The following is a 55,977-nucleotide window of genomic DNA, read 5'->3' on the forward strand; positions in this document are numbered from 1 at the left end:
GGTGCGCCTGAACCTGGCCCAGGAAGACAAAGACAGCTTTCGCGACGACGTGACCAGCAAGCGCACCCTGCTGGCCCCCTCCGTCAACTGGGAGATCACCGACACCCTGAACTGGCTGGTGCAGTACGAGCGCAACGAGCACGATCGCACCCCGGATCGCGGCATTCCCGGCGTCGATGGTCGCCCGGCGGATGTCCCCATCGAGAGCGTCTACAGCGACACACGCCGCGACTTCATCGACGATGTGGCCCAGTCCACCCGCTCCCGCTTCACCTGGGACATCAACGATCAGTGGCAACTGCGCCAGCAGCTCGGCTACACCACCCTCGACAGCCAGTTCGACAATACCTATGTCACCAGCGTCAAGGGTGACAAGGTGACCCGCGCCCGCTGGCAGCAGGATCTCAAGGCCAGCAGCCTCACCAGCAACACCGAGGCGGAAGGCCAGCTGCAAACCGGCCCCATCGCCCATCGTCTGCTGGTGGGCCTGGAGCAGGGCTGGCAGGATCGCACCCCCAAGCTCTACCAGAACGCCAACCCGATCCCGGCAGGCAACCTCTATGATCCGGGCTCCCTGCCCACCTACGACGGCGCCATGAAACTCTCCAGCGATGCCCATCACAGGGTACGCGGTGTCGGCCTCTATGTGCAGGATCAGCTCAGTCTGGGCGACTGGCACCTGCTGGCAGGCCTGCGCCGCGACGACTTCACCGTCACCAGCCGCCGCAACGACCTCGACAAGGAAGAGACCCTCTCGGTCACCAGCCTGAGTCCGCGCCTGGGCCTGGTGTGGAACCCCATCGAGGAGCATGCCTTCTACACCTCCTACAGCAAGACCTTCACCCCGGTGGGCGGTGAGCTTATCGGCATCACCCCGGGGGACAAGAACAACAACCTGGATCCCCAGCACACCCGGCTCTATGAAGGGGGCGTGAAGAGCGACTGGCTGAACGGCCGCCTCGCCACCACCCTCTCCCTCTACCGGCTGGAGATGTACAACAAGCGCAGCAAGGATCCGCTGGATCCCACCCGGGTGATCCTCACCGGTCTGCAGCGCACCGACGGCATCGAGCTGAGCGCCCGTGCCCAGCTGACCGACGAGATCTATCTGCGCGGCGGCGTCGCCATCCAGGATGCCGAGCAGGTCAAGGCAGACGCGGACCTGCAAGGCAAGCGACCGATGAACGTCTCCCGCCAGAACGGCCAGCTGTTCGCCGGCTACCAGAGCGGCAAGCAGGGCTGGTTCGGCGAGACCGGGATGACGGCGGTGGGGGATCGCTTCGCCGACAACGCCAACACCACCACCTTGCCCGGTTACGCCCGCTTCGACGCCCGTGCCGGCTATCGCTGGCCCCAGTGGGAAGCCCAGCTGAGCGTGGAGAACCTGACCGATCACGACTACTTCGTCAGCGCCACCAGCGCGGCCCAGATCATGCCGGGCACGCCCCGTCAGCTGCACCTGACCGCCGCCTACCGCTTCTGATCCTCCCTGTTTACCGACCCCTCTGGCCAGCGTTCGCTGGCCAGATTGTTATGAAGCACCGAACGATGACACGCAGAAAACTCCCCCTGCACAACAACAAGTGGGTGCGCCGCATCCACGCCTGGGCCGGCTTTGCCACCCTCACCCTGATGCTGCTCTACGGCCTCACCGGCCTCTGGCTGCAACACAGGGCCGTGCTGCCCCTGCCCGGTCCCCACACCGCCAAATCGAGCGAAGAGATAGTACTGAGCACGCCGCTAGCCAGCCCGGATGAATTGAAAGCCCTGCTGCAACAGCGTTATGCAGACATGTTCGAGGAGGGGCGACCCCAGATCACCCCGCCCCAGACCCTACCCACACCATCCGGCGCCCTCACCCTGCCGGCCCGCTGGGAGCTGCGCGGTGTCACCCTCAGCCAGAGCGTGGCCGCCAGCTATGTGGAAGGCACTCTGCTGGTGCGTACCGAGCTGCAGCAGGCCAACTTCGCTGCCAGCCTCAACCGGCTGCACCGTGGCATGGGCACCGGCCTGCCCTGGCAACTGGTGGGAGATCTGGCGGCCCTGGCCATGCTGCTGCTGGCCCTCACCAGCCTGCTGATGTGGAACAAGCTGCACGGCCCCGCCGATCGCGGCATCACCCTGCTGCTGCTGGGCGCCCTGATCACCGTGCTGGTGGCCCTGCTCTAGCCCTTTTACCGACACCAAAACGGGATCCCGCTCCCGGCGGCGGTAACCTTGCCCGCACCTCGGGTAACAAAGGGTAACCGGCCGCCGATGGGGGTCACAGTTGGCGACCAGGCGGCTGGATAGGGAGCACCTGCGGCTGATAGGGTGCGCCCAGCTCCCGAACGCCACGAGGAATCATGCGCATCTCCAGCATCGAATGCGGGCGAGTGGTGGCCATCCTGGCCGTGATGACCATCCATCTCTCCCCCTTCAGCAACCCCTTCGACCCCGCCCTGTGGGACGGCACGCCCTACCCTCTGGTCGGGACCGTCATCAACCAGCTCTGCCGCTTCGCGGTGCCGCTGTTCTTCCTGTGCGCCGGTTACTTCTTGCAACCCGCCCTCGCCGCGGGCCACCCGCTGACGGTCGCACTGCGCTACTGCCGACCCCTGCTGGGGCTCTGGCTGGCGTGGAGCCTGCTCTACGTGCTGATACCCTTCAACCCGCTCGCGGCGGTGAGCGAGGGCTACCTGCCCGCCATGGCAGGCCAGTGGCAGATGCAGCTCGGGGATCATCTCAACGTCTGGTGGGTGGGCGGCATGATCCACCTCTGGTTCCTGCCCGCCCTGATGGTGGCGGTGCTGATCCTGGGGCTCTGCCAGCAGGCCCGCCTGCCGAGGCTGGCCCTGCTGCTGGGAGCCCTGCTCTACGGCCTGGCCCTGATCGGCGGCTCCTATGGCCCGCTGCTGCCGGGGGGCGAGTGGGCCCTGCTGACCCGCAACGGCCCCTTCTTCTCCTTGCTGTTCGTGGCTCTCGGCGCCGAGCTGCGCCTGCGTGCCTGGCAGCCGGACGCCAGGCGCTGCGCCCTGATGATGATGGCGGGGATGGGGCTTTATGCCCTGGAGGCCGCAGGTCTGCTGCGCATTGCCGCCGTCCCCCTCGCTCGTCACGATTTCCTGCTGGGTTCGCTCCCCTGGGCGCTGGGGCTGTTCGGCCTGCTGCTGGCCAACCCCGCATGGGGCAAAGGCAGCTGGCTGGAGCGCCAGGCCCCCAAGGTGCTCGGCCTCTACTGTCTGCACATGATGCTGGTGGTGTGGCTGATGATCTTCGGCCCCCAGGGCAAACAGGTGTGGTGGGAACTCCTCAAGGTACCCGCGCTGCTGGCGCTCACTCTGCTCGGCTACCGACTGCTGGCGGCCACCGCCCTCAGCCGCTGGTTGCTGCGGGCTCGCTAGAAACAGGCCCCTGACCAGCCAGCAGATCAACGTGGTTCAGCGCAAAATCGTGCATCTGCTGGAGCAGGGGGATCAGGGCGACGCCAAGCGGGCTCAGACAGTACTCCACCCTGGGCGGTACGTCGGGGTAGAGGGTGCGGATGATGACACCGTCGCTCTCCAGCTCCTTGAGCTGGGCGGTGAGCACCTTCTGGCTCACCTCGGGCAGGCAGCGGCGCAAGTCGCCAAAGCGCAGGGTCTGTTCGCGCAGATGAAACAGAATGGCCGGCTTCCATTTGCCGGTCAGCAGGCGCAATACCTGATAGGCGGGACAGGGCAGTGAGGGCACGGTATGGCTCGCGAGTGGTTACTTTGCGGTAACTATGCCACGAAAATGTGCCTTCTTGCAGCCAAGATGCCGGCTTCCTATGATGCGGATTCCGTCAATCAACGCCCACGAGAGGTTTATCATGCCCAGCCTGCTGCAGATCCATTTCAACTTCCCCGCCGAGATGATGGGACCGGCCCTCACTGCTGCGGCCATGCCGTTGGCCGACTCCATCACCCGGGAGCCCGGCTTCATCTCCAAGATCTGGACCGAGAACCCGCGCACCGGCGAGGCGGGCGGCATCTATCTGTTCGAGGATGAGGGGAGTGCCCTCGCCTACGCCACCATGCATGAGCAGCGGGTGCTCGCCATGGGCGCCAGCGCGGTGCAGTACAAGGTGTTCGACGTCAACGAGCCCCTCAGCCGCGTCACGCGCGGTCTGGTGTGATCTCCTCGCCCAGCAGCAACCGGTAGCAGGTATCCTGCTGCCAGATGAAGCCCAGCCGCTCAAATAGCCGCTGGCTGGGCAGATTGTCCGGTTCGATATCCGCAAGCAGGGTGATGATGCCAAGCTGGCGGGCATAGGCGATCAGGGCGCTCAGCGCCTCCCCCATCAGACCTTGTCCCCAGTGGCTGCGGGCCAGCATGCAGCCCACCTCCGCCTGGCGCAGGCTGGCGCCGGCCGCAAAGCTGTGCAAGCCGCAGGTGCCCACCAGGCGGCCGCTGCCGCGTAACACCAGCCCCCACTCCAGCGACTCGCCGCCAGCCAGCAACCGCTCGACGCTAGCCAGCATCTGCGACACGGTGGCAAGGGAGGGAAACGGCGGCTCCCCGACGAAGCGCATCACCAGGGGATCCCCGTAGATGGCGAAGAGATCGGCAGCATCCCGCCCATCGAAGGGGCGCAGTCGCCCCCTTGGGGTCAGCAGTACGGGCAGTTCACGGGGCAGGGATGGCACGGAGTCGTATCGCCTTGTCTGGTCAAAGGAGTCCCATCATGAGGCTCAGAACCTCAGGGTCAAGCCGATATTGGCCTGCCACTGGGTGATCAGCTCCCCTCGCACCCGAAAGGCGCAGATCTCGGGGTTGCAGAGAAACTGGCTGTCGTCGTTGACCAGGGCACCATAACCGCGCACCTCGGCCCGCACAGCCAGATGTTCGGTCAGGCGCGGCTGCACCCCGAGGGCCAGGGACATGGAAGGGGCCGTCTCGCTGTCGTAGGCATCGAAGCGGGTGACCCCTATCCCGGCACCGATATAGGGGGCCATCAGGTGGTCAGAAAGGGTCAGGGCCCCGGCAAACTGCAGGGTGTCCACCGTCAGCCTGTCGGGCAGTTCGGGGGACACCCGGGTCGACTGGTGGCTGTAGAGCAGCTCCACCATGCCGGGGTCATCCACCTCCCTGCTGATGAAGAGCCCCCAGCTGCCGGAGCGCTCCCCTTGCAGGGTGTCGATGTCGCTCCCGTGCGGCGTGGGGGCCGGCTCGTCCATGGCCCGAAAGTCGATGGCCGAGCTGTATCCCGCAAAGGGAGTCAGCTGCCAGCCCGTCGCCGGGGGCTCGGCTGCCCAGCCCGCCAGGGGCAGCAGCAGCCCCGGCACCATCCCCATCGCTCCTCTCATGTGCTCATCCTTTGGTGAAAAGACCTGCGCAAAGCATATCAGAGCGCCCGTCTCCCACACTGGACGGGGGCTGTACCAGCCCCATTGCCCCGCTCCCGATGGAAAAATCTGTGCTCCCCGGGGTTATTCATCCGGGATTAACCTCGCCCCCGTAAGCTGGCGGCGCCACAGCAGTGGCATCAACAGACGAGGATCTCAGGAATGGTTGCCGCGCAACTCAACGACCCCCAAAGCACGCTCTCCGATACCCTGAGGGCCACCGCCCACGCCATCGAGGAGAGCCACATCAGCCTGCGCCAGATGCTGGCCCTGGTGGGCGAACAGGGCATGCTGCTGTTTTGCGTGCTGCTCACGGTTCCCTTCCTGCTGCCGGTCTCCATTCCCGGCGTCAGCACCCCCTTTGGCCTGCTGATCCTCTTCATCGGCATCGGCATCACCCTCAACCGGGTGCCCTGGCTGCCCGCCTTCCTGATGGAGCGCCGCTTCGCCGCCGAGCACCTCAAGCCGACCCTGCACAAGGGGGCGGATCTGCTGGCCCGCATCGACCGCTTCATCCGCCCGCGCCTGCTCATCCTGACCGGCAGCGTGACCATCAACCGCTGCAACGGCCTTCTCATCATGCTGGCCGCTCTGCTGCTGATGCTGCCGCTGGGCGCCATTCCCTTCACCAACGCCATGCCCGCCTGGGCCATCCTGCTGCTGGCCATCGGCATGTTGCAGCGGGACGGTCTCTTCGTCGCCCTCGGCTATGCCCTGGTCGCCGCCACCCTGGTCTGGTTCAGCGCCCTGGCCATCGGCCTGCTGATGGCGGGGCAGAACATCTCGACGCTGTTTGGCTGAGACGGCGCCAAGACGCAGATAAACGAAAGAGGGCGACACAGTGTCGCCCTCTTTCGTTGCAGGCCAGGCCGCTTTTCAGGGATCCCCCGCGTGGGCCACCCGGTTGCGCCCGCCCCGCTTGGCCCGATAGAGCCACTCGTCCGCCCGGGCCAGCACGGTGCCGAGATCCTCGCCCGGCCGGATCAGGGTGGTGCCCAGGCTCACGGTCACGGGGGCCGGATCCGGCGCCAGGGCCGCCACCGCGGCGCGGATCCGCTCCGCCACCTTCAGCAATATCCCCTCGTCTATCTGCGGCAGCAGGATCAGAAACTCCTCGCCGCCGCTGCGCACGAAGAGATCCTCCCCTCGCAACTGGGCGGAGACGCACTCGCAGACCCGGCACAAGACCTTGTCACCGGTCTGGTGGCCGAAGCGATCGTTGATCTGCTTGAAGTGATCGAGATCCAGCATGATGAGGCCGGTGAGATGCTGCCCCTGCACCCTGTGGTGATACTGGTCGAAGAAGAAGTGGCGGTTGTAGAGGCCGGTGAGCTGATCCGTCTCCCCGAGCCGCTTGAGCCGCTGTTGCAGCTCGTGCTGGCGGGTGATGCTGCGGGTCATCCAGGCCACCGCCCGCTTCCCCTCATATAAAGAGGGCAAGGGCGCTATCTTGCCCTCGAAACGCTGCATTCCCTGGGGCCCGGCGTCGGCGTCGATGCCGTCCACCTCGGCAGGGGAGAGGTCATACTCCACCACCTGCACCTGGCCGCTGGCGAGGGCCTGAGCCACCTGCGCCATCACCCACTGCGCCTTGTCCTCGGGCAGCACGTCCAGCAGTTGTCTGCCGATCAGCGGGTTGCCGTTCTGGTAGGACTGCTGCTCCATCCCGCCGATGTACTCGATGTAGTAGCCATCTTCGCTGAGGATGAAGACGGGATCCGGCAACTGGGCCATCACTTCGTAGAGTTGTGCCACTGAGAGCGCCATCCGAGCTCCTTGCTATCCGTGGGAGTGGGTCCCTGTACTCCTGTTATACAAGACTCATGGAGTATCGCACAGGGGCAGAAAGCTGCCTGCCGGGCGGGAAGGATGCGGTCGGTGACGTGTTCACCGGACAAGCCTCCGGCAAAGTGAATGGTAGCAATCGGGGATGCTGTCAGAACCAGAATTGTCAGACAGTCAGGAAGGTTTTTTTGCCCTCAGGCAGTGCGACATGCCAACCCCTGTGACGTCAGGGGCGCCACAGGGGCATTCCCGCCCCCGGACAAGGGGGGCAAGGCCGGATCCCGGTCAAGAGGGATCCGGCGAGCCGACATCAGCGGGCTGCGGATCGACTGGCATTCCAGAGCAGTTCGCCGCTCTTGAGATCCATCAGGCTCATGGCGAGCCGGTAGCGGCCCCCTTCAGAGAGGAGATCCCCGTAGAGCATGTAACCCGCCCCGGTCTGGCGACCCAGACGCACCAGGGAGGCGGGGTTCATGCCCCCCTGCTGGTATTCGAGCTGACCCGTGATGGCCGCCACCTGGCCCGGGTCTGCGAAACGAAAGCCGCTATTGGCCTGAATGCGCTGGATCATGGCCACCGCCAGGGGCTGGGTGCTGAAGGCTTCACCTGTACCGTTCTGGGGCGCCATCAGCAGCAGTACCGGGCTGCTGCCCGCCAGTGCCTGCACATCGGCGGCCTTCAGGAAGTCATCGGCCAGGGCGACCGCCAGCCCCGTCGGTGCCACGGGTTTGGGGGCAGGCACCGGCTCGGCCTTATCAGGCTCGGCCACGGGTTTCTCTGGTTTGGTCACCGGCTTGTCCGGCTCGCCGACCGGCGCAGGCGTCCCCCCATAGGGATTGACCGCACATCCGCCCAGCAGCAGGGCACCCACCATCAACAAGGAACGCAGCTTCATCTTTTCTCTCCGCCAGAAGTGTGCAAGGCGCACTTCGTCCATCATCCACTTTGACGGAGCCAGACTCCGCCGCCCCTCCATGCTAGAGACAAACCCTCCCCGGGTCGATGCACACATGGGCAGGGGGCGACAGAGACTGGCGAAGCGGAGGGCACAAAAGGGTGGCAAGGCTCCACCCGATTCCGTTAGGGTAGCCTGAGACCCGATTCCAGAGGCGCCCACATGCACGGACCCGATCCCGCCAACCCCCACCCCATGAACGGCTTCCCCCAGGTGTGCTTTATCAAGAACACCATCAAGGGACCCAATATCGAGGTGGGTGACTACACCTATTACGACGATCCGGAGGATGCGGCGGGCTTCGAGCGCAACGTCCTCTACCACTTCCCCTTCATCGGCGACAAGCTCATCATCGGCAAGTTCTGCGCCATCGCCCGCGGGGTGAAGTTCATCATGAACGGCGCCAACCACCAGACCTCCGGCTTCTCCACCTACCCCTTCTTTATCTTCGGCAACGGCTGGGAGAGCGCCGCCCCCGCCCCGGGCAGCCTCCCCTACAAGGGGGATACCGTCATCGGCAACGATGTCTGGATAGGCTATGACGCCCTGATCATGCCAGGGGTCAAAGTCGGCAACGGCGCCATCATCGCCGCCCGCTCCGTGGTCACCGGCGACGTGCCCGCCTATGCCGTAGTCGGTGGCAACCCGGCGAAAGTGATCCGCTACCGCTTCGACGACGACACCATCGTCCGTCTCAACGCCATCGCCTGGTGGGACTGGCCGGTAGAGCAGGTCAGCCGCAACCTGCCGCTCATCAGCGGCGGCGAGATAGCCGCGTTGGAAGCGGCAACCCGTTAGAGACAACCACCATCAAGCAGGAAGCACTATGCAACTCACCCCACCCCAACCGCCTCAGGACGATGAGATCGAAGCGCTGCGCATTGGTCTCTCGGGCTACAACAAGGATCACGCCGGCACCCATCTGCGCGAGCGGATCGCCAGCTTTATCAAGGATGAAGAGGGCAAGGTTCACGGCGGCATCATCGCCGACATCAAGTGGGGCTGGCTGCACGTCGACTGGCTCTGGCTCGACGAACGCATCCGCCGCGACGGCTGGGGCGGCCGCCTGCTCGGCGCCATGGAGCAGTACGCCCAAAGCCAGGGCATCACCAACTACCATCTGGAAACCACCAGTTTTCAGGCCCTCCCCTTCTACCAGAAGCAGGGTTACGAGGTCTTTGGCCAGCTGCCCGATATGCCGCCGGGGCATATCAGTTACTTCCTGAAAAAGCAGGACAAGTGATGACACTCCCGCGCCTTGCCAACGCCAATATCGTGATCCGCCCGTTCGAATCTGCCGATGCCGACGAGTTTGTCCGCGCGGCCCACGAATCCATCGAGACGGTCGGCAAATGGATGAGCTGGTGCACTCCCTCATTCAATCGGGACAAGGCGCTAGGGTGGTTTGCCACCTGCGATCAGGATCGTGCGGCGGGACGCGCCTTTGATATGGGCATTTTCTGCGCCACCACCGGCCAGCTCTTGGGTGGCGCAGGTATCAACCAGCTGTCGCCCCATCATCGCTACGGCAATATCGGTTATTGGGTGCGCCAGTCCCGCCAAGGATGCGGTATCGCCCGACAGGCGGTCGCCCTGCTCCGTGACTTTGGCTTTCAGCAGTTGGGACTATTTCGGCTGGAGATCGTGATGGGAATTGGCAACAGCGCCAGCGAAGTCGTCGCCATTGCTGCTGGTGCCACCTTTGAGTGCAGGGCCAGAAATCGCATTTTCCTTCATGACCAGCCCCTTGATGCGCATATCTACTCGCCTTTTCTTGTGCCATATGTTGGCTAACAGGAGGGAGCAAAATTTATTTGTAGCCTATTTTTGAGAAATTTAATGTCTTTTTGCAGTCAAGCCCCCTCCCCAGCTCCATTGTTGCACAGCATTAATAACAACATTCTCTCAAGTGAAAATAAGGTTGCGGTGTATCACACTTTCACACACGAAGCCTCATATAGAGCCCCCTTCATGGTATATTAGCCTTTGATTTAATTAACATTTTACTGCTTGTGTGACTAATAAAAATCAACATATTGGTAGGTTATTATGAGTAAATTTATTGTCCAGCAAATAACTGGGAAGGTAAAAGACGTTTTCGCCTCTAGCATTGACATCTCGGATTTAAATCAAACCAAGGATAAAGGTTTTGAAGATAAACTAATATCGCGATGCTTGGCTGCATTTGCTATCCATAACATCGGTGGAGCAAGTATTTCTGAAGCAGGTAAGGCTGTTACCGATGGCGGTGATGATAATGGTCTTGATGCAATATTTTTTAATAAATCAACAAAGAGACTAACTATAGTCCAATCCAAATATATAAAAGATGGTTCATCAGAGCCTTCTGCCGATGAGCTTCGAGCATTTCGTGATGGTATCCATGATCTATTGGATGGTAAACTTGATAAGTTCAATAGCAAAGTCAGAGAAAAGAAAGATGAGATTTCCGCTATCAGTCAATTCGGAACAAAATGCGATATAGTTCTAATATATACAGGGAAAAGCGAGTTAGCAAAACATGGTTCTGAAATACTCTCATCTCTTCTTCAAGGACTTAACGGTGAAGATGCAAGTGATGACACCCCAGTATTTAAGATCCATAAGTTGTCAAAAGATGTCATTTTTGAAAGCTTGTCAAAAAATGAGCGTACAAGATCGGTGAACTTAACATTTCATCTAAAGGAATGGGGAAAAGTTGAAACACCTTTTAAAGCATTCTATGGTCGTATCTATGGCTCTAAAATAGGTGAGTGGTGGGAGGACCATGAAGATAATCTCTTGCAAGACAACATTAGAAAAATGCTGGGCGACACAGAAGTAAATCAAAACATAGCACAAACAGCAGAGCTCAACCCCGAGCACTTTTGGTACTTCAATAACGGAGTCACAATATTAGCTGAAACTGTAGAAAAGAGTACAGAGAATCGCGACAACAGAGATTTTGGCTATTTTTCCGCAACTAATGCAAGTGTCGTCAATGGAGCTCAAACAGTTAGTGTATTGGGCCGACTTGCAAAGAAAGGAGTTGATCTTTCTAAACTGGAAGTACCTGTGAGAATAATTTCATTGGCGGGTCAGGAGGGATCAATAAAAAAGGATATAACTAGAACCAACAACACTCAAAATACTATCTTGTCTAAAGATTTCATAGCACAAGATCCTGTGCAAGAAAGCTTACAAAAACAAATGTCTCTCTTGGGGTATGAGTATCAAATAAAAAGAGATGACTCCTTCATTAGCAATGAAAAGAGCTTTGATTTAGATGAGGCCATAGAAGCCCTCACAATTCTCTCACTGCAATCAAACTATGCTGCAATATTCAGAAAAGAGGTTGGTAGATTTTATATCTTAGATCGCTCTCCATACAAGTCTCTTTTCAATAGCTCTATTTCCGGCTACAGAGTAGTTAACGCAATTAACTTCAAGAGACAAACCAGTAGCATATTAAAAGATCTGAATCTATCACTTCCTTTAGATCAAAATATAGGTAGAAAGTCTCAGATCTACTCCAATGGTTCAGTCCTTGTATCTCAACTTATTCTTGAGGCTTATAAGGCTGGGGACAAAATAAATTCTGAAATTATTGAGTGGGATAACAGCCTGCTGAGGGACTATGCAATCTCCATCTCCGAAGGAATATACTCACACTGTGAAAGAAACTATCCAAATAGCTATCTTAGAACCTTGTTCCAAAACACTACAAAATGTGAAGACCTGTATAAGAACTCTCAAACAACAGTCCAATATAAATAATGTATAACTCACATAATTCATCAGCTGTGTAGTCATTGTAGTAGGGGTCAATAAGTAATGTGAATTGCACCGATTATCATAAATAAGCCATGTATTGGCAGTGAAATGTACTCCGCTTTTTGCACCCTACGATTACCCTGAGGTTATGGTGGGCACGGTTTTGGTTCCCCCTCCAATCCGCCGAGGGGAAGGGGCAAGGTCAGGAGCGCCATCAGGGATGATGGCGCAGACGCAGCTGGCACAGGGATGTGCCATCTGCGGCGGTCCGTCCGACCTTGCACCTTATCCGAGGGAAACCGCGTAGCGGTCGGATTGGCGGGGGTGGCCTTTCTTTTGGTGACTTTTCTTTGGCCACGCAAAGAAAAGTTACTCGCCCAAGCCCGAAGGGCGGGCGAAACCCCTTCGAGGCCAGCGGCCTCGCGTCCTGCACGGCGAAGCCGAGCCGTCTACCATCCCCAAAAAATGCAAAGCGGACGATTACGCCTACCGGCTAATCGACCCTACGATTGCACGGCGCAGCCGTGCCTGCTTGCCACAGGCACGGAGTCTGGCTGAACACCTGGATGCCACCGGCAAAGAGGGGCGTGGCCGCCCCTATCGGCCCAAGAAGGGCTCCCAATCCTTGAACACCGGCTGCAACCCTGCCTGCCGCACGGCGGCGGCCACTTCCCCCACCGGGCGGTCGTCGTGGATGGCGAACTGCTCCAGCTCCTCTTTATCCCCCTCGGCATAGCCCCCCGGCTGGGTGCGCGACTCGGCCGACATCTGGGTAATGCCAAGGCGCACCGCGCCGTTGCGAAACGTAGCCGACTCGCGGGTGGAGAGGGACAAGTCCAGCGTGGGCGAGAAGAGGCGCCAGGCGCAGATAAGCTGGGCCAATTGGCGATCCGACATGACCACGGCAGGCTCCAACCCCCCGGTGCAGGGGCGCAGGCGCGGGAAGGAGAGGGAGTAGCGGCTCTGCCAGTGGTGGCGCTCAAGCCAGCTCAGATGCTCGGCGACAAAGTAGCTGTCGGCACGCCAGTCCGCAGAGAGACCGATGAGCGCCCCCAGCCCGATCTTGTCGATACCGGCACGGCCGAGCCGATCCGGCGTGGCGAGGCGCCATGCGATGTCCTGCTTGTTGCCGCGCAGGTGATGGCGGGCATAGGTGGGGGCGTGGTAGGTCTCCTGATAGACCATGACCGAATCGAGGCCGAGGGTTTTCAGCTCGGCGTATTCGTCCTGAGAGAGGGGCTGCACCTCCATCCCCACCGTGCTGAAGTGACGGCGGATGATGGGCAACACCTGCCGAAAATAGGCGAGCCCCACCTTGTGCTCGTGCTCGCCGGTCACCAGGAGGACGCTGTCAAAACCGCGCGCCTTGATGGCCAGACACTCGCGCTCAATCTCCTCGCTATTCAAGGTCTTGCGCTTCAAGCGGTTGCTCATGGAGAAGCCGCAGTAGGTGCAGTCGTTGGCGCACAGGTTCGACAGATAGAGGGGCACATAGAAGCCGATGGTGTTGCCAAAGCGCTGGCGCGTCAGCCGCTCGGCCTCGGCCGCCATCTGCGGCAAAAACGCCTCGGCGGCCGGGGAGATCAGCGCCATAAAGTCCGCCAGGGTGCGGCGGGAGGTAGTCAGCGCCCGCTCTACATCGGCGGCGGTCTTGGCGCGGATCTGCATGCCGATATCGTCCCACTCCAGCTCCCGCCATCTATCGAGAAAACTCTCCGACTTTCTCTCAACCCCCTCCCGGCCTCCCCCTTCACAAGGGGGAGGTGTTAATCCGCCCCCCCGCTCTCCTACTTCACAAGAGGGCGGAGTCGACACTCCCTCCCCTGGCAAGGGGAGGGTCGGGGTGGGGTCATTGGCATGCTGACTCATAACGCCCCCAGAAAATCGGTAAGCGGGCTGGAGGCTTGGGCCTGCAGGGCGCGGGCGCCGAGGCCTGCCTTATAGGCACTGCGCCCGGCAGTGCAGGCCAGCGCAAAGGCGCGGCCCATGGCGATCGGGTCGCCGCTCACCGCGATGGCGGTGTTGACCAGCACGGCATCGGCGCCGAGCTCAAAGGCGGCCGCCGCATGGCTCGGTGCACCGATGCCCGCATCCACCACCACGGGCACATTGGCCTGCTCGACGATGATGGAGAGAAACTCCCGGGTCACCAGCCCCTGATTGGAGCCGATGGGGGCGCCCAGCGGCATCACGGCGGCGCAGCCCGCCTCTTCGAGCCGCTTGCAGAGCACGGGGTCGGCACCGCAGTAGGGCAGCACCACAAAGCCCTCTTTCACCAGTTGCTCCGCGGCTTTGAGCGTCTCGATGGGGTCGGGCAGCAGGTAGCGGGGATCGGGGTGGATCTCGAGCTTGAGCCAGTTAGTCCCCAGCGCCTCGCGGGCCAGGTGGGCGGCAAATACCGCCTCGGCGGCGGTCTTGGCGCCGGAGGTGTTGGGCAGCAGCTTGACCCCGAGTTGTCGAAGAGGCGTGAGGATATCGTCGTGGGTCTTGCCCGGTTCGAGGCGCTTGATGGCCATGGTCACCAGCTGGGAGCCACTTGCCTCGATGGCGGCGGCCATCAGTTCCGGGCGGGCAAACTTGCCGGTGCCGGTGAAGAGGCGCGAAGAGAAGGTGTGATCGGCAATCTTGAGCATGTCAGCCTCCGGCCACTGCGATAAGAAGAGATGAGGCCCCGCCGCAAGGCAGGGCGCTCGAAGATGGGACTGCGAGCATCATGGGTCAGCCTCCCGCGATGGCGGTGAAGAGGTGAAGTTCATCCCCGTCATTGAGACGGGTCTCGGCCCAGCGGCCACGGGGCAGCACGGCGCCGTTGAGGGCCACCGCTACCCCCTGAGGAGGAATCTCCTGCACCGCCAGCAGCTCAGTCAGGCGCTGGCCGGTGGGCAGCGTCAGCTCGATATCGTTCAATCGGATCTTCATGGTTAATTCTCCAGGGCCGGGTGGGTGCTGCCGCAAACCGGGCAATCGGGGTCGGGAGCCAGCGTGAGGGTCTGCCACTGATGGGTCAGGGCATCAAAACGGCGCAATGTGCCCGCCACCGTGCTCGGCATCCCGAGCAGCAGTTTCAGTGCCTCCAGCGCCTGCAAAGAGCCCATCACCCCCACCAGCGGGCCGGTGACGCCGCTGGTCTCGCAGCTTTCCCTGATCTCGGTATCCAGCGGATAGAGGCAGGCGTAGCAGGCGTGATCGCTGCTGGTGCGCGCCATCAGCTGCCCCTGCCAACCCACTGCGGCGGCACAGACCCAGGGCTTGCCCTGAGCCACGCAGGCGGCGTTGATGACCTGGCGGGTGGCGAGGTTGTCGCAGCAGTCGATCACCAGATCCACCTCGGCCACAAACGCCGGCAGGCTGGCGGCATCGAGCCGCTGGTTGATGGCAATCAGCTCCACCAGCGGGTTGTGTTGGCTAAGGCGCTCGCGGGCCAGTTCGGCCTTGGAGTGGTTGACCGCCTCGCTATCGAACAGGATCTGGCGCGGCAGGTTGCTGGAATCCACCGTGTCACCATCGGCGAGCCACAAGGTGCCTACCCCGGCACCGGCCAGATAGAGGGCCAGCGGCGAGCCAAGCCCGCCGAGACCGACGATCAGCACGGATTTATCCTTGAGCCGCGCCTGACCCGCCTCCCCCACTTCCGCCAGCATCAGCTGGCGGCCGTATCTCAGGTACTCTTTGTCACTAAGAGAAGCGGCATCAGAGCGCATGTTCTGCCTCCCGTATCACGCTGGCCGAGCACGGCTCATCCCCCGCCCCCACGGCAGCGAGCAGCCGCTCGGTCGCCCCCTGCCAGTCATCGCTCGCCGTGATGGCCGAGACCAGCGCAATGCTGCCGACCCCGCTTGCCTTGACCGCCGCCACCCGCTCCTCGCTGATGCCACCGATGGCCACCGTGGGCCACTGCGCCATCAGGGCGCGGTAGTGGTGCAGCCGCGCCAGCCCCTGGGGGCGCGAAGGCATCGCCTTGGTGTTGGTCGGGAAGATATGGCCCAGCGCGATATAGGAGGGGGCAAGCTCGCGGGCCCGCATCAGCTCGAAGTAGCCGTGGGTGGAGATGCCAAGGCGCAGCCCGGCCGCCTGAATGGCGGCGAGATCGGCGGTCTCCATATCCTCCTGCCCCAGATGCACGCCCCAGGCACCCGCCTCGATGGCCTGCTGCCAATGGTCGTTGATAAAGAGCCGCGCCCCATGGCGTCGACCGAGCGCGACCGCATCACGAATGGCCGGCGCCACCTCTGTGGCGGGCAGATTCTTGATCCGCAGCTGGATGGTCTTGACCCCGGCCCCCAGCAGGCGTTTGAGCCACTTGACCGAGTCCACCACCGGATAGAGGCCGAGGTTGTGTTCGGTCGGCGCAAAGGGGCCATCCGGCAGACGGGCGCTGCTTGTCTCATACAGGCCGAAATGGCGATCGAGCGGTGAGCCTGCCAGCACGGCGCGGGGGAAGTGGGCAAGGTCGGCGGGCCAGCCCAGATGGGCGATGGGCCCCGGACCTGCGCCCACTCCTTGCGCCGCCGCCAAGCCCTGTTGCAGGTAGGCCCGCGCCAGGGTGATGGCGTCCTCCACCGGATAGTCCTGCGCCACCACGGCTGCGATGGCGCTGGCGTAAGCGCAACCGGTGCCGTGACCGTGGCGGGTATCGAGGCGCGGCGCGGCGAGCCAGAATTCGCGGCTCTCGTCCTGGTAGTAGTCGAGGCAGAGATCCCCGCCCCATTCAAGGTGGCCCCCCTTGACCAGCACGGCGCGGGCGCCGAGTTCGCACAGCCGCCGGGCGGCGAGGCGCACCAGCTCGGGACTGGTGGCGGGCAGGCCGGTCAGGGCTTCCAGCTCGGGACCGTTGGGGGTGATGAGCGACAGACGTGGCAGCAGGTGCTCGCGCACCGCCACCAGCATGCCGGGCTCCGCCATGGGGGTGCCGGTGCTGGCGATGGCCACCGGGTCGTAGACCACGAAGGGAGCCTCGACGGTCGACAACCTGCGTGCCAGCACCTCCACGTGCAGCCGGGTCGGCAGCAGGCCTATCTTGATGGCAGCGGGTGGCAGATCCAGCCCCAGGGCATCGATCTGGGCGGCGAAGGTCTGCATCAGCACGGGGTCGACCATCTTCACCGCCACCGAGTTCTGGGCCGTGATGGCGGAGATGACGGAGCAGCCGTGCACGCCGAGGTCATGCATCGTGTGCAAGTCGGCCTGAATGCCGGCCCCGCCGCCGGAGTCGGACCCGGCGATGGTCCAGACCACGGGGCGGGCCTGCGTCACGGCGGACAGGTCGGCGGGGCTGACAGCCCCGCGCTCGCTGCTCACGCCTCCTCCCCTGCGGCCTGCTTCAGGGTCGCCGCCTGATGGTAGATCTCGCCGCCGGTCTCCTTGAAGGTTTCAGCCATGCGGGCCATGCCGCTCTCGACCTCGGCCACCACCCGCTCCTGCTGACCGTCCATGCCGACCAGCTTTATCTCTACGGCTTCCAGTTTCGCCGCATAGTCGCGCACGTCCTGGGTGATCTTCATGGAGCAGAACTTGGGCCCGCACATGGAGCAGAAGTGGGCCACCTTGCCGGACTCCTGAGGCAGGGTCTCGTCGTGGTAGGCGCGGGCGGTGTCGGGATCCAGGGCCAGGTTGAACTGATCCTCCCAGCGGAACTCGAAGCGCGCCTTGGACATGGCGTTGTCGCGGATCTGGGCGCCCGGGTGGCCTTTGGCAAGGTCAGCGGCGTGGGCGGCGATCTTGTAGGTAATCAGCCCCTGCTTCACGTCCTCCTTGTTGGGCAAGCCCAGGTGCTCCTTGGGGGTCACGTAGCAGAGCATGGCGCAGCCGTACCAGCCGATGAGCGCGGCGCCGATGCCGGAGGTGAAGTGATCGTACCCCGGGGCAATGTCGGTGGTGAGCGGGCCCAGGGTATAGAACGGCGCCTCGTGGCAGTGCTCCAGCTGCTCGGTCATGTTGCGCTCGATCATGTGCATGGGTACGTGGCCGGGGCCCTCGATCATCACCTGCACGTCGTACTCCCAGGCAATCTTGGTGAGCTCGCCCAGGGTGCGCAGCTCGGCGAACTGGGCCTCGTCGTTGGCGTCATAGACGGAGCCCGGACGCAGACCGTCACCCAGCGACAAGCTCACGTCGTAGGCGGCGCAGATCTCGCAGATCTCGCGGAAGTGCTCGTAGAGGAAGTTCTCCTTGTGGTGCGACAGGCACCACTTGGCCATGATACTGCCACCGCGCGAAACGATGCCGGTGAGGCGCTTGGCGGTCATGGGCACGAAGCGCAGCAAGACGCCTGCGTGGATGGTGAAGTAGTCCACCCCCTGCTCGGCCTGCTCCAGCAGGGTGTCGCGGAACAGCTCCCAGGTGAGGTCTTCAGCGATGCCGTTGGTCTTCTCCAGCGCCTGATAGATGGGCACGGTACCGATGGGCACCGGGCTGTTGCGCAGGATCCACTCGCGGGTCTCGTGGATGTAGCGGCCGGTGGAGAGATCCATCACGGTGTCGGCGCCCCAGCGGGTGGACCACACCAGCTTCTCCACTTCCTCTTCGATGCTGGAAGTGACCGCCGAGTTGCCGATGTTGGCGTTGATCTTCACCAGGAAGTTGCGGCCGATGATCATGGGCTCCGCTTCCGGGTGGTTGATGTTGCTGGGGATGATGGCGCGACCGGCGGCCACCTCATCGCGCACGAACTCGGGGGTGATGTTCTGGGGCAGTCTGGCGCCAAAGCCCTGACCCGGGTGCTGGGTGCGCAGGAGCTCGGAGCGCACTCGCTCGCGGCCCATGTTCTCGCGGATGGCGATAAATTCCATCTCGGGGGTGACGATGCCTTGGCGGGCATAGTGCAGCTGGGTCACCCGGCGGCCCGGCTTGGCACGGCGGGCCTTATGTTGCGAAGAGTGCAGATGTTCGAAACGCAGGTGATCCAGCCCCTCGTCCGCCAGGCGCTCCTGAGTGAAGGTGGAGCTCAGCCCGTCCAGCGCGTCGGTGTCAGCACGCTCCAGCACCCAGGCTTCGCGCAGGCGCGGCAGACCACGGCGCACGTCGATGGGGGCGGCCTCTTCCCCATAGGGGCCCGAGGTATCGTAAACCGGCACCGGCTCGTTGGGCTCGAACTGGGGAGCCTCCTTGGTGCCGCCGACGAAGGTGTCGGCCAGCTGGATTTCCCGCAAAGGCACCCGGATGTCAGGGCGAGAACCCTGGATAAAGATGCGGCGGGAGTTGGGGTGAGCCATCCCCTTGAGGTTGTCGATAAAGGTCTGGGCGCTGGAGCGCTGCTCGCGGCGGCTGGATTTGGTGGTATCAGATACATTGGTAGACATAGCAAAACTCACATTAACTGGTTGAAGTTATGGGTGTTTGCTTGTCTGGAGTTCGAGGAGAAGATGAACTTGCGGCGGGGTGTGCTCGGGGGAGTGAGCCGGGCATGGATCTTCACTGCTCTGCCGTCCCTCTGCCCTGTGTGGCAGATCCGCAGGCCTGACGGCCCGGCGGGACAACCTCCCCCTGTGCGCCTGTGCCAGCCAGAGGCGGTCTGCCTCCAGCTGGCGGGAAGGTGTGCCTTCCCCGGCGCGGTAACCCGCAAGTTACCCTTGTTTCCCTTCGCAGGTCTTAACCTGATCAGGTTCCACGGATCCCGAATTAACGGTCTCAGCTTAGCGTCGTTCGACGGTCAGCACTCCGACAAGATGTGCGCCAGTATAAGTGGGGAAATTTAAAGTACAAGCCATTAACAAGGGGAAAGGGAGAGAGGTCTCACTCTTCGGCGTCGAGAGGATCCTCGGGGTCAGGAATGAGGATGTCGGTGAGGCGGCCCTCTTCATCCCGGCTCAGCACCAGGCGGCGACCCGGTTGCAAATCGGCGGCGCTGCCGTTGATCCAGCGAGTGTCAGCATCAAACACCAGCACGCCGAGATCCTGTAGCAGCAATGCCTGCTGATTATGAGTGAGCAGTCGATCCTCCGCCCGCCGCCAACTGGCCCCGAGCGCCGGATCCGGCGCCCCGTCGAGCACCCGGATCGTCTCGGCGACGCCGTAGCGGCTCTGGATCGCGAGGTGCATGCCGGGCACGAGCCCGTCCGGCTGCGCCACGCCGTGCAGTTCGGCACTGCCGAGCTCCAGCTCAGCCCCCTGGAATTGCAGGCGCACCCCGTCGTTGTGCTCCAGCTCCACCAGCCAGAGCTCGGCGTCGTCGGCAAGGGTGCAGAAGGGCAACAGCAGCAGGCAGAGTGCGGTTCGGGTCATGGCAGGCGGTCCGGGGTCACGGGGTGAGGTTTAACTATGGCCCCGGACGGGCAATTTTTCCCGGTCCGCCCTGACCGGTCAGTCATCCTCCCGGCACTGGCTCAGGCGCATGCCGTCAAACTTGCACTCCAGCTCCAGCCAGCGTCCCTCGAACGGGGAGAGGCTCCCATCCGAGGTGACATAGCCCCAGATCCGCCCCCCTTCCACCGGCCCTTCCAGTTCCATCTCGTCCTCCTCTTCCAGCGCCTCCACCTCGCGAACGAGCCGCCGCGCCCCTGCCGCCGTCTCCTGCACGACCCCTTCCAGATCGACCCAGGTCCCGCCGAGATCGTCCTCATCCAGGCCATCCTTGAAGCGGGTGCGCTCATCGATCACGAAGGGAATGCCATTGACCATCAACTGGCCAAGCTGCCAGGTGGTGCGGCCCGTGAGCTTGAACTCGGCCGCCTGCACCAGACCAAAAGGCAATAGAATCAATAACCAGAAGGCGCGGAGAGACTTCTTCATCGGGGATCCTCGGGGTTACACTGGCACACAGGATGACCCATCCGGTGTGAAATGGCCGTGAAATAGCGGCGCAGACCAGGAGATCAGAGCATGAAAATACTGGTGGTGGAAGACAGTCCCCAGGTGGCGGAGACCATCATGGACTATCTGGCGCTGGCCGGGCACAGGGTAGATTGCGCCTATCACGGCCAGGCGGCCCTGCAACTGCTGGCCCAGGAGCGCTTCGACGTCATCATCATGGACGTCATGATGCCGCGCCTCGACGGCCTGCGTACCGTGGAGCGGCTGCGTGCGGACGGCATCGCGACCCCGGTGCTCTTTCTCACCGCCCGTGACAGCCTGGAGGACAAGCTGGCAGGCTTTCGGGCGGGGGGCGACGACTATCTGGTCAAGCCGTTCGCCATGGAGGAGCTGGAGGTGCGCCTGGAGGCCCTCAGCCTGCGTGGCCCCAGAGGGGACATGGGCGTGCTCTGCTTTGGCGATCTGACGGTGGATCCCGCCAGCGGCCGCGCCACCCGCGCCGGGGTCGAGCTCAAACTCGGCAAGATCCCGTTCCAGATCCTCACCCTGCTGGTGAAGCGCGCCCCCCAACTGGTGACGCGCCAGGAGGTGCTCGACACCGTCTGGGGCGACGAGGAGCCCGACTCCGACGCCCTGCGCAGCCACATCTATGCCCTGCGCAATGTCCTCGACAAGCCCTTCCCCACCCCCATGCTGGAGACCCTGCACGGCCAGGGCTACCGGCTGGTGACCCCATGACGAACCCGACGCAGCCCCTTGCCCCCGGCCTGCCGAGCCTGCGCCGGCGCCTGGTGCTGGCGCTGGGAGGGGCCGGTCTGCTGCTGCTGGTGATCCTGAGCCTGCTGATGGTGGTGGCCGAGAACAAGATGGAGGAGCTGAGCCTGCGCCACTGGCTGGAGGCGGAGGCAACCCGCTATGACGACGACTGGTTGCGCCTCGGAATGGCGGCCCCCGCCCCCAGCCCGCGCCAGTTCTCCAGCTACTGGACAGAGGCGGGCCGCCTGCCCGCCTGGCTCAAGGCCTACCAGAGCCCAGGCTTCTTCGAGCATCAGCTGGGCCGGGAGGACAAGCACTTCCTGGTACGCGCCCACCCCTCGGGTCAGGGGCTGCTCTATCTGGTGTTCAACGACGATGCGGACGACTACCTGGACCCTTACGAAGCCAAGCTGCATCTGGTGACCCGCCTCATCGGCCTGGCTCTGCTGCTGGGGAGCCTCGCCTTCGGCATCTGGCTGGTGCGTCACATCACCAGGCCGCTGGAGCGGCTGCGCCAGCGGGTCGCCCACCTGACCCCGGATCAGGGGGACTTCGTGCCCGATGCCCCCTGGCAGGAGCTGCGAGAGATAGAGCAGGCGCTGCTGGCGGGCAAGCACGAGGTAGCCGCCGTGTTTGCCCGTGAACAGGAGTTCAGCCGCTTTGCCAGCCACGAGCTGCGCACCCCCAACATGGTGATCCAGGGATCCGCGGCCCTGCTCGGCAAGGTGAATGACCTGCCCGCCCCGGCAGCCCGCGCCGTCAGCCGCATCCGCGCCGCCGCCGACGAGATGGCCCTGCTCACCGAAACCTTCCTGCTGCTGGGACGCAAGGAGGCCGTGGAGCGCCCGCCCCAGCAGGTGGCGCCGCTCATTCGCCGGGAGCTGACCCGCCTCGCCCCCCTGCTGCAACGGGAGACGCTGGACATTCGCCTGCAACTGGACGAGGAGAGCGAGGTGCAGGCCCCCCTCTCCCTGCTCGCCATCGCCCTCGGCAACCTCTTGAAAAACGCCCTGAGCTACGCCGAGGGGCACATCGAGATCACCCTGCACGAGCAGGTGCTCACCATCAGCAACCCCACCGCCGCCGCGCCGGATCAGATCCTCGGCTACGGCTGCGGCCTCACCATCATCCAGCGCATCTGCGAGAAGCTGGGCTGGCAAATTGAGACCCACCTGGTGGAGGGGGTCTTCAGCGCCCGGCTGGTGATGATCCCCGGCGCCCCCGGGGCGGCATAGCCCCCTCATTCCCGGCCCTTCTGCCCGGCTGTTCAACACAGTGGGAGAAGGGAGACAGTTCCCGGCAAGCCCGCTGCCTTCCAGCCCACCCTCCAGATAGCAACAAGGCGCCCGAGGGCGCCCTGTGTTTACCTGTATGACACTCGTTTGGGGCTCATTCCGCCGGCTTGTGCTTGCGGCTCGCCTTGAGCTCGAGGAACTCGATGATCTTGCCCGCCACGTCCTTGCCGGAGGCGGCTTCCACCCCCTGCAGACCGGGGGAGGAGTTCACTTCCAGCACCAGCGGGCCGCGGGCGCTACGCAGGATGTCCACCCCGGCCACGTCCAGCCCCATGATCTTGGCGGCCTGCACGGCGGTGGCACGCTCTTCCGGCGTGATCTTGATGGCTTCGGCGGTGCCGCCCCGGTGCAGGTTGGAGCGAAACTCCCCCGGCTGGGCCTGGCGGCGCATGGCGGCCACCACCTTGCCGTTGACCACCAGGCAGCGGATATCGGCGCCGTTGGCCTCGCGGATGTACTCCTGCACCAGGATGTTGTTGTTGGTCTGGATAAAGGCCTCGATGACGCTCTCCGCGGCCTTCTGGGTTTCGCACAGCACCACGCCAATCCCCTGGGTGCCCTCCAGCAGCTTCACCACCAGGGGGGCGCCCCCCACCATGGTGATGAGATCCGGTACGTCGTGGGTGCTGTGGGCATAGCCGGTCACTGGCAGGCCGATGCCGTGACGGGAGAGCAGCTGCATGGCGCGCAGCTTGTCCCGGGAGCGGGAGATGGCCACCGAGCTGTTGAGAGCCATGGTGCTCATCATCTCGAACTGGCGCAGCACGGCGGTGCCATAGAAGGTGATGCTGGCACCGATGCGCGGGATCACGGCGTCATAGCTCTCCAGCTCCCGTCCTTCGTAATGGATGGAGGGGCTGTGGGAGGCGATGTTCATGTAGCAGCGCAGGGTGTCGAGCACCTCGACCTGATGCCCACGGGCCCGGGCCACCTCGACCAGACGGCGGGTGGAGTAGTTGTTGGGCTCACGGGATAAAATGGCAATATTCATGGAAATGGCAGACCTGATAATCGGACTGGAGAGTATAAGGTGCCATGAACGACTGGCAACGCCAATCCTTTCCCCTCACCATGCGTGGTTCTGCAAGAACAGGCAAAAACCGAGAGTGCCGCACTCAAGAACGGACCGTTCTGCAAGACGGCGCCAGCCACCAGCCCTCATGCCGGATGGCGCCAGCGACGTCAATGGGGGCCGCGCAGCCCTTGCTGCAACTCAAGCAGCAGGGCGACCTCCTGCAAACGGCGCGCCGTGGTGCCGGCCCAGCCTCCCAAAGGCACGGGGGCCAGCAGGGTCTGGGCGATGCAGTGGCGATAGAGGGGCCCTTCATGTTGCCAGCCCCGCATCCCGTCGACGTCGTGATGGTGCAGCCACTCCAGGTTGCCGCAGCGAAGCAGCTCGATGCGCCGCCCGTCCTTGAAGTGCAGGCAAAGCCCCTTCTTCTCCACCCTGGGACCGGCATACTTGTCGAGCCAGAGGGTCAGGGGCACCCCTGCCGCCTCGCCGCGCAGGCAGGCCCGCCCCTCGGCGGTCTCCAGATCCCCGCGCCGGATGGGCTGCCCCAGCCGGTCGCAGACACCCTCCGCGATCAGGTGCAGGCGGTCGTCCCCACCCAGGGCCACCAGCAGCTCCCGGATCATCGCCAGCAGATGGGTGCCGATGTCGAGGATCACCCCGTCTGGATGGCGCAGGACCCGCCGATCCGGCTCCCCGGTGGCGAAGTTGAGGGCATAGGGATGCCCCGCCTCGTCCAGGCCGCAGGGTTCCAGCAAAAAGCCCTCCACCGCGCTGATATCGGCGAGGGTGGCCAGCCCGACCCCGGCGCCCTCTGGTTCCCGAGGCTGCCAGCCTTCATCCAGTTTGCCGCTCAGCAGCAACTGCTGGACGGCATTGCGGGCCATCCAGTGATCCAGTGCCAGCACCCTGGCTGCGACCTCGGGGTCCGCCAGCAGGGCGTGCAGACGATCGTGCTGGGCCAGGGTGGCCACCACGGGTTTCTCCACCAGGATGAGGGGAATGGCGCTGGCCAGTGCCTGCTCCAACACGGGCAGATGCAGCAGGGAAGGCGTGGCGATCACCAGCCGATCCAGGGGTTCGGCCAGCAGGGCTTCCAGGGTCGAGGCGGACATGACGCCGGGCAGGGTGATGGCGGGATCAAAACCCCATATCTCGGTATTTTCCGCCAGTGCGGCGAGTGCAGGCAGATAGGCTGTCTGCACCACGGCCCCCAGACCGACAAATCCAATCTTCATGGTAACCTCGATATGGGTGCGTACCCGGCGCCTGCCCCGCACCGCGTGAGGCGGGGCAGACGGGGATCAATGCAGGTTGGGCCCCAGCCAGCGTTCGGCCTCTGCCAGGGTCATCCCTTTGCGCTGGGCGTAGTCTTCCACCTGATCGTGCTGGATCTGGGCCACGGCGAAATACTTGCTCTCAGGGTGGGAGAAGTACCAGCCGGATACCGCCGCCCCCGGCCACATGGCGTAGGACTCGGTGAGCTGCATACCGATGGCCTGCTCCACCCCCAGCAGCTCCCAGATGCTCCCCTTCTCGGTGTGCTCCGGGCAGGCCGGGTAGCCCGGAGCCGGACGTATCCCCTGGTAATTTTCGCGGATAAGCTCTTCGTTGCTGAGCGCCTCGTCCGGGGCATAGCCCCAGTGCACTTTGCGCACCTGCTCGTGGAGGTATTCGGCAAAGGCCTCGGCGAGGCGATCGCACACCGCCTGGATGAGAATGGCGTTGTAGTCGTCGTGGTCCGCCTTGTAGGCCTTGGCGATGGCCTCCTCGCCGATGCCGCCGGTCACCGCGAAGGCGCCGATCCAGTCGGGCTTGCCGCTCTCTTTCGGCGCCACATAGTCCGCCAGACAGTAGTTGGGGAAGCCCTGCTTCTCGCTTTGCTGGCGCAGGTGGTGCAGCACCTTGCGCACCTGGGTGCGGGACTCGTCGGTGTAGACCTCGATGCTGTCCCCCACGGCGTTGGCGGGGAACAGGCCGACGATGCCGGCGCAGCGCACGCTCCGATCTTTTTCCAGCTGGTCCAGCATGGCGTTGGCGTCGGCGTAGAGGCGCGTCGCTTCCTCCCCCACGACTTCATCCTCCAGAATGCGGGGGAACTTGCCCGCCAGCTCCCAGCTCAGGAAAAACGGCGTCCAGTCGATGTAGGGGCGCAGCACTGAAATGGGCACGTTTTCGAAGGTCTGCACGCCGGGCTCCCGGGGCTTGGGCGGCTCATAGCCCACCCAGTCCAGCTGATGGCGGTTGGCGCGGGCATGGGCCAGGGAAACCGGCTTGGAGCGCGGCTGCTTGCGGGCATGCTGATCCCGGGCAATCTCGTACTCCTTGTCGATGCGGGCGACGAAGGCGGGCTTGAGCTCCGGGCTCAGCAGGCTCTGGGCCACCCCCACGGCGCGGGAGGCGTTGGAGACATAGACCACGGGCTCGGAGTAGTTCTGCTCTATCTTCACCGCGGTGTGGGCCTTGGAAGTGGTGGCACCGCCGATGAGCAGCGGCAGCTTGAACCCCTGACGCTCCATCTCCTTTGCTACGTGCACCATCTCGTCCAGGGACGGAGTGATGAGGCCCGACAGGCCGATGATGTCGGCGTTCACTTCCCGGGCCGTCTTGAGGATGGTCTCGCAGGAGACCATGACCCCGAGATCCACGATCTCGAAGTTGTTGCACTGGAGCACCACCCCGACGATGTTCTTGCCGATGTCGTGCACGTCGCCCTTGACGGTGGCCAGCACGATTTTGCCGTTGCTGGAGCCGCCGGACTTCTCCGCCTCGATGTAGGGTTGCAGGTAGGCCACCGCCCGCTTCATCACCCGGGCCGACTTCACCACCTGGGGCAGGAACATCTTGCCGGCGCCGAACAGATCGCCCACCACATTCATGCCGTCCATCAGCGGCCCCTCGATGACGTGCAGCGGCTTCTCGGCCTGGGCGCGCGCCTCCTCGGTATCCTCCTCGATGAAATCAGTGATCCCCTTGACCAGGGCGTGTTCGAGCCGCTTGCCCACCGGCCAGCTGCGCCACTCCTGATCCCGCGGATCCTCCGCCTGGGCACCCGCGCCGCGATACTTCTCTGCGATGGCCAGCAGCGCCTCGGTGGCGTTGTCGTTGAGGTTCAGCACCACCGCCTCGACCTTCTCTTTGAGCTCGGCCGGGATGTCTTCGTAGATGGCAAGCTGGCCCGCGTTGACGATCCCCATGTCCATGCCGTTCCTGATGGCGTGGTAGAGGAAGACAGCGTGGATGGCTTCGCGCACCGGCTCGTTGCCACGGAAGGAGAAGGAGACGTTGGAGACGCCGCCGGAGATCATGGCGTGAGGCAGGTGCGTTTTGATGTCCTTCACCGCCTCGATGAAGTCCACCGCGTAGTTGTTGTGCTCGTCGATGCCGGTCGCCACCGCGAAGATGTTGGGGTCGAAGATGATGTCTTCCGGCGGGAAGCCGACGCGGTCCACCAGAATGCGGTAGGCGCGCTGGCAGATCTCGAACTTGCGGGCCCGGGTATCGGCCTGGCCCACCTCGTCGAACGCCATGACGATGACGGCGGCGCCGTAGCGGCGCAGCAGTTTCGCCTGCTCGATGAATTTGTCCTCCCCCTCCTTCATGGAGATGGAGTTGACCACCGGCTTGCCCTGCACGCACTTGAGGCCCGCCTCCAGCACCTCCCACTTGGAGGAGTCGATCATCACCGGCACCCGGGCGATGTCCGGTTCCCCGGCGATGAGGTTCAGGAAGCGCACCATGGCCGCCTCGGCGTCCAGCATCCCCTCATCCATGTTGATGTCGATGATCTGGGCGCCGTTTTCCACCTGCTGCTTGGCGACATCGAGGGCCTCGTCGTAGAGCCCCTCTTTTATCAAGCGCTTGAACTTGGCCGAGCCGGTGACGTTGGTCCGCTCACCCACGTTCACGAACATGGAGTCCGCCGTGATGATGAGAGGCTCCAGGCCCGACAACCGGCAGGCTACCGGCAGATCCGGCAGGGCGCGGGGCTTGATGCCCGCCACGGCGTCCGCCATGGCGCGGATGTGGGTCGGGGTGGTGCCGCAGCAGCCGCCCACCAGGTTGAGGAAGCCGCTTTGGGCCCACTCGCGGATATGCTCCGCCATCTCGACCGCGTCCAGATCGTACTCGCCAAACGCATTGGGCAGACCGGCATTGGGGTGGGCGCTGACATGGGTCTCGCTGATGCGGGACAGCTCCTCCACGTACTGGCGCAGCTCGTCCGGCCCCAGCGCACAGTTGAGGCCGAAGGAGACCGGTTTGACGTGGCGAAGGGAGTGGTAGAAGGCCTCGGTGGTCTGGCCCGAGAGGGTACGACCGGAGGCGTCCGTGATGGTGCCGGAGATCATCACCGGCAGGCTGTAACCCAGCTCCTCGAACACCAGGTCCACCGCGAAGGCGGCCGCCTTGGCGTTGAGGGTGTCGAAGATGGTCTCGATCAGGATGATGTCGGCACCGCCCTCGATGAGGGCGTGGGTCGATTCGGTGTAGGCGGCCACCAGCTCGTCATAGGTGACGTTGCGCTTGCCCGGGTCGTTCACGTCCGGCGAGATGGAGGCGGTACGGTTCGTGGGGCCCAGAACCCCTGCCACAAAGCGCGGTTTCGCCGGGTCTTTGGCGGTCCACTCGTCCGCCACGGCGCGGGCCAGGCGGGCCGCCTCCCGGTTTATCTCGGCCGAGAGCGCTTCCATCTCGTAGTCCGCCATGGCGATGCGGGTGGCGTTGAAGGTGTTGGTCTCGAGGATGTCGGCCCCGGCGGCACAATACTGGTCGTGGATCTCGCGAATGACGGCGGGACGGCTCAACACCAGCAGGTCGTTGTTGCCCTTGATGTCGGTATGCCAGTCGGCAAACCGCTCCCCCCGATAGTCCGCCTCACCGAGTTTGTAACCCTGGATCATGGTGCCCATGGCCCCGTCGATGATCAGGATCCGCTCCTTGAGACAGGCTTCCAGCCTGGTTGTGACATCCGCTTTCTTGTTCGACTCTCTGCTCGACACCGCTCGTACCCCTTACATCCATGCAACTGCGTGATGCCCATCCTAGCAGCAATCAAATTAAATGGAAATCTAGCCGTCTATCTGTCCGTGACAACGATTAAATATAACCATAAATGGGTAATGAGCATGATCTAACCCGGGAGTACCCTATGCCCGTCCTCAAGAGGGATACGTGCTTGCTGTTTACCAAAGAGAAAAATAACTATGAGCGTCTACTACACACTCTGCTTCCTGGCAGCGTTGGCGATCTTCATCGCCTTTGCCAACCAGTATGTTGTGAAGATCCAGACCACCATCGCCATCACTGCGGGCTCCATGCTGATCTCCGCGCTGCTGGTGCTGTTTGGCAAACTGGGTTGGTTCAATCTGGAGCCTCTCGCCATCAAGACCATGGAGAGCATCGACTTCCAGAACTTCCTGTTGAAGGGGATCCTGGGCTTCCTGCTGTTCGCCGGCGGCCTTGGCATCAACCTCAAGGCGTTGCGTAGCCAGAAGTGGGAAATCACCATTCTGGCCATAGCCGCCACCCTGCTCTCCACCTTCCTCATCGGCTACGGCTTCTGGTTCATCGCCAAGCTGCTGGGCTGGGATGTGCCGCTGGTCTACTGCATGTTGTTCGGTGCCCTGATCTCCCCCACCGACCCCATCGCCGTACTGGCCATCGTCAAGAAGATGAAGGCGCCACCCCAGATCGCCATCCAGATCGAGGGGGAATCCCTGTTCAACGACGGTGTCGGTCTGGTCATCTTCGCCACCGTGTTTGCCGTGGCCTTTGGCGGCGTGGAGCCCACCTTCGGCAGCGTGGCCGGTCTGTTCCTGCATGAGGCTCTCGGCGGCATCCTGTTCGGGGCCGTGCTGGGTCTCATCGCCCACGTGATGATCAGCGCCACCGACGACGGCTCCCTGGAGCTGCTGCTGACCCTCTGCATCCCGACCGCGGGCTTCGCCTTCGCCAACATGATCGGCGTCTCCGGCGCCCTGGCCATGGTGGTGACCGGCATCATGATCGGCAACTGGACCCGTCATTCCGGCTTCTCCGAGCAGAGCCAGCACCACCTGGATCACTTCTGGGAGTTGATGGATCAGTTCCTCAACGCCCTGCTGTTCCTGCTGATCGGTCTGGCACTGGTGCTGCTGGATCTGGCCTGGCGCGACTGGATCCTGCTGGTCATCGCGGTGCCGCTCTGCCTGGCCGCCCGCTTCATCAGCGTCTCCCTGCCCTATGTGACGTTCCGCAAGTTCCGCAGCTACAACACCTTCTCGGTGCGCATCCTCACCTGGGGCGGCCTGCGTGGCGGTCTGGCCATGGCCATGGCCCTGGCACTGCCATCCGGTGTCATGATGATCCCGGAGCACAACGTCGATCTGCGCCAGGTGATCCTGGTGATGACCTACTCGGTGGTGATGTTCTCCATCGTGGTACAGGGCATGACCATTACCCCCATGATCACCGCCGCCAAGAAGGCCTGCGGCGACGCCTGAGCCCGTCCCTGACCGGCAATGAAAAGGGCTCCCTCGGGAGCCCTTTTGTCACCCCCGTGGCCGTGAAAAACAGGGAATGACTGGGTGAACGCACAATTAGTGTTTGCTTTTTACACATTTCGAGGAGAGAATGCGCGCCGGCTAGTTAATCAGCCCTGATTATGTTCGCAATGCTTCACCTCACGATGAATCCTGCCAGTACCCGCATAACCTTCTTCTGATTTACTCGCCTTGAGAACCGTTCAGGCTGTCTGCCTGCGTTGCCCGGCTCTCACGGTGCAGACCCGATCTGCCCACTCCCAAGTAGCATCATGCATCCGCATGGTCCTTGGCGCCTTCCTTGAAAGTGCAGACGCCCCTGAACCGGGCTGGGTATTCCTGCGCGCTCGTCCGCCATCGTGCTGACCGCGCCCATTGACCTGACATTTGCCAATACAAGGAGCAAACACTTAATTTATATAGAGAAATACCATGATGAAACACGTACAGATCCGCAAACCCCTGCGTCGCAGCAAACCCATCAACCTGCCCGTGCAAGAGCACGACGACGATGCGTTCCTGATCCAGTTCAGCACCCGCTTCAGCGGCGGCTTCGCCATCTCCTGTGATGGCATCGCCGGCGAGTTCTCCATCGAAGAGCTCAACTGACTTTGCCTGCCCACCGGCAGCGCCCGATGCAGACAGGCCGCAACTCACGGCGGCCTCCTTGCCAGACGTCATAGTCTGCATGGCCCCGCTCCCAGAGCGGTGGCTAGACTCCGCAAGTCTCCTTGTCCGGCGCCTCCAGCAGCAGGCACTCCTCCTCGCCGGCCCCCAACCTGACCCGTTTGCCCTGACTCAGCCCCAGCTTGGCGAGTAGCCGGACCGAGCGCTCATTGCCCGGGGTGACGATGGCGACCACCCGCTCGATCCCGAGCCGTTCGCGGCCATCTGCCATGGCCGCCCGCGCGGCTTCGATGGCATAGCCCTGACCACGCCAGGCGGGCAGGAAAGCATAGCCGATGTCTTCACAGGGCAGGGTATGGCGCTTGATCAGACCGCAGATGCCGAGGCTGGCCCCGTCTTCCCGCCGCACCACCAGATAGAGTCCGTGACCGTGGCGGGCATAACTGACCGCAGGCCCCTGCTGGATGTAGTTTTCGGCATCCGCCAGGGTACGTACCCCGCGATCGCCGATGTAGCGGTGAAAATCGCCATCGTTGAGCAGTTCGAGAATGAAGGGGGCATCGACAACGGTCAGTTCGCGCAGTTCCAGGCGCTCGGAGAGGATCATGGCATGGGCTCGTTCGGCAGAGAGAGTGTCCAAGACTGCTCCCGCCCCGCCCCCTTGGCAAGTCCCGGACGATATTTTCGCCCCCGGGAGCCGCGTCCCCGCTATACTGCCCACCCCATGGAACAGGCAGGAGAACGGCCATGACCGATACCCCCGAATTTTTTGATGAAGAGACACTACTGGAGATGGTGGAGAACCAGCTCGCCGACGGCCACCCCCTCCAGGTGAAAGCCACCCTGATGCGCCTGGTGATGAAGGGCACTCCGCGGGAAGAGGCGCTGCAATACATCGCCTGCGCCCTGGGCGCCGAACTCATGGCCATGGAAGCCGAACAGGGCCCCTTCAACCTCGTCCGTTACGGCGAGTTTCTCGACAGCCTGCCCGAGATGCCCTGGGCCGAATGACCCGGGCCGATTAGGCAAGCCCCGGCGCCAGCCATTATCATTACTGCCACCACCAATGACGGGAGTATGGGGATATGCGCTGGCAAGATCGCCGTGAGAGCAACAATGTGGAAGACCGACGCCAGCAAGGCGGCGGCAACGGAGGCGGCGGCCTGCCCATCGGCGGCAAGGGGCGCCTGATCCTGCTGGTGGTGGTCATGGTGGCGGGGTACTACGGCGTGGACCTCGGCCCCCTGCTGCAGGATCCGGCCCCGCAGAGCCAGCCCCAGCGTCAGAACTCGTCCCAGGCTGCCAACGATCCCCTCGCCCGCTTCACCTCGGTGATGCTCGCCTCCACGGAGGACGCCTGGGGCCAGATGTTCCAGCAAAGCGGCAACCACTATCAGGCCCCCAGACTGGTGCTCTATCGCGGCGCGACCCGCACCGGCTGCGGCCAGGGGCAGTCGGTGATGGGGCCCTTCTACTGTCCGGCCGACAGCACCGTCTACATCGATCTCTCCTTCTATCAGGACATGCGCGACAAGCTGGGGGCCGACGGCGACTTCGCCCAGGGCTATGTGATCGCCCATGAGGTGGGCCACCACGTGCAGAACCTGCTCGGTATCTCCACCAAGGTGCGCCAGCAGCAACAGGGGCTGAGCCAGGTCGCCCAGAACCGGTTGTCGGTCAAGCTTGAACTGCAGGCGGACTGCTTCGCCGGGGTCTGGGGCCACTACATGGAAAAAGAGCAGGTGCTGGAGCGCGGCGATCTGGAAGAGGCGCTCAACGCCGCCCAGGCCATCGGCGACGACAGGTTGCAGCAGCAAGGTCAGGGCCGGGTCGTTCCCGACAGCTTCACCCACGGCACCTCGGCCCAGCGCCTCGCCTGGTTCAAACGCGGTTTTGACAGCGGCAAGCCCGCCAGTTGCGACACCTTCGCCGCCCGCTGAAGGGGACAAACGCAAAGGGGCCGATTCCTCACGGAGCCGGCCCCTTTCCTTTCTCACCCGAGGGGGTCTTCCCTCATTCGGGATCCTCCGCCAGCAGATCGGTGAAGACGAAGCCGTCCCGCAGCACCGTCTCCCCCACCCGGATAGGCAGGGGATGCAGGAACATGGGACCGTCCCAGGCCAGGGTGTGGAACTCCCCGTTCTCGCCGCAGGGGTCCACCCCGGCGGGCAGGGCCGCCAGCAAGGCCGGGCCGAATTCATGACCACCTAACCCGGCGTCCAGCTTGCCCGGATCCAGGGTGCAGACCCTGGCCTTGAGCCCGGCGTCGATCATCGCCTGCGCCAGCTCGGTCGTGTCGCTGCCCCAGAGCGGGAAGAGCGGCGTGATGCCGGTCCCCGCCAGTTGCCGCTCCCGATAGGCGCGCACATCCTCAAGAAAGAGATCCCCGAACGCCATGTGGTAAATGTCCTTGACCTGCACATCGGCGATGAAGCCCGTCATGATGCGTCCATACTCCTCGTTGCTGCAGGGCCAGGGCAGGTCGATGGTGATCAGCGGCAAGCCCACGCACTCAGCCTGTGTCAGCAGCAACTGCTTGCGCACCCCGTGCATGGCCACCCGCTCGAACGCCTGGTTGAGGGTGGTGAACAGCCCCACCACCTCGATGGCCGGATCCTGGCGCAGGCGATGCAAGGCCCAGGCGCTGTCTTTTCCGCTGCTCCAGGAGAGCAGTACCTTTTTCTTCGTCATGATCTCTCCAGCTACTTGCCGCACCGTGCTGCAAGACAGTGTTGCGAATTGTGCGATTTACATTGCGGGACACAAAAGCATACCCTCGTGGGTGAGCGTATCCCCGCAGCACACCGGGGAGAATAACTAAAAAAACGATGGGAAACATAAGGATATGAGTAAAGTCAGCACATCGCACGACCACGGTCGCCCCCTCAATCGACAGGATTACAAAACCCTGAGCCTGGCGGCGCTGGGCGGCGCCCTCGAATTCTACGACTTCATCATCTTCGTCTTCTTCGCCGTGGTCATCGGCGAGCTCTTCTTCCCGGCCGACATTCCCGAGTGGCTGCGCCAGTTCCAGACCTTCGGCATCTTCGCCGCCGGCTACCTGGCTCGCCCCCTGGGGGGCATCATCATGGCCCACTTTGGCGATCTCATCGGCCGCAAGCGGATGTTCACCCTCAGCATCATCCTGATGGCCTTGCCGACCTTGCTGATCGGCCTGCTGCCCACCTACGCCGTGCTCGGCATCGCCGCCCCCCTGCTGTTGCTGCTGCTGCGGATCCTGCAAGGGGCCGCCATCGGCGGGGAAGTCCCCGGAGCCTGGGTCTTCGTGGCCGAACACGTGCCCGCCCGCCGGGTCGGTGTCGCCTGCGGTACCCTCACCGCAGGGCTGACCGCCGGCATCCTGCTCGGCTCCCTGGTGGCCACCGCCATCAACCGTGGCATGAGCCCGGGCGATGTGAGCGACTGGGGCTGGCGTCTGGCCTTCGTGCTCGGCGGCGTGTTCGGCATCGTCGCCATGTACCTGCGCCGCTGGCTGCACGAGACTCCGGTCTTCGCAGAGATGCAGGCCAACAAGTCCCTGGCCGAGGAGCTGCCCCTCAAGACGGTGCTGCGTGAGCACAAGGGCAGCGTCGTCGTCTCCATGCTGCTGACCTGGCTGCTCTCCGCCGGCATAGTAGTGGTGATCCTGATGACCCCGACCTATCTGCAGAAGGTCCACGGCATCAGCCCGGCCGATGCCCTGACCGCCAACTCCCTGGCCATCGTCGCCCTCACCCTGGGCTGCATCGTCTATGGTCGCCTGATCGATGCCATCGGCAGCGGTCCTACCTTCATCCTGGGCTCCCTGCTGCTGGCCGGCGCCACTTATACCTTCTACCACAGCCTGGCAGCCGGCACGGATCAGCTGGTGCCCCTCTACATGCTGGCGGGCTTTGCGGTGGGGATCGTCGGCGCCGTGCCCTACGTCATGGTCAATGCCTTCCCGCCGGTGGTGCGCTTCTCCGGGCTGTCGTTCTCCTACAACGTGGCCTACGCCATCTTCGGCGGCCTCACCCCCATGCTGGTCACCCTCTGGATGAAGGAGGACGTGCTGGCCCCCTCCCACTATGTGGTCAGCCTGGCCGCCCTCGGTTTCGTGCTCGGCATCTGGCTCTGGCTGCGCCAGCGCGGCCAACGCCAGGCCACCCCGCAGGCCGCCTGATCCTTCCCAAGCAAGCCCCGCACTGTCGGGGCTTGTTCTTTGCGGATATCATCGACCGGGTGGCGGTCCGCTGCGGACCTGCCAGCTCACCCCAATCCGTCCATCTGCCCGAGGTCCACTATGTTCTTCCAGGTCGTCTTTCTCGCCTTGCTGGCCCTGCTGCCCATGGTCAACCCGCCCACCACGGCCACCCTGCTGCTGGGATTGAGCAAGGGCATGTCCCGCGAGCACATTCGCCGCCAGATCAACATGGCCGCCCTCTATCTGTTCGCCACCCTGTGCGTCAGCTTCTTCATCGGATCCTCCATCCTGGATCTGTTCGGGATCTCCATTCCCGGCCTGCGCCTGGCCGGTGGCCTCATCATCGCCTTCATCGGCTTTCGCATGCTGTTCCCCTCGCCAAACCAGTCTGCGGGGGTCGAGGCCAACCAGAATATCGCCTTCGTGCCCCTCACCATGCCCAGCATGTGCGGACCCGGCACCATGGCGCTGGTGATCAGCGGCGCGGCCCAGATCGCCGAGCTGCCGGCCGACACCAACCGCTTCGTCATCTATGCCGCCATGGTGACCGCCTTCGCCCTGATGAGCCTGATCAGCTGGGGCGTGCTCAAGCTGGCAGATCCCGTGTGCAAGATCCTCGGCGCCACCGGCATCGACGCCATGACCCGCATCATGGGCTTCCTGCTGGTGTGCATGGGCATGCAGTTCTGCATCAACGGCATCAAGGAGGTGGCGCAGGATCCCGTGTTCCACGGCGCCCCCGCCCCCCAGGTTCAGCATCATGTGCCGGCTGTAGGCACGCCCGGCATGGTGGCACCTGGCCCCTGAGTCGGCGGACATGGGGTTGGGTTGTTTTTTGTACAGTACGGGTTCAGCTTCCGGGAGCTACAGTAGCCACGCCGTCAAACCACCACTCCGGAGATAATGAGATGGATAAGATGCTGACCGAAATCCGTAGCTACAGTCTGTTTCATGAATACCTGAACATGGCGGGAGCCACCAGCCCGGCCAATGCCACCCAGGAGTGGGAGTACAAGAGCGCCAACCGTCTGGTGGCCAGGATCAAGCAGGATCCACAGGGCAAGACCCGCTACTACATAGACGCCCGCGCCATCTCGGCCAACTGAGCCCCGAGCCCCCATTCACCACCCCGGTCCGCTGACCGGGGTTTTTATTTTTGTGCCCAGAGAGAGCAAAACCCCGGCACTGGGCCGGGGTTTGATTGCATCGGGTGAGGCCGCTGCGCGGCTAACCCGACCTAGGAAGTGCCGCCCACGGTGAGCTGATCCAGCTTGAGGGTGGGCTGGCCGACGCCGACCGGCACGCTCTGCCCCTCCTTGCCGCAGACCCCGACTCCGCGATCCAGCGCGAGATCACGGCCCACCATGGAAACCTGGCTCATCGCCTCGGGGCCGTTGCCGATCAGGGTCGCCCCCTTGATGGGCGCGGTGATCCTGCCATCCTCGATGAGGTAGGCCTCGGAGGCGGAGAAGACGAACTTGCCGGAGGTGATGTCCACCTGGCCGCCACCGAAGTTGGGGGCGTAAATGCCCTTCTTCACCGAGGCGATGATCTCCGCCGGATCGTACTGACCCGCCAGCATGTAGGTGTTGGTCATGCGCGGCATCGGCAGGGCGGCGTAGGATTCGCGGCGGCCGTTACCGGTGAGCGGCACGCCCATCAGGCGGGCGTTCTGCTTGTCCTGCAGGTAACCCTTGAGAATGCCTTTCTCGATCAGCACGTTGTAACCCCCCGGCGTCCCCTCGTCGTCGATGGAGACGGAGCCGCGCCGACCCGGCAGGGTGCCGTCATCGACGATGGTGCAGTGTTTGGAAGCCACCTGCTCGCCGATGCGCCCGGCAAAGGCGGAGGAGCCCTTGCGGTTGAAGTCCCCTTCCAGACCGTGCCCCACCGCCTCGTGCAGCAGCACACCGGGCCAGCCGGCACCGAGCACCACCGGCATGGTGCCGGCCGGGGCGTCGATGGCCTCCAGGTTGACCAGGGCCTGGCGCACCGCTTCGCGCACATAGCCAAACGCCCGGCTCTCGAGCCCGTCCAGCTCGAGGAAATGGTCGTAACCGAAGCGGCCACCGCCACCCGCGCTGCCGCGCTCACGGCGATCCCCCTTCTCGGCGATGACGGTCACCGAGAGGCGCACCAGGGGGCGCACGTCGGCGGCCAGGGTGCCATCGGTGGCGGCCACCAGGATCTCTTCATAGACCCCGCTGATGGAGGCCATCACCTGATTGATGGCGGGATCCAGGCTTCTGGCGAACTTGTCCATCTGCTCCAGCAGGGCAATTTTCTGCTGCTTGTCGAGGGTCTGCAGGGGATCCAGCGCCGGGTAGAGCAGGTTTGCGTCGGTGCGAGCCCATGCTTTTACCTTGCCGTGAGCACCGGTGGCGGCGATGCCGCGAGCGGCAGTCACCGACTGTTGCAGCGCCAGCAGGCTCAGCTCGTCCGAGTAGGCGAAACCGGTCTTCTCGCCGCTGACGGCGCGCACCCCCACCCCCTGATCAATGTTGTAGCTGCCATCCTTGACGATGCCGTCCTCCAGCATCCAGGACTCGTGCCAGCTGCGCTGGAAATAGAGGTCGCCGAACTCCACCTGATGGCTCATCAGGCTGCCGAGCAGCTGTTGCAGCCGCCCTTCGTCGAGCTCGTTCGGGGCCAACAGGGAGGCACTAACCTGGCTCAATAGACTCAAATCTTTCTCTCCACTCTCATGCGAGATGTCGTAACGGTTAAATCCACGGCCGCGGGCTCACAGCAGGCGGGCGTGTTGCAGCACCGGCATGGTGCGTTTCAATTCATCGATCAGGGCCCCATCCAGCGGCGCCAGCACGGTGCCCTGCCCCGACGCCCGACAGGCCAGCACCCGGCCCCAGGGGTCGATCACCATGCTGTGGCCCCAGGTCTGGCGCCCCGTCTCGTGGGTGCCCCCCTGGTTGGCGGCCACCACGTAGCACTGGTTCTCGATGGCACGGGCCCGCAACAGGGGCTCCCAGTGCGCCTCGCCGGTGACGGCGGTAAAGGCGGCAGGCACCAGCAGCACCCGGGCACCGGCCCGGGCCAACTGGCGGTAAAGCTCGGGAAAGCGCAGATCATAACAGATAGAGAGGCCGAGGGGACCAAAGGGGGAGTCCACCAGCACAGGCTGATCACCCGGGCTGAAGGTCTCCGACTCCCGGTAGCGGCCGTGATTGTCCGCCACGTCCACGTCAAACAGGTGGATCTTGTGGTAGTGCCCCTTGAGCTCGCCGTCGGGATCGAACACCAGGGTGCTGGTGTGGATGTGGTCGGCACCGGCGATGGCGGTGGGCATGGCCCCGGCCACCAGCCAGATGCCGTGGGATTTGGCCCAATCAGAGAGTTGCTGCTGGATTGGGCCATTTCCCAATGGCTCTGCCCCGTCCAGATACCCCTGCCGCTCGCCAAAGAGGGCGAAGTTTTCCGGCAGCAGCACCAGCAAGGGGCGCTCTCCGGGCAGACTCGCCAGCTCGGCGGCGATCCGCTCCCGGTTATCCTGCCAGGTACGACCCGATATCAACTGCATGGCGGCTAGCCACATGACGCGCTCCTTCTGTTGGGCGAGCCGGTGACACAAGGCCTTCTCCGCTCGCAGGGCAATATCCGCACTCTTCTGTTGGGCGAGCCGGTGGCAGAATGCCTTCTCGGCTCGCGGGGCAATATCTGCACTATGAGGGGTTTGGCGGTCGGGGGAAAGTCCCCCAGCCCGGTGCGTGCCCTCAGCGCTGACCCGAGCCCTGATGCTTGGGATTGAGCAGGAAGGGGGTGACCTCCTTGGCGGGCAGGCCGGGCGCCACCGCATCCACCGCCTCCTTCTGCTGCTGGTTGAGCTTGATGCGGGCGCGATCCCGCCCCGCCTCCACCAGCCTGGGGGCGTCCAGCGGGCCGGAGACCCGAAAATCGATGCGGGTCACCACGTCCACCACGGGCTCCAGCAGCTTGGAGAGGGCCAGCACATAGAGCCCGGTGATGGGAGTCAGGGAAAAGGCCGCCACCACCGGCAGGGTGCCCCCTAGGTTCGGGGAGAAGCTCAGATCAAAGTCGAGCCGCCAGCGCACCAGATCCGCGATGCCCTTGCCCCGCAGGTTGCCCGCCGCCCCTTTCATGTAGAAGTCGTTGTTCTCCACCACCCCCTGATTGACCTTGGCGGAGGCGGACATGGACTCGAAATAGAAGCCCTTGTCGAAGACGTCGCGAAAATCGAGGCGCAGCTTGCGCATCAGGGAGTCGAGGCTCAGCAGGGAGAGCAGTCGGGCCCCCTTGTCGTTGACCTCCCGCAGGGTCCCCCCCTCCAGCTGGTAGTCGGCGCTGCCCGCCAGGGTCGGCAGGCTCAGGCGGTAGGGCACGTCACGCCAGTTCAGATCCAGCGCCAGCTTGCCCGGGGCATCCCCGATGGGCGAGGTGTAGCCGAGCCGCTTGAGCAGCAGCTCGCTGTTGCGGGTCTCGAGGTTCACCCTGGCACGGGTCTGCATCTGGCTGCCACGGGCCAGCCACTCGGCGCTGCCGCGCAGGGTGCTGCCCGCCAGGCGCATCTCCAGCCCCTTGAGATCCAGCCGGTTGGCCCCGGGCAGCAGCTCCCCTTTCACCTCACCAAGGGGCAGCTCGCCGAAGCGGCAATCCACGCAGCTGAAGGTGAGCCAGGGAATGGCATTCATGATGGCCCTGTCCTGGCGCTCATCGGGATCCGGGCTGAGATCGGTCCCCTTGCCGGACCAGTAGATGCGGGCAAACTTGGCATCGATGGGGCGCCCATCAGCCACCGGCACCCGCACCACCCCCATCACGTCGGGGCTGTCGATCATCACCTCGGTGGCCTGGTTCACCGGCCCCAGGGTGAAGTGCACCGCCTTGAGGCTGGCGCTGCCGATGTCGGCACGGGCCAGTTGGCCATCTACCCACCACTCCTGGGGCAAGAAAGCGGGACCCACCACCGCATTGTCACTCGGCGCCGTGCCAGCAGGCAGCCACTGCTTGAGACGTGCCAGCCAGCCGGCTACGTCCGCCTGCTGCTGGTTGATGGCGAGCAGCATGGGCTTGTCCTGCATCACCCGCGCCCCGGGCTGGCCGATATTGACCCGCACCCGGCTGAGATAGGGCACGCCGTCGCCGTACACCAGGCGGCTCTGCATGTCGATGTCCGCCCCCAGCACGGCGCGGATGTCGGCGCTGCCATCCCGCCCACGGGCCGTCACCTTGAGGGGCAGCCGGGTACCCGCCGCCTTGGTCAGGGGCACAGGCAGATCCAGCCCCATGCCCTGCAGGTTGGAGTCCAGCGCCAGCTGGAAACTGAACGCCTTGTTCTCGGGCAGGGTCAGCCCCAGGGTACCGGACCAGTTGCTGCGCCCCTGGAGCATCTCGAGGGCCGGTATGTCCCGGCGCTGGCGGCGGCTGTCCCACTGCCCCTGGAACTTGAGGTCGGCCTGATAGCCGTGGGGCAGTTGCCGCCCCTGATAATCCAGGGTCAGCGGCTGGTTCCACAGGCTGGCCTTGAGGTTGTGAATGCGAGTCTGCTCGTTGTCATACTCGAGCGTCCCTGCGACCCCGTCGAGGGGCAGGTCCAGGGAGGCGATCCTCACCTTGTTGTCCTTGAAGCTGGCTTCCCCGCTGGCCTTGACCTCCCCCTCGCCATCCAGCGGTATGTCAAGCTTCACCGTGCCCTTCATGGGGCCGCGGATCTCCACCTCCCGCAGCGCCTGACCGACGGATCCCCCCAGCGGCGAGTCCTGCAAATAGTCGCTGATGGCCTTGCCCTCGCCCTCAACCCTGGCATCCACGTAGAGGTGAGCCCCCGGATAGAGGTCCGGGATCCAGGCGTGCACCGAGTCGGAGCTGGCCTTGCCGAGCTGGGTGGCGCGGCTGTTCATGTCGAGGCTGGCGTTCTGGAACAGCAGATCGATCTGCAGGTCGGTCAGCGGCTGCCAGCCCGGGAAAAACTCGTAGGTGGCCTGTTGCAGCGGCACCGCCACCTGGAAGACGCCCTTGCCGTTGTCGTAGGGGAAGTCACGGAATTCGCCGTACCAGAGCAGGTCGGCCCCCTTGGCCTTGCCCCCCTTGATGGCACCGCTCAGGTAGCTCACCAGCCCCTCATCCATCACCGCCAGGGGGTAGTAGCGATCCGCATGGGCCGCGTTCTTGACGTCGATGCGCCCGGTCAGGGCGAGGAAGGGGTGCTCGAACAGCTCGAGGCGAAACCGGCTGGCGAGGCGCAGATCCGGGTTGTCCAGGGCAATGTCCTGGCCATAGAGCACCCAGCCTTGGGGCGCCCGCCACCAGTCGAGGGCCGCACTCAGGCTGTCCACCGGGATGGGTTCCTTGAAGTGGCGGGCCGGATCCACCTTGCCCTTGCCCAGGGTCAGGCGGGCACGCCCCCCGTTCGGGGTCAGCCAGAAGTCACCGTCCAGCTTTTGCAGGCCGGGCACATCATGCCAGGCCCGGGTCCCGAAGCCGCGCAGTTCCCCCTGCAAAGAGAGCCCCTGCCAGTCCCCGTCGGCTTGCAGGACCAGCTCCTGCAACTGGCCCCTTGGCCGGGTGCGCTTGAGGGTCTCGGTCAGCTCGGGATAGAGGCCGGAGACCAGCTGGCTCAGGTTGGCAATCTGGTCGAGATCGATGGCGGGCACATAGCCCTGGATGCGTGAGCCGATGCGCTCGAGCTGCAGGCGGCTGTGCAGCCAGGTGGCGCCATCGAGCTTGAAGGTGACGTCGTGGCTGGCGAGCTGCCACGCCTCGCCGTCCCGGCGCAGCTGGATCTTGCCCCCCTGCAGGTCGAGGCGGTGCGGCTCCCCCTTGATCTCGTCTTTCCAGATCAGGTGGTTGTTGCCAAAGGCCAGCAGGGAGTTGCCGAGCCTGCCCTTCTCGAACTCGCTCCAGAGCTGGAAGTCGAGCTGGCCGCTCACCGGCGGCGCGCCGGCGTGGATCCTGGCCAGCATGGGGCTGATGTCCAGCTCTCTGGCCCCCAGATAGAGCTGGCCCTTGAGGCGGTCGAGCCGCACCTCTGGGGCATCCACATCGATGATGAGGTCCAGGGTGCTCTCCCCCACCCCGTTGATGAGATAGGCCTTGCCGACCCCCTGATGCCGCTTGCCGCGGTTCTGCCAGCGCAACTGGGCGATGTCGAGGGCGCGCACCTCCCCCAGTGCCGTGGTGAGGCTCAGGCGAGTGTCGTGAATGTCGAAGGTGGAGAGCTGGGTCAGCAGGAAGCGCAGCAGGGCCTCCTGCTGGTTCGCGCTCTTCCCGCTGACGGGGGTGGCGGGCTGGGTCATGTCCAGCGCGATGTTGCCGTCGCTCAGGATCAGCTGGCCAAACACCGGTCTGAGTTCGTTGAGGGAGCGCCAGAAGTCGAGGTGGGCCCACACCTTGCCAAGGCGCAGGGAGAAACGCCCCGAATCGGGGGCGATGGCCAGTCCTTCCAGCCCGATGGCCGGGCCGCGGGGAGTCCAGTCCAGCCCGACGTGATCCACGCTCACCTCGAGCTGGCTCTCCCCGAGCAGAGTCCCTATCACGGCCGCCCGGTGCTGGTTGAGCAAGGGGCCGCCCAGTCGTACCACGCTGACCAGAACGGCCAGCAGCACGAAGAAGACTCCGAGGGCCAACCAGCCCCGACTCAGCCAGCGGTAGACCAATTACATCATCACCACATCGAACTGTTCCTGCCCACAGAGCGGCTCGGAGACCACCCTGACCTGCTTGCCGATGAAGACTTCCAGCTCCGCCAGACTGTGGGACTCCTCCCCCCGCAGGTAATCGGCCACCGAAGGAGCCGCATAGACGGTGAACTGATCCGCGTCGTAGGCGCGGTTGACCCGGATGATCTCCCGCAGGATCTCGAAGCAGACCGACTCCACCGTCTTGACCCGGCCGCGCCCCTTGCACTCGGGGCACTCGGCGCAGAGCACGTGCTCCAGGCTCTCCCGGGTGCGCTTGCGGGTCATCTCCACCAGCCCGAGCTGGGAGAAACCGTTGACGTTGGTCTTGGCCCTGTCCTTGGCAAGCGCCAGCTCCAGGCTGTGCAGCACCCGGCGGCGGTGATCCTCGGACTGCATGTCGATGAAGTCGATGATGATGATGCCGCCGAGGTTGCGCAGGCGCAGGTGACGGGCGATGGCGGCGGTGGCCTCGACGTTGGTGTTGAAGATGGTCTCTTCCAGATTGCGATGGCCGACGAAGGCGCCGGTGTTGATGTCCACCGTGGTCATGGCTTCGGTCTGATCGATGATGAGGTAGCCGCCGGATTTCAGCTCCACCTTGCGCTCCAGCGCCCGCTGGATCTCGTTCTCCACGTCGTAGAGATCGAAGATGGGCGACTCGCCGGAGTAGTACTCCAGCTTGTTGGCGAGCTCGGGCACGTACTCCTCGGTGAAGCGCTTGAGCTGATCGAAGCTCTGGCGGGAGTCGACCCGGATCTTGTCGAGCTCGGCACCGACGAAGTCACGCACCACCCTGAACGCCAGGCTGGGATCCTCGTAGAGGATCTTGCAGGGGGGGTACTTCTGCTTGCGCTCGAGGATCTTGCGCCACAGACGCTTCAAGAAGGCGGCGTCCTGCTCCAGCTCCTGCTCCCCCACCCCTTCGGCGGCGGTGCGGATGATATAGCCGCCCAGTTCGTCCACATAGCCGGCCACGGTGCGCTTGAGGCGCTCGCGCTCCGCCTCGGATTCAATGCGCTGGGAGACCCCCACGTGGGCACTGCCCGGCATGAAGACCAGATAACGGGATGGCAGGGTGATGTCGGTGGTGAGGCGAGCCCCCTTGGTACCGAGCGGGTCTTTGACCACCTGTACCATGATGTCCTGCCCCTGGCGCACCAGTTCGGCGATGTTGCCGGCCTGGAACTGCTCCTTCTCCTTGATCGCCACACACTCGGTATGGGGCACTATGTCGGAGGCGTGCAGGAAGGCGGCCTTGTCCATGCCGATGTCGACGAAGGCGGCCTGCATGCCGGGCAGCACGCGGCTGATCTTGCCCTTGTAGATGTTGCCCACGATGCCGCGCTTGGCCTGACGCTCCACATGCACTTCCTGCAGCAGACCGTTCTCGACCAGGGCGACCCGGGTTTCGGAGGGGGTGACGTTTACCAGCAGTTCTACCGACATAAGTTACCTTGCCTTTCTAGTTTTGAATTCTGGCACGACGAACAACGGGTAACTCAGCAGCGCACTGCTGACGAGAGGATTACCGGGTCTGCTCGAGGTGCTGCTTGATCAACAGGTCCGTCTCCAGCAGGGGCAGGCCGACCACGGCACTGTAGCTCCCCTCGAGGCGACTGACGAATTTGCCGGCAATGCCCTGGATAGCATAAGCGCCCGCCTTGTCGCACGGCTCGCCGGTGCGCCAGTAGGCTTCGATCTCGGCCTCGTCCAGCTTGCGAAACGCCACGTTGGTGGTGACCAGCCGCACATCGCATCGCTCCGGGGTGGCCAGGGCCACCGCCGTCATCACCTGGTGTACCCGCCCGGAGAGAGCTTCCAGCATGTCCTTGGCGTCCAGCAGGTCGGAGGGTTTCTCCAGCACCCGCTCCCCCAGCACCACTATGGTGTCGGCCCCCAGCACAGGCAGCGCCGTGGGCGCCGCGGCCACACCGGCCATGGCCTTGTCGCGTGCCAGCCGGCAGACGTAATCCTGGGGCTTCTCACCGTCGTTGCGCAGCTCCGGCACATCCAGCTTGAGGACCTCGAAACGGTAGCCCAGGCGGGTCAGAAGCTCGTGCCGGCGGGGGGAGCCCGAGGCGAGATAGAGTTGCAGTTCGTTGTGCTTGTTCATACTTCACTCAATGAGACGATGCGCAGTTACAATGCGTTGTTTTTATTCACATTCACTTGATATTGAAGCGACGCCGCACCTTGCGCAAGACCATAAAAATCCAGGGCCATATTAACATCGTCGTCAACGTCGACCAAAAGTAGGCGAAGTTGAGGCTGGCCCGGCTGAACAGATGCTCCGCCCAGAACACGGTGATCTTCCCCACCAGGGAGAGCAGACCGATGATCAGCGCCTGCTGCCAGAGGGAGAAGTTGCGGATCTTCTGGAACTGGAAGGCCGCCAGGTAGGTGGTGATGGCCATGGCCATGGCCCGCACGCCGAGGGTGCTGCCGAGCAGCACGTCCAGCAGCAGGCCCGCCACCCAGGCGGTGCCGACGTTGGTCCGGTGGGGCAGCGCCAGCGCCCAGTAGATGAGCACCATGGCGAGCCAGTCCGGACGGAAGGGTTCGAATTGAAAGGGAAGCGGCAGGATGGAAAGGCACAGGGCCAGCAGGATCGAACACCAGATCCAGATCCTGCCGCTGGCGGGTTGCAGCATCAGCGCGTCGCCCCCGCCGCCGAGGTTGCCGTGGCCGCCGAGGCGCTCGCCGCAGGCTCAAGGGCATCCTTGTCGTGTACTTCCGGTTTCTTGTCGGTCCACAGCAGCAGCAGGTAGCGCAGACGGTCCAGCGCCACCAGGGGCTTGGCCTCGATCTGGGCGAAGGGCTTGCCCTCCACGTAGTCGGAGCGGGTCACGGTCGCCACCGGATAACCTTCCGGGAAGCGGCCGCCCAGGCCCGAGGTGACCAGCAGATCGCCGACCTGGACGTCGGTGTTGCGGGGCAGGTTGCGCAGCTCCAGCTTGTCCAGCTCGCCGCTGCCGGAGGCAATGGCGCGCAAGTCGTTGCGCAGCACCCGCACCGGGATGCCGTGGCTGGAGTCGGTGATGAGCAGGACGCGACTGGTGGTGGAGCCCACGTGGAGCACCTGGCCGACCACCCCCTGATCGTTGATCACCGGCTGGCCGTTGTAGACGCCATCCAGCGCCCCCTTGTTGATCAGCACCTGATGGCTGAAGGGGTCGGAATCCACCGACAGCAGCTCGGCCACCATCTTGCGGGACTCCTTGTGTACCGGCGACCCCAGCAGCTCGCGCAGACGCTGGTTCTCGTGCTCCAGCTGATCCATCTTGAGCAGGCGCGAGCGCAGGGTGAACAGTTGCTGCTCCTGCTGCTTGGTCTGCTCGATGAGATCGGCGCGGGTCTGCACCTGGGTCGACATGGTGTCGAGCAGGGTGCCGGGGGCGTTGGCGATGTATTGCAGCGGGCTCACCAGGGAGCTCAGATAAACGCGGACATGGCTGAACACACCGAAGCGGGAATCCGCGACGATGGCAGCGACGGAGATGATGACGGCGAGAAACAACCGTAACTGAAGCGAAGGGCCTCTACCGAAGATGGGTTTCATGGGTCGTCAAAAAAGAGCCGGCGCTCGGCCGGCTTTGGGTCTTATTCGTAGTGGAACAGATCGCCACCGTGCATATCGATCAGCTCCAGCGCCTTGCCACCGCCACGGGCGACACAGGTGAGGGGATCTTCAGCCACGACGACCGGGATGCCGGTCTCTTCCATCAGCAGACGGTCGATGTCCTTGAGGAGGGCACCACCACCGGTCAGCACCATGCCGCGCTCGGAGATGTCGGACGCCAGCTCGGGCGGGGATTGCTCCAGGGCCACCATGACGGCGGAGACGATGCCGGAGAGCGGCTCTTGCAGCGCTTCCAGGATCTCGTTGGAGTTCAGGGTGAAGCTGCGGGGCACACCCTCGGCCAGGTTGCGACCGCGCACTTCGATCTCGCGCACCTCTTCGCCCGGATAGGCGGAGCCGATCTCGTGCTTGATGCGCTCGGCGGTGGCTTCCCCGATCAGGCTGCCGTAGTTGCGACGGACGTAGCTGATGATGGCTTCGTCGAACTTGTCGCCACCGATACGCACGGACTGGGAGTAGACCACGCCGTTCAGGGAGATGATGGCCACTTCGGTGGTACCGCCACCGATGTCCACCACCATGGAACCGGTCGCTTCGGAGACCGGCAGGCCGGCACCGATGGCGGCAGCCATGGGTTCATCGATCAGGTAAACCTCGCGGGCGCCGGCGCCCAGAGCGGATTCCTTGATGGCGCGACGTTCCACCTGGGTGGAGCCGCAGGGTACGCACACCAGCACGCGCGGGCTGGGGCGGAAATAGTTGTTGTCGTGAACCTGTTTGATGAAGTGCTGCAGCATCTTCTCGGTCACGTAGAAATCGGCGATCACGCCGTCTTTCATCGGGCGAATGGCAGAGATGTTACCCGGGGTACGACCCAGCATCTGCTTGGCGGCATGACCGACAGCAGCGACCGATTTGGCGTTCCCGCGCTCTTGGCGAATGGCGACAACTGAGGGTTCGTTAAGGACGATCCCTTGATCTTTTACATAGATCAGGGTGTTGGCAGTTCCCAAGTCGATCGACAGATCGTTGGAAAAGACGCCTCTGAGCTTTTTGAACATGGCTACGGGAAATCCTAAGAATTTGGAGGTGCAGAAAACCGGCTAACTTTACCAATGCCCACCCCAATGGGCAAGCGCTCAAACTGTCGCCAATCAATCAGGCGCGACAAAAATGCGAGTCATCACTCACCCGCTCAGGCCGACAAACACTACGAAACAAGGAGATAAGACGCCACTGTACAGCAATGCGTCTATCTCCCCGTGTCAGCCCGGGTGTCAGGGCATCACTTCGCGGCGATAAATAATTCTGTCATTACCCCGATCCCGGCCAAAAATGGCCATGCCCTCCAGACTGTCTGGGTCAGACAACCAGAGCGGACGCCGTCCAGGTTGCTGCTCTGACTCCGGTTGCTTGCTCAGATCGATCTTGAACGGAATGCGCACCGCCCTGTCCGGGGCAGCGAACTGTATGGAGATGACACCATCCTTCGCGCTCGCCACCATGGCGCCAGGGGCAACCGGGCCAAGACCGAGCCGGATCCGGGTGTTGTCATCCAATATCAGATCGCCACTTCCCTGATCGAAACGCTGGCTGCCATCGGTGAACTCGATGCCCCCATCTTGCAGGGAAAGGCGGGTACATTGATCAGCTCCCATGGCATGCCAGGCGCCCGCCTCGTGATATTGCAGTTGCAGCGGCACCGCCAGCCCGGCCGTTGCCACCCCTTGGCGGGTACCTGCCTGCACCCGGCCGAAGTACGCCTCCATGGGCACGTCATCGATCAGCCTGGCATTGCAGCCAGCGCCACTGCATGACCCCGGCTGCCCGTCGTTGAAGTCGGGATTGGCGATCAGGGTCTGCTCACCATCGTTGTCCTTCATATAAAGGCCAAACGACAGGGCCCGGTAGGGGCCATCTGGCTTGCCATCGGAGCGGCGAGCAAACTCGGTCGGCCCGTTGAAGTCGGCCTCCCCTGCCACCCAGGGCAGCGGTCCCAGGCTGCGTAACCGGGCGGAGAGCGACACCCCGTCCTTGTTGTTGGCCGCGCTCAGGTAGGCATCCCCCTTGGCAAACGCCTCCCTGTAGTTCAGGGTGGTCTCGCCAAACTGATTGCGGGCCTGGATCTGCAACTCCGCCAGGAAGGGTTGCCCCATATAGGAAAACGCCTCGCAGGCGGGGACTATGTTGCCACTCACCAGATTGAAGTCCACCGGGATGAAACGCCCCACAGGCACGCTGCTGGCGGCGGGTATGGTGTAGCCAAAGTAACCCAAGGTCGGTGGCGTCGCCGTCATCCGGAACACCCCGACTTCGTTGACCGACTGGCCGACGGAGTTGAGGTTGCTGTCCTTCTGGTTGGAGTGGTCGTAGCTGGACGTGCCGACCACCGCCCCTTCCCCTGGTTTGGGCGCCACCAGCTCGCTGCCGAGCGCAATATTGGCCAGCGCGAAGTTGGGGGTCGCCAGGTTGCCGCTGCACAGGTCCTTGTCATCATCCGCTTGCCAAGCCACCCCTTTGATATTCAGCTGGAACGCCTCACCGGTCTTCTTGAACACCGGACAACTGGCATCCCCTGCCGCGCAGGTCCCCTCGGTAGGCGTGATGCAGAGCCCGGCCGGGCGGCTGACGAACAGATCCGACCCCGTCATCACCAGCCCTGCGGTATCCCCGCTGCCATCGTGGCGGGCATTAAGCCGCATCTGGCCTGCATCCGGATAGCGAACACTCTTCAACGTCGCCTTGCCTTGACCATCGAAGGTCAAATTGAGGGTTGTCGCCGCTGGCGAGACTACATTGGCGGCATAAGTCGAAATCGTCTTGCCATCTATCGCCATCTGACTCCCGGTAGAATTGTCATTCGGGGTGACATACGTTCCCCAGAAGCCGACCGAACGCTCACCGGTAAAACCGGGGACACACTGCTGGGTCGCATTGTCCTTTTTGACGGCACTGATCACTACATCTTGGGGCCTGTTGGCCAGGGTATCCGGCACATTGAACAGGAAGCCGCTGTCGGCAAAGCTCAAGGTACAGGCGGCGGCGCTCAGGGCGCCGCTGCCCGCCCGGCAAAGCGTCTCGCTAAGCGGCTTGGTGGACGGCGTCGAACCGCTCACCCCTACCGTCATAGCGCTCGCCAGATTGTTGCGCAGCTGCAATTTGGCGGTGCCGTTGCTGAAGGTCACGGTAGCGGTGTTGCCGTTGTAGCTCACCTGGCTGTCGGCTATCCAGCCGTTGCTGCCATTCTTGAGAGGGGTCAGGATGGCGCTCACCGGGTCCGTGAACAGCTGGCTGCAACTGGCGTTGGCGCAGGCCCGAATGGTCAGAGTCTCGGGGTTGCAGGTCAGGGCCTGGCCTGAGTGATCGAACTCGAAGTGATCGATCTGGGTGCCCACCGGATTGGATTTGAGGGCGCAGATACGGACGTTGTCGATCTGGTGGGCGTTGGTCGCATCCCCGGTCGAGCCAGTCAGGGACAACAACAGATTCTCGGGAATGGCTGCCTGGCCACTCTGGGCGGCAGCATTGAAGCTGTCGATCAGAGTGCTGTAACCCCCTCCGGTATTGCGCTCCACCTTGACCAGGGACTGGCCGGTGATGCGCGAGTCTATGGTCAGTCGATAACGGTGGGGGCGATTGCTGTCCGAGCCGCTGTCCACGGTCGGCGACAGGCAGTTGCCGTTGGCGTTGTCGGCGCCGTTGTTGCAGGTGCCCTTGAGGTAGTTGTAGCCGCTGGTACCGGAACCCGATCCCCGTACCGCTACGGACTGCTTGCGCCGCCCCTTGTTGACACTGCCACCTTCGCCGGAGAAGTTGCCGTACTCATCTATCCCTACCCCAAGCCAGCCGCCGGCAAAGCCATTAGCTTCTGGCTTGAAGCCATACCCGAGGGGCCCGCCGAAGGCGCCGGGCTGGGGGGTCACTCTGGCGTCGGAGAGCACCACCGCCATGCCGTCCGCCCCGTTGCCACCGTGGGCATAGTGGTCGAATTCGATGGTGACCAGGTTGTTGGCGGCGGGGAAGAGCCGCTGGTAAGTCGCAGAGGTGGATTGCTTGGGGCTGGCCTGGGTCATGCCGAGTCGGCCATTGACGATGGCGGGGGTAAAGTCGCCGCTGCTGCGGGCCGCCACCCAGTCGCTGCTGAGGGTGCTGGCGGAGAAGTCATCGCTGAAACAGGTCAGTGGGTCTTCACACATGCCCGGCCAGTCGCCGTTGAAGGGCTCGTGGATCACCTGGCTGTTGTTGGTCATGGAGACGTTCACCGCCGACACGGCGCCGGTCAGCACGGCCTGGCCACTCATGGCCAGATCCCCGGCGTTCACATAGAGAATGGCGTTGAGTTTGGTGTTGCCGCTCATGGTGACCTTGCCGAAGTGATACATCATCAGGTCGTTGGCCTTGCCCCCCGCATTGACCTCCATCTGGTCGCTCAGGGCCAGATCGCTTTTGATGTACAACCTCGCGGCACTGCCGCTGTCAAAGATCAGCTTGTCGTTCTGGCCGAGCTCCATCTTGTCTATCCAGTGGTTGCCGCCACGAAAGTAGAAATTGATGTTGGAGGTGCTCTGGTGTTTGAACGTCTTGAGGTAGCGGGCCTGCAGATACCCGTTGATGGTGCCGTTGCCGCTCACCTCCAGGGTCTGGTGAAGCAGAAGCGTCAGATCGCTGCGACTCCCTGCAGCGGAGATCCGGCTCTCGTTTTCCATCTTTAGCCCATAGACGGCGAGGGAGCTCTGTCCCTGGAAGGTCATGGCACTGTTGCTCTTCATCCCCAGGCTTTTGATGAACCAGTCCCCTGCCCCCATGAGCACGCTCTGGCCACTGGTAGAGACCTCCATGGTGACCTTGTCCAGGTAGTGCGGCTGGAAGACGGCGGTCCCGGTATTGCCATTGCCCGAGACCTCAAGGGTGCTGTAGACGGTGACCCTGGCGTCATTGAGCTTGCCCTGACCAGTCACCGTCAGATCGTTCACATGAAGGTCTCCCGACCCGGTGACGCCACTGTTGTAACCATTCTTGATGGTCATCTTCTGGGCATAGACGGTCGCACCGTTGAGGTTGAGCATCGCCCCTTCGCTGATAGACAAGGTATCGAAGCGATAGGTCTGGCCCGATTTCAGGGTCGCCACGCAGCTGTTGCCCCCCCACGAGGCGTTCTTGTAGTCACCGGCAGCAGGAGAGATGGCCCCGTCGCAAGCGAGATCATTTTTCCCGCTGTAGGAGGGGAAGCCCCCCGGGTTGGCCGGAAATGCGTCGGGGTCGCTGATGAAGGTCACATCCTTGAGCACACTGGCAAGGGCGCCGCTGACGTTGCAATTGGAGACCCAGGTGCCGTTGTTCCAGAAGCCACCGTTGTTGCAGTTGGCGTTGGGCTGGATTTTTTGGGTCAGGAAGGGGTAACTGGCCCCCACTGTGGTGCTGATGATCTTGCTTTCATTGTTCATGCTCAGCACGCCGGGGGAGGCGTGGCTCTGCACCGGGAAAAGGAAGGCTTCTGTACACTGGCTGGCGGCCTGCACCGAGGTGGATCCCAGCAAGATCCACAACAGGGCGCCGCGAAGAGGCTGGCTGGACTTCATGGGGTCTGGCTCCTTGGCAGGGGGCTCATGGCGTCGCTCCATCAAAGGCTTCCGCCACCAGGGTGCGGCTGACGGCAAAATCGGGGTTCGGGCCGCTGCCGGCATCGGGCTGGCCACAGCGCCCTTCGCTGCTGAATCGGTATCCGGTCTGGGTCCCTCCGGCCGCACTCACCGTCACCCTGTTGCAGGTGATGCTGGCCTGACACCCGGCAAGCCCGGGCTCGGTGAAGTCGAGCGCTATGGGGACGCACCGGCTGGCCTGCCCCTGCCACTCCCCATTGGGATAGAGCCGGTACAGTGCAACTTCGAGCCCGCTCTGGGCCGCCATCAGGGCACGCACGCCGCGCACCTCCACCGTGTGCTTCTCGCTGCTGTCCACCAGGAAACGCCCCATGGCCGCCGCCAGCAGGGCCATGATGACGATGACAAAGAGGGCGATCAGGATGGCGCTGCCCCGCTGGGACCTCACCATGGTGGGAGTGTCAGGGCACATTGAGGGTCTCCAGCTTGTGATGGAAGACGACGCGCTCGTCGCGCTGCTCGAACTCCAGCCGCAGCCCCACCTCGCTCTGGTTGAAGGCGGCGGGTTCCCGATAGAAGTAATAGGCGGCGGGACGAATATGCTCCCCCATCAACCGGGTGGTCTCGCTGCTGCTCAGGGTGTCGTCGAGGGACTTGGCCATGCGCCAGAGGTTGCCCCCTCTCACGCAATAGAGCACCTGCTGGTTCGCAAAATAGATGCGCTGGCCCGGGGAGTCCTTGGCGAGCGCACCAGCCAGGGTCAGCGGCACGGCCCCGGAGACGGGAGTTCCTACCTCGGTCACTCTGGCAGTGCAACGCCCCTGCACACACCCCTTGTCCAGCGTGATGGTACTGCCAGAGGTCGTGTCAGGCAGCGGATAGATGATGGCCGTATCTTCCTTTGCCGGCATGGTGACAGGCTCGACGATGCGAAGCACTGTGCTGCTCGCCGTCTCCAGGTAGCGGCCAGCGGTAGCGATGGGCCAGAACCGCAGACAGGCCCCCTGCTCCTGGGCACCGCCCCCTTCGTCCTCGACCCGCACCGAACCGGGGACGGCGTCACGCACCTCGCGATTGAGCCGCTCCAGGGCGAAACGGGCATCGCTCATCAGTTGCTCGCGGCGGCTGGCATCTCCGTAGATCTGGGTACCGATGCCGATAAACTGGCTGGAAAATGTCGCCATCACCCCGAGCAGCAGGATCACCATCACCAGCTCCACCAGGGTGAAGCCCCCCTCACGCCCGGGTCGGACGCGGTCACGGGCGAGTCTGGCACATGGGTGTTCCCACGCGACATCACGGGAATGTGGCTTGCCCATCAGTAGTTCCCCCGATAGAGGCCGAAGACCAGCTCGCTCCCGTCCGGCAGGCGCACGGTCAGGGTGATGCGCTTGCCGATGGACTCAGCCCCCTCCCCCGCGCTGCCAAAGAGGGTATCCGGCACCACCGCGATCTTCACCTGGTAGCGTCGATACTCCTCCTCGCTGCTCGCGGCCGAGGCCTGAGTAAAGTAGCTGGCGTCCACCCAGCGGCCTGCCGTGTCGAAATCGTCCACGTCGTTGAACCCGTAGGGGCGGGTTTCGCCACTATCGGGGCCATAGTCGGCGCTCGCCGTGCAGGGGGGATAGGTGAAGGCGGGCACACCGGCCGTTTCGCCACAGCGAAAACGGCCGCCGTTGTGATCGGAATGCTCGTCGAAAGACTTCTCCAGCATCTCGCCGAGAATGCGCTGGGCGAGCTGGGCGGCGCGTACCTGCTGCACCGGATCCACCGCCTGGGGTGCCTGATTGATGAGAAGCCCCAGGACGCCGGTCAGGGCGATGGCCAGCAGCACAATACCGACCACGAACTCGATCAGGGTGAAGCCGCACCGGGCCTTAAGGGAGGGCATGGATATAACCTTCCGGCTCGATGCGCAGCCGGGCGCTCTCCTGCCCGCTGCTGACCGCCAGTTCGCAGCCATTGATGCAGCCAGGCCACAGGGGCCTGCCGCTGCGCTTGTCGAAATGGAATGTCCCCTGGGGGGAGAATTGCAGGTTGCCGGACGCCTGCACCAGGCGCCCGCGACTCTGCTCATTCCCACTCCAGCCCGAAATGGGGGCAGGCGCACAGCTCGCCCCGGTCAGATGGCCAAAACGCCCCGCCTCCAGCACCAGCTGGGTGCAGCGCGCGTCCCCTTCCTGCATGTTCATGGTCTGCACCAGCCGCAGCCGGGCCACCAGCTCATCGCGCAGGGTATGGGTTTCAAAGCCGCCTTTGCCCAGCCACTTGGGCACGGCAAAGGCGGCCAGAATCCCGAGCAACAGGATTACGATAACCAGTTCTATCAGGGTGAAGCCCTTGTTTCTCGGCATTTGCTTGCTCATTGAATAATGAAAAAGCGAGGCCGAAGCCTCGCTTGTCAACACGTATTACTTACAGTTTTGCAACTCGGTTTTGAAAGGAACAGTATCACTGGTTGCGGCTGTGTATTTTACGGTACAAGTATTGCCACTGGTATTAGCAGGGGCAAAAGTTGACTCGAGAGCAGTTGCGCCAGAAGCTGCAACCCAGCCGTCCAGGGTTACAGCAGCGGAAATGGTATCAGCGGTCGGGTAGCCATAGATAACCTTGACACCGGTCATTCCATTCAAGTCAGTACCACCTGCCGCAGATGCCTTTTCCTGCCCATTCAGAGCTGCCTTGCTATAGACCAGATTGGCAGCGCTGGACAACGCTGCCTGCACGCCCTGCGCGGCAGACTTCTTGGCATCATCCTGCAGATTCAGGAACTTGGGCGCGGCGGTGACCGCCAGAATGCCCAGGATGATGATCACGATCACCAGTTCGATCAGGGTAAAACCCGCTTGCTTCTTCATTACGTTTTCCTCTGTTTATCAATTGATATTGGTAGTCACCTGGCCGGAGGCCGGGCGGTAACTGAAACTCATGAACTCATCCGTGCTCCCTTGCGGGTCCTGATAGCGCCCATCACTTCCCTTGCTCAGGCTGTTGACCAGATAGTAACGGCAGACCGAATCCAGTCCATTGTTGCTCACCGTGGCATAGAACTTCAGGTCATTGCCGCTACCGCGTACCTCGTCAAAGTTGGCGGTCGCCTTGGGAGGATTTTGCAACAGGCCCTCCCAAATATTGAGACAGCGGGCCGCCGTCAGGCTGGCCGGATCCACATCGGGCGTGCCGCTTGCTGCCGTGTCCATGGGATACCCGGGAGAGAGCTCGCCATTGCTGACCTGGCTGTCGGTCGGCGTGGTCAGATAGAAACGCGAGCCGTCATAGAGCACGGTGTTGAGTCCATCCTGCCTGGCACGCCCCTCGGCCTCCCACTGGGCCCGCACCAGGGACACCCCGGTGGCGAAACCGCCGGACACCCCTTCCACGCTCGCCTTCTTCGCCTCGTCGGTCACATCGAGAAAACGGGGCAAGGCGGTGACGGCCAGGATCCCCAGGATCACGATGACGATCACCAGCTCAATCAGGGAAAAACCGGCCATCTGACCGGGCCCCTGGCCGGGTATCACTCTCTTTGTTGCCATGCTGCCTCCGTAATGTTCCGCATTATTTCATGCAGATAGAAAAAAATCATGTCGCCGAGACGCTAGAACGATACTGTTCAAGATTTGTTCAGCAAACTGCCGTCGGCGAAGCGATAGATCAACCAGTTAGCCTCCCAACCAAATTCGCATCCCTCCCCATCCGGGCTAGCCAGCACCTGCAGGGTGGGCATCGACAGCGCCTCCTGGCCGAGCAAGGCCGACCAGAGCCCGCGGCAGTTCTCGGACGGTGACTGTAGCGGCAACACCGCCAGCGGCCAGCCTCGCCCATCGAACTGCCAGGCCCGCCCCTCTGCATGGAGCACGGCGGGGCGCCGCTCATCGAGCCAGCGCCCGTGCAGCCGCTGGACCCGCTCGGCAAACTGCTCCCCCAGCAGGGTCAGGCTGACCGCCAGCGCCGCTTCCCTGTGGCTGCGATAGCTCAGGGCCAGGGTGGCAAGGATGACCAACAGCAGGATGCAGGCGATCAACCGCCTGTAGCCTCCCAGCCAGCGCTCATCCTGCTCGGACTGTCTGCTCATACCTCTCCCGCATCCTGTTTGGCAGTGAAAATAGCCCAGCTCATCACTGCCCCCGCACCGCTCTCATCATGTCCCCCACCAGGAGGA

52 protein-coding genes and 1 riboswitch (1 of these 53 running past the window's edge) are annotated in these 55,977 nt (G+C 63.4%); of the genes, 18 read left to right on the top strand and 34 right to left on the bottom strand.

The features are described from left to right. The 3 genes from AB5Y68_RS07920 to AB5Y68_RS07930 all read left to right on the top strand — a co-directional run. Window positions 1-1,483, top strand: partial view of a TonB-dependent siderophore receptor gene (locus tag AB5Y68_RS07920; protein ID WP_039040464.1) — the 3' portion only. It extends 560 nt beyond the left edge of the window; only the last 1,483 of its 2,043 coding nucleotides appear in the window; the start codon falls outside the window, past its left edge; its stop codon occupies window positions 1,481-1,483. 65 nt (window positions 1,484-1,548) lie between these two features. Then, a complete protein-coding gene (locus tag AB5Y68_RS07925; protein ID WP_039040463.1) occupies window positions 1,549-2,169 on the top strand; it encodes a PepSY-associated TM helix domain-containing protein in 621 nt (206 codons plus the stop codon). A 176-nt stretch (window positions 2,170-2,345) separates the two neighbouring features. Then, the gene (locus AB5Y68_RS07930; RefSeq protein ID WP_039040462.1) at window positions 2,346-3,383 is read left to right on the top strand and encodes an acyltransferase; all 1,038 of its coding nucleotides are present in this window, start codon (window positions 2,346-2,348) and stop codon (window positions 3,381-3,383) included. Here the strand turns inward: AB5Y68_RS07930 and AB5Y68_RS07935 are convergent. Continuing rightward, window positions 3,355-3,711: a helix-turn-helix domain-containing protein gene (locus AB5Y68_RS07935; protein WP_039040461.1), complete on the bottom strand. Its 357-nt coding sequence runs from the start codon at window positions 3,709-3,711 to the stop codon at window positions 3,355-3,357. The genes AB5Y68_RS07930 and AB5Y68_RS07935 overlap by 29 nt on opposite strands. 121 nt (window positions 3,712-3,832) lie before the next feature. Between AB5Y68_RS07935 and AB5Y68_RS07940 the strand changes: the two genes are divergently transcribed. Next, a complete protein-coding gene (locus tag AB5Y68_RS07940) occupies window positions 3,833-4,138 on the top strand; it encodes a monooxygenase (protein WP_039040460.1) in 306 nt (101 codons plus the stop codon). Here AB5Y68_RS07940 and AB5Y68_RS07945 read toward each other — a convergent pair. Together AB5Y68_RS07945 and AB5Y68_RS07950 are read right to left on the bottom strand one after the other, a co-directional pair. Beyond that, entirely contained in the window at window positions 4,119-4,640 is a 522-nt protein-coding gene (locus AB5Y68_RS07945) for a GNAT family N-acetyltransferase (RefSeq protein ID WP_223929786.1), read from the bottom strand. The two genes, AB5Y68_RS07940 and AB5Y68_RS07945, sit on opposite strands and share 20 nt — an antisense overlap. Before the next feature lie 54 nt (window positions 4,641-4,694). Beyond that, on the bottom strand, window positions 4,695-5,309 hold the full coding sequence (locus AB5Y68_RS07950; RefSeq protein ID WP_039040459.1) for an outer membrane beta-barrel protein: 615 nt from the start codon (window positions 5,307-5,309) through the stop codon (window positions 4,695-4,697). 201 nt (window positions 5,310-5,510) lie between these two features. On the opposite strand from AB5Y68_RS07950, the gene AB5Y68_RS07955 reads away from it, so the two are divergent. Further along, window positions 5,511-6,149, top strand: a complete 639-nt coding sequence (locus AB5Y68_RS07955) for an exopolysaccharide biosynthesis protein (protein WP_010672675.1) — start codon at window positions 5,511-5,513, stop codon at window positions 6,147-6,149. A 75-nt stretch (window positions 6,150-6,224) separates the two neighbouring features. Here the strand turns inward: AB5Y68_RS07955 and AB5Y68_RS07960 are convergent, their stop codons facing one another. Then, window positions 6,225-7,115, bottom strand: coding sequence for a sensor domain-containing diguanylate cyclase (locus AB5Y68_RS07960; RefSeq protein ID WP_039040458.1), 891 nt, complete (start codon window positions 7,113-7,115; stop codon window positions 6,225-6,227). A 328-nt stretch (window positions 7,116-7,443) separates the two neighbouring features. Continuing rightward, the gene (locus AB5Y68_RS07965) at window positions 7,444-8,028 is read right to left on the bottom strand and encodes a hypothetical protein (RefSeq protein WP_039040515.1); all 585 of its coding nucleotides are present in this window, start codon (window positions 8,026-8,028) and stop codon (window positions 7,444-7,446) included. A gap of 222 nt (window positions 8,029-8,250) precedes the next feature. Here AB5Y68_RS07965 and AB5Y68_RS07970 point away from each other — a divergent pair, with 222 nt between their 5' ends. The 4 genes from AB5Y68_RS07970 (at window position 8,251) to AB5Y68_RS07985 (ending at window position 11,844) form a co-directional block, all read left to right on the top strand. Further along, window positions 8,251-8,886 (top strand): Vat family streptogramin A O-acetyltransferase, encoded by a 636-nt coding sequence (locus AB5Y68_RS07970; RefSeq protein ID WP_039040457.1) that lies wholly within the window; start codon window positions 8,251-8,253, stop codon window positions 8,884-8,886. Between the two features lie 28 nt (window positions 8,887-8,914). Next, complete coding sequence (locus AB5Y68_RS07975) at window positions 8,915-9,331, top strand: GNAT family N-acetyltransferase (RefSeq protein WP_039040456.1); 417 nt, start codon at window positions 8,915-8,917, stop codon at window positions 9,329-9,331. Then, on the top strand, window positions 9,331-9,882 hold the full coding sequence (locus tag AB5Y68_RS07980) for a GNAT family N-acetyltransferase (protein WP_039040455.1): 552 nt from the start codon (window positions 9,331-9,333) through the stop codon (window positions 9,880-9,882). The genes AB5Y68_RS07975 and AB5Y68_RS07980 overlap by 1 nt, the downstream gene beginning before the upstream one ends. A gap of 255 nt (window positions 9,883-10,137) precedes the next feature. Continuing rightward, window positions 10,138-11,844: an AIPR family protein gene (locus AB5Y68_RS07985; RefSeq protein WP_080770038.1), complete on the top strand. Its 1,707-nt coding sequence runs from the start codon at window positions 10,138-10,140 to the stop codon at window positions 11,842-11,844. Between the two features lie 594 nt (window positions 11,845-12,438). Here the strand turns inward: AB5Y68_RS07985 and thiH are convergent. From thiH to AB5Y68_RS08025, 8 genes are all read right to left on the bottom strand, one after another. Next, window positions 12,439-13,710 (bottom strand): 2-iminoacetate synthase ThiH, encoded by a 1,272-nt coding sequence (gene thiH, locus AB5Y68_RS07990; RefSeq protein WP_039040454.1) that lies wholly within the window; start codon window positions 13,708-13,710, stop codon window positions 12,439-12,441. Next, window positions 13,707-14,474: a thiazole synthase gene (locus tag AB5Y68_RS07995; RefSeq protein WP_039040453.1), complete on the bottom strand. Its 768-nt coding sequence runs from the start codon at window positions 14,472-14,474 to the stop codon at window positions 13,707-13,709. Before AB5Y68_RS07995 ends, thiH begins: the two co-directional genes overlap by 4 nt. Before the next feature lie 85 nt (window positions 14,475-14,559). Beyond that, window positions 14,560-14,760, bottom strand: a complete 201-nt coding sequence (thiS, locus tag AB5Y68_RS08000) for a sulfur carrier protein ThiS (RefSeq protein WP_039040452.1) — start codon at window positions 14,758-14,760, stop codon at window positions 14,560-14,562. Between the two features lie 2 nt (window positions 14,761-14,762). After that, window positions 14,763-15,542: a HesA/MoeB/ThiF family protein gene (locus AB5Y68_RS08005; protein WP_039040451.1), complete on the bottom strand. Its 780-nt coding sequence runs from the start codon at window positions 15,540-15,542 to the stop codon at window positions 14,763-14,765. Continuing rightward, window positions 15,532-17,139 carry a thiamine phosphate synthase gene (thiE, locus tag AB5Y68_RS08010; protein WP_039040450.1) on the bottom strand — a complete coding sequence of 536 codons (1,608 nt, stop codon included), beginning with the start codon at window positions 17,137-17,139 and terminating at the stop codon, window positions 15,532-15,534. The genes AB5Y68_RS08005 and thiE overlap by 11 nt, the downstream gene beginning before the upstream one ends. Further along, window positions 17,136-19,139, bottom strand: coding sequence for a phosphomethylpyrimidine synthase ThiC (thiC, locus tag AB5Y68_RS08015; RefSeq protein WP_039040449.1), 2,004 nt, complete (start codon window positions 19,137-19,139; stop codon window positions 17,136-17,138). The genes thiE and thiC overlap by 4 nt, the downstream gene beginning before the upstream one ends. A gap of 257 nt (window positions 19,140-19,396) precedes the next feature. Further along, a riboswitch (TPP riboswitch) is annotated at window positions 19,397-19,510 on the bottom strand. A 62-nt stretch (window positions 19,511-19,572) separates the two neighbouring features. Beyond that, on the bottom strand, window positions 19,573-20,061 hold the full coding sequence (locus AB5Y68_RS08020; RefSeq protein WP_039040448.1) for a hypothetical protein: 489 nt from the start codon (window positions 20,059-20,061) through the stop codon (window positions 19,573-19,575). Window positions 20,062-20,139: 78 nt separating this feature from the next. Beyond that, on the bottom strand, window positions 20,140-20,568 hold the full coding sequence (locus AB5Y68_RS08025) for a hypothetical protein (protein ID WP_039040447.1): 429 nt from the start codon (window positions 20,566-20,568) through the stop codon (window positions 20,140-20,142). Window positions 20,569-20,658: 90 nt separating this feature from the next. On the opposite strand from AB5Y68_RS08025, the gene AB5Y68_RS08030 reads away from it, so the two are divergent. Both AB5Y68_RS08030 and AB5Y68_RS08035 read left to right on the top strand, forming a co-directional pair. Continuing rightward, window positions 20,659-21,327 (top strand): response regulator transcription factor, encoded by a 669-nt coding sequence (locus AB5Y68_RS08030; RefSeq protein ID WP_039040446.1) that lies wholly within the window; start codon window positions 20,659-20,661, stop codon window positions 21,325-21,327. Then, complete coding sequence (locus AB5Y68_RS08035) at window positions 21,324-22,580, top strand: HAMP domain-containing sensor histidine kinase (protein ID WP_039040445.1); 1,257 nt, start codon at window positions 21,324-21,326, stop codon at window positions 22,578-22,580. The genes AB5Y68_RS08030 and AB5Y68_RS08035 overlap by 4 nt, the downstream gene beginning before the upstream one ends. Before the next feature lie 154 nt (window positions 22,581-22,734). On the opposite strand, the gene rimK is transcribed toward AB5Y68_RS08035, so the two are convergent. The 3 genes from rimK to metH form a co-directional block, all read right to left on the bottom strand. Further along, a complete protein-coding gene (gene rimK, locus AB5Y68_RS08040; RefSeq protein ID WP_010672657.1) occupies window positions 22,735-23,631 on the bottom strand; it encodes a 30S ribosomal protein S6--L-glutamate ligase in 897 nt (298 codons plus the stop codon). A 191-nt stretch (window positions 23,632-23,822) separates the two neighbouring features. Then, window positions 23,823-24,890: a Gfo/Idh/MocA family oxidoreductase gene (locus AB5Y68_RS08045; protein ID WP_039040444.1), complete on the bottom strand. Its 1,068-nt coding sequence runs from the start codon at window positions 24,888-24,890 to the stop codon at window positions 23,823-23,825. 66 nt (window positions 24,891-24,956) lie between these two features. Continuing rightward, the gene (metH, locus tag AB5Y68_RS08050) at window positions 24,957-28,652 is read right to left on the bottom strand and encodes a methionine synthase (protein ID WP_039040443.1); all 3,696 of its coding nucleotides are present in this window, start codon (window positions 28,650-28,652) and stop codon (window positions 24,957-24,959) included. 204 nt (window positions 28,653-28,856) lie between these two features. On the opposite strand from metH, the gene AB5Y68_RS08055 reads away from it, so the two are divergent. Both AB5Y68_RS08055 and AB5Y68_RS08060 read left to right on the top strand, forming a co-directional pair. After that, complete coding sequence (locus AB5Y68_RS08055; RefSeq protein WP_039040442.1) at window positions 28,857-30,134, top strand: sodium:proton antiporter; 1,278 nt, start codon at window positions 28,857-28,859, stop codon at window positions 30,132-30,134. A 471-nt stretch (window positions 30,135-30,605) separates the two neighbouring features. After that, window positions 30,606-30,782, top strand: coding sequence for a hypothetical protein (locus tag AB5Y68_RS08060; protein WP_010672653.1), 177 nt, complete (start codon window positions 30,606-30,608; stop codon window positions 30,780-30,782). Between the two features lie 103 nt (window positions 30,783-30,885). Here AB5Y68_RS08060 and AB5Y68_RS08065 read toward each other — a convergent pair whose 3' ends face one another. Continuing rightward, window positions 30,886-31,407 (bottom strand): GNAT family N-acetyltransferase, encoded by a 522-nt coding sequence (locus AB5Y68_RS08065; RefSeq protein ID WP_039040441.1) that lies wholly within the window; start codon window positions 31,405-31,407, stop codon window positions 30,886-30,888. 140 nt (window positions 31,408-31,547) lie between these two features. Between AB5Y68_RS08065 and AB5Y68_RS08070 the strand changes: the two genes are divergently transcribed. Together AB5Y68_RS08070 and AB5Y68_RS08075 are read left to right on the top strand one after the other, a co-directional pair. Beyond that, window positions 31,548-31,811 (top strand): hypothetical protein, encoded by a 264-nt coding sequence (locus tag AB5Y68_RS08070; RefSeq protein WP_039040440.1) that lies wholly within the window; start codon window positions 31,548-31,550, stop codon window positions 31,809-31,811. Between the two features lie 74 nt (window positions 31,812-31,885). Then, window positions 31,886-32,740, top strand: a complete 855-nt coding sequence (locus AB5Y68_RS08075; RefSeq protein ID WP_039040439.1) for a neutral zinc metallopeptidase — start codon at window positions 31,886-31,888, stop codon at window positions 32,738-32,740. A gap of 73 nt (window positions 32,741-32,813) precedes the next feature. Here the strand turns inward: AB5Y68_RS08075 and AB5Y68_RS08080 are convergent, their stop codons facing one another. Further along, window positions 32,814-33,491, bottom strand: a complete 678-nt coding sequence (locus tag AB5Y68_RS08080; protein ID WP_039040438.1) for an ATP-binding domain-containing protein — start codon at window positions 33,489-33,491, stop codon at window positions 32,814-32,816. 154 nt (window positions 33,492-33,645) lie between these two features. Here AB5Y68_RS08080 and AB5Y68_RS08085 point away from each other — a divergent pair, with 154 nt between their 5' ends. The 3 genes from AB5Y68_RS08085 (at window position 33,646) to AB5Y68_RS08095 (ending at window position 36,089) form a co-directional block, all read left to right on the top strand. Then, window positions 33,646-34,962, top strand: a complete 1,317-nt coding sequence (locus AB5Y68_RS08085) for an MFS transporter (protein WP_039040437.1) — start codon at window positions 33,646-33,648, stop codon at window positions 34,960-34,962. Window positions 34,963-35,082: 120 nt separating this feature from the next. Further along, window positions 35,083-35,790, top strand: a complete 708-nt coding sequence (locus AB5Y68_RS08090) for a MarC family NAAT transporter (RefSeq protein WP_039040436.1) — start codon at window positions 35,083-35,085, stop codon at window positions 35,788-35,790. 101 nt (window positions 35,791-35,891) lie between these two features. Further along, a complete protein-coding gene (locus tag AB5Y68_RS08095) occupies window positions 35,892-36,089 on the top strand; it encodes a hypothetical protein (protein WP_039040435.1) in 198 nt (65 codons plus the stop codon). A gap of 131 nt (window positions 36,090-36,220) precedes the next feature. Here the strand turns inward: AB5Y68_RS08095 and tldD are convergent, their stop codons facing one another. The 16 genes from tldD to AB5Y68_RS08175 all read right to left on the bottom strand — a co-directional run bounded on the left by tldD (window position 36,221) and on the right by AB5Y68_RS08175 (window position 55,890). Further along, window positions 36,221-37,669, bottom strand: coding sequence for a metalloprotease TldD (gene tldD / locus AB5Y68_RS08100; RefSeq protein WP_039040434.1), 1,449 nt, complete (start codon window positions 37,667-37,669; stop codon window positions 36,221-36,223). Between the two features lie 57 nt (window positions 37,670-37,726). After that, window positions 37,727-38,533 carry a carbon-nitrogen hydrolase family protein gene (locus AB5Y68_RS08105; protein WP_010672639.1) on the bottom strand — a complete coding sequence of 269 codons (807 nt, stop codon included), beginning with the start codon at window positions 38,531-38,533 and terminating at the stop codon, window positions 37,727-37,729. A 178-nt stretch (window positions 38,534-38,711) separates the two neighbouring features. Then, entirely contained in the window at window positions 38,712-42,611 is a 3,900-nt protein-coding gene (locus AB5Y68_RS08110; protein WP_039040433.1) for a YhdP family protein, read from the bottom strand. Next, on the bottom strand, window positions 42,612-44,081 hold the full coding sequence (rng, locus tag AB5Y68_RS08115; RefSeq protein WP_039040432.1) for a ribonuclease G: 1,470 nt from the start codon (window positions 44,079-44,081) through the stop codon (window positions 42,612-42,614). A 79-nt stretch (window positions 44,082-44,160) separates the two neighbouring features. After that, the gene (locus tag AB5Y68_RS08120) at window positions 44,161-44,748 is read right to left on the bottom strand and encodes a nucleoside triphosphate pyrophosphatase (RefSeq protein WP_010672636.1); all 588 of its coding nucleotides are present in this window, start codon (window positions 44,746-44,748) and stop codon (window positions 44,161-44,163) included. Between the two features lie 52 nt (window positions 44,749-44,800). Then, window positions 44,801-45,286, bottom strand: a complete 486-nt coding sequence (mreD, locus tag AB5Y68_RS08125) for a rod shape-determining protein MreD (RefSeq protein ID WP_010672635.1) — start codon at window positions 45,284-45,286, stop codon at window positions 44,801-44,803. After that, window positions 45,286-46,194, bottom strand: coding sequence for a rod shape-determining protein MreC (mreC, locus tag AB5Y68_RS08130; RefSeq protein ID WP_029313545.1), 909 nt, complete (start codon window positions 46,192-46,194; stop codon window positions 45,286-45,288). Before mreC ends, mreD begins: the two co-directional genes overlap by 1 nt. A gap of 41 nt (window positions 46,195-46,235) precedes the next feature. Continuing rightward, window positions 46,236-47,276, bottom strand: a complete 1,041-nt coding sequence (locus tag AB5Y68_RS08135; RefSeq protein WP_005308111.1) for a rod shape-determining protein — start codon at window positions 47,274-47,276, stop codon at window positions 46,236-46,238. A 216-nt stretch (window positions 47,277-47,492) separates the two neighbouring features. Next, the gene (locus AB5Y68_RS08140; protein WP_039040431.1) at window positions 47,493-51,794 is read right to left on the bottom strand and encodes a DUF6701 domain-containing protein; all 4,302 of its coding nucleotides are present in this window, start codon (window positions 51,792-51,794) and stop codon (window positions 47,493-47,495) included. Between the two features lie 25 nt (window positions 51,795-51,819). Further along, the gene (locus tag AB5Y68_RS08145) at window positions 51,820-52,287 is read right to left on the bottom strand and encodes an MSHA biogenesis protein MshP (RefSeq protein ID WP_039040430.1); all 468 of its coding nucleotides are present in this window, start codon (window positions 52,285-52,287) and stop codon (window positions 51,820-51,822) included. Continuing rightward, window positions 52,277-53,134 carry a PilW family protein gene (locus AB5Y68_RS08150; protein ID WP_080770036.1) on the bottom strand — a complete coding sequence of 286 codons (858 nt, stop codon included), beginning with the start codon at window positions 53,132-53,134 and terminating at the stop codon, window positions 52,277-52,279. The genes AB5Y68_RS08145 and AB5Y68_RS08150 overlap by 11 nt, the downstream gene beginning before the upstream one ends. Continuing rightward, window positions 53,134-53,706 carry a prepilin-type N-terminal cleavage/methylation domain-containing protein gene (locus AB5Y68_RS08155; RefSeq protein WP_039040428.1) on the bottom strand — a complete coding sequence of 191 codons (573 nt, stop codon included), beginning with the start codon at window positions 53,704-53,706 and terminating at the stop codon, window positions 53,134-53,136. The genes AB5Y68_RS08150 and AB5Y68_RS08155 overlap by 1 nt, the downstream gene beginning before the upstream one ends. Next, the gene (locus AB5Y68_RS08160) at window positions 53,693-54,169 is read right to left on the bottom strand and encodes a Tfp pilus assembly protein FimT/FimU (protein WP_039040427.1); all 477 of its coding nucleotides are present in this window, start codon (window positions 54,167-54,169) and stop codon (window positions 53,693-53,695) included. The genes AB5Y68_RS08155 and AB5Y68_RS08160 overlap by 14 nt, the downstream gene beginning before the upstream one ends. Before the next feature lie 57 nt (window positions 54,170-54,226). Further along, window positions 54,227-54,673 carry a prepilin-type N-terminal cleavage/methylation domain-containing protein gene (locus AB5Y68_RS08165; protein ID WP_039040426.1) on the bottom strand — a complete coding sequence of 149 codons (447 nt, stop codon included), beginning with the start codon at window positions 54,671-54,673 and terminating at the stop codon, window positions 54,227-54,229. Between the two features lie 18 nt (window positions 54,674-54,691). Continuing rightward, window positions 54,692-55,351, bottom strand: coding sequence for a type II secretion system protein (locus AB5Y68_RS08170; protein ID WP_039040425.1), 660 nt, complete (start codon window positions 55,349-55,351; stop codon window positions 54,692-54,694). Window positions 55,352-55,428: 77 nt separating this feature from the next. Continuing rightward, window positions 55,429-55,890, bottom strand: coding sequence for a hypothetical protein (locus AB5Y68_RS08175; protein ID WP_039040424.1), 462 nt, complete (start codon window positions 55,888-55,890; stop codon window positions 55,429-55,431). Window positions 55,891-55,977: the final 87 nt, after the last annotated feature.

This window comes from Aeromonas sp. R6-1, assembly GCF_040908165.1.
GTDB classification, from domain to species: Bacteria; Pseudomonadota; Gammaproteobacteria; order Enterobacterales; family Aeromonadaceae; genus Aeromonas; species Aeromonas caviae.

Excerpts from the sequence above, each read along its gene's own strand:
- AB5Y68_RS08120 (WP_010672636.1), bottom strand. The coding sequence starts at position 44,748 with ATGAACAAGCACAACGAACTGCAACTCTATCTCGCCTCGGGCTCCCCC.
- AB5Y68_RS08060 (WP_010672653.1), top strand. The coding sequence starts at position 30,606 with ATGATGAAACACGTACAGATCCGCAAACCCCTGCGTCGCAGCAAACCC.
- AB5Y68_RS07965 (WP_039040515.1), bottom strand. The coding sequence starts at position 8,028 with ATGAAGCTGCGTTCCTTGTTGATGGTGGGTGCCCTGCTGCTGGGCGGA.
- mreD (WP_010672635.1), bottom strand. The coding sequence starts at position 45,286 with ATGCTGCAACCCGCCAGCGGCAGGATCTGGATCTGGTGTTCGATCCTG.
- AB5Y68_RS08025 (WP_039040447.1), bottom strand. The coding sequence starts at position 20,568 with ATGAAGAAGTCTCTCCGCGCCTTCTGGTTATTGATTCTATTGCCTTTT.
- rimK (WP_010672657.1), bottom strand. The coding sequence starts at position 23,631 with ATGAATATTGCCATTTTATCCCGTGAGCCCAACAACTACTCCACCCGC.
- AB5Y68_RS08135 (WP_005308111.1), bottom strand. The coding sequence starts at position 47,276 with ATGTTCAAAAAGCTCAGAGGCGTCTTTTCCAACGATCTGTCGATCGAC.
- thiC (WP_039040449.1), bottom strand. The coding sequence starts at position 19,139 with ATGTCTACCAATGTATCTGATACCACCAAATCCAGCCGCCGCGAGCAG.
- AB5Y68_RS07930 (WP_039040462.1), top strand. The coding sequence starts at position 2,346 with ATGCGCATCTCCAGCATCGAATGCGGGCGAGTGGTGGCCATCCTGGCC.
- AB5Y68_RS08165 (WP_039040426.1), bottom strand. The coding sequence starts at position 54,673 with ATGAAGAAGCAAGCGGGTTTTACCCTGATCGAACTGGTGATCGTGATC.
- AB5Y68_RS07950 (WP_039040459.1), bottom strand. The coding sequence starts at position 5,309 with ATGAGAGGAGCGATGGGGATGGTGCCGGGGCTGCTGCTGCCCCTGGCG.
- AB5Y68_RS08170 (WP_039040425.1), bottom strand. The coding sequence starts at position 55,351 with ATGGCAACAAAGAGAGTGATACCCGGCCAGGGGCCCGGTCAGATGGCC.
- AB5Y68_RS08140 (WP_039040431.1), bottom strand. The coding sequence starts at position 51,794 with ATGAAGTCCAGCCAGCCTCTTCGCGGCGCCCTGTTGTGGATCTTGCTG.
- thiH (WP_039040454.1), bottom strand. The coding sequence starts at position 13,710 with ATGAGTCAGCATGCCAATGACCCCACCCCGACCCTCCCCTTGCCAGGG.
- AB5Y68_RS08085 (WP_039040437.1), top strand. The coding sequence starts at position 33,646 with ATGAGTAAAGTCAGCACATCGCACGACCACGGTCGCCCCCTCAATCGA.
- AB5Y68_RS08020 (WP_039040448.1), bottom strand. The coding sequence starts at position 20,061 with ATGACCCGAACCGCACTCTGCCTGCTGCTGTTGCCCTTCTGCACCCTT.
- AB5Y68_RS07940 (WP_039040460.1), top strand. The coding sequence starts at position 3,833 with ATGCCCAGCCTGCTGCAGATCCATTTCAACTTCCCCGCCGAGATGATG.
- AB5Y68_RS08030 (WP_039040446.1), top strand. The coding sequence starts at position 20,659 with ATGAAAATACTGGTGGTGGAAGACAGTCCCCAGGTGGCGGAGACCATC.
- AB5Y68_RS07960 (WP_039040458.1), bottom strand. The coding sequence starts at position 7,115 with ATGGCGCTCTCAGTGGCACAACTCTACGAAGTGATGGCCCAGTTGCCG.
- AB5Y68_RS07995 (WP_039040453.1), bottom strand. The coding sequence starts at position 14,474 with ATGCTCAAGATTGCCGATCACACCTTCTCTTCGCGCCTCTTCACCGGC.
- AB5Y68_RS08095 (WP_039040435.1), top strand. The coding sequence starts at position 35,892 with ATGGATAAGATGCTGACCGAAATCCGTAGCTACAGTCTGTTTCATGAA.
- AB5Y68_RS08105 (WP_010672639.1), bottom strand. The coding sequence starts at position 38,533 with ATGTGGCTAGCCGCCATGCAGTTGATATCGGGTCGTACCTGGCAGGAT.
- AB5Y68_RS08080 (WP_039040438.1), bottom strand. The coding sequence starts at position 33,491 with ATGACGAAGAAAAAGGTACTGCTCTCCTGGAGCAGCGGAAAAGACAGC.
- AB5Y68_RS07970 (WP_039040457.1), top strand. The coding sequence starts at position 8,251 with ATGCACGGACCCGATCCCGCCAACCCCCACCCCATGAACGGCTTCCCC.
- AB5Y68_RS07955 (WP_010672675.1), top strand. The coding sequence starts at position 5,511 with ATGGTTGCCGCGCAACTCAACGACCCCCAAAGCACGCTCTCCGATACC.
- rng (WP_039040432.1), bottom strand. The coding sequence starts at position 44,081 with ATGTCGGTAGAACTGCTGGTAAACGTCACCCCCTCCGAAACCCGGGTC.
- AB5Y68_RS08075 (WP_039040439.1), top strand. The coding sequence starts at position 31,886 with ATGCGCTGGCAAGATCGCCGTGAGAGCAACAATGTGGAAGACCGACGC.
- thiS (WP_039040452.1), bottom strand. The coding sequence starts at position 14,760 with ATGAAGATCCGATTGAACGATATCGAGCTGACGCTGCCCACCGGCCAG.
- AB5Y68_RS08160 (WP_039040427.1), bottom strand. The coding sequence starts at position 54,169 with ATGCCGAGAAACAAGGGCTTCACCCTGATAGAACTGGTTATCGTAATC.
- AB5Y68_RS08055 (WP_039040442.1), top strand. The coding sequence starts at position 28,857 with ATGAGCGTCTACTACACACTCTGCTTCCTGGCAGCGTTGGCGATCTTC.
- AB5Y68_RS08045 (WP_039040444.1), bottom strand. The coding sequence starts at position 24,890 with ATGAAGATTGGATTTGTCGGTCTGGGGGCCGTGGTGCAGACAGCCTAT.
- AB5Y68_RS08145 (WP_039040430.1), bottom strand. The coding sequence starts at position 52,287 with ATGTGCCCTGACACTCCCACCATGGTGAGGTCCCAGCGGGGCAGCGCC.
- AB5Y68_RS08070 (WP_039040440.1), top strand. The coding sequence starts at position 31,548 with ATGACCGATACCCCCGAATTTTTTGATGAAGAGACACTACTGGAGATG.
- AB5Y68_RS08035 (WP_039040445.1), top strand. The coding sequence starts at position 21,324 with ATGACGAACCCGACGCAGCCCCTTGCCCCCGGCCTGCCGAGCCTGCGC.
- AB5Y68_RS08005 (WP_039040451.1), bottom strand. The coding sequence starts at position 15,542 with ATGCGCTCTGATGCCGCTTCTCTTAGTGACAAAGAGTACCTGAGATAC.
- AB5Y68_RS07985 (WP_080770038.1), top strand. The coding sequence starts at position 10,138 with ATGAGTAAATTTATTGTCCAGCAAATAACTGGGAAGGTAAAAGACGTT.
- AB5Y68_RS07975 (WP_039040456.1), top strand. The coding sequence starts at position 8,915 with ATGCAACTCACCCCACCCCAACCGCCTCAGGACGATGAGATCGAAGCG.
- AB5Y68_RS08155 (WP_039040428.1), bottom strand. The coding sequence starts at position 53,706 with ATGCCCTCCCTTAAGGCCCGGTGCGGCTTCACCCTGATCGAGTTCGTG.
- AB5Y68_RS08065 (WP_039040441.1), bottom strand. The coding sequence starts at position 31,407 with ATGATCCTCTCCGAGCGCCTGGAACTGCGCGAACTGACCGTTGTCGAT.
- AB5Y68_RS07980 (WP_039040455.1), top strand. The coding sequence starts at position 9,331 with ATGACACTCCCGCGCCTTGCCAACGCCAATATCGTGATCCGCCCGTTC.
- AB5Y68_RS08175 (WP_039040424.1), bottom strand. The coding sequence starts at position 55,890 with ATGAGCAGACAGTCCGAGCAGGATGAGCGCTGGCTGGGAGGCTACAGG.
- AB5Y68_RS08090 (WP_039040436.1), top strand. The coding sequence starts at position 35,083 with ATGTTCTTCCAGGTCGTCTTTCTCGCCTTGCTGGCCCTGCTGCCCATG.
- AB5Y68_RS08150 (WP_080770036.1), bottom strand. The coding sequence starts at position 53,134 with ATGGGCAAGCCACATTCCCGTGATGTCGCGTGGGAACACCCATGTGCC.
- mreC (WP_029313545.1), bottom strand. The coding sequence starts at position 46,194 with ATGAAACCCATCTTCGGTAGAGGCCCTTCGCTTCAGTTACGGTTGTTT.
- AB5Y68_RS07925 (WP_039040463.1), top strand. The coding sequence starts at position 1,549 with ATGACACGCAGAAAACTCCCCCTGCACAACAACAAGTGGGTGCGCCGC.